At 61.4% G+C, this 57671-nt stretch carries 40 protein-coding genes and 1 other RNA gene (2 of these 41 cut by a window edge); 16 read left to right on the top strand and 25 right to left on the bottom strand.

The genetic code is table 11. From position 1 onward, the window contains the following. From ABRP30_RS03370 to ABRP30_RS03320, 11 genes are all read left to right on the top strand, one after another. Positions 1-1248: the 3' portion of a lactate permease LctP family transporter gene (locus ABRP30_RS03370; protein WP_241803862.1), read on the top strand. The gene continues 423 nt to the left of window position 1, outside the view; only the last 1248 of its 1671 coding nucleotides appear in the window; the start codon falls outside the window, past its left edge; it ends in the stop codon at positions 1246-1248. Positions 1249-1311: 63 nt separating this feature from the next. Beyond that, complete coding sequence (lldD, locus tag ABRP30_RS03365) at positions 1312-2457, top strand: FMN-dependent L-lactate dehydrogenase LldD (RefSeq protein ID WP_241803863.1); 1146 nt, start codon at positions 1312-1314, stop codon at positions 2455-2457. Positions 2458-2531: 74 nt separating this feature from the next. After that, positions 2532-5342 carry an FAD-binding and (Fe-S)-binding domain-containing protein gene (locus ABRP30_RS03360; protein ID WP_349975267.1) on the top strand — a complete coding sequence of 937 codons (2811 nt, stop codon included), beginning with the start codon at positions 2532-2534 and terminating at the stop codon, positions 5340-5342. 674 nt (positions 5343-6016) lie between these two features. Further along, positions 6017-6286, top strand: a complete 270-nt coding sequence (locus ABRP30_RS03355; protein WP_349975266.1) for a hypothetical protein — start codon at positions 6017-6019, stop codon at positions 6284-6286. Between the two features lie 4 nt (positions 6287-6290). Further along, positions 6291-6539, top strand: a complete 249-nt coding sequence (locus tag ABRP30_RS03350) for a DUF3077 domain-containing protein (protein WP_241803867.1) — start codon at positions 6291-6293, stop codon at positions 6537-6539. Positions 6540-6689: 150 nt separating this feature from the next. Next, positions 6690-6983 (top strand): hypothetical protein, encoded by a 294-nt coding sequence (locus ABRP30_RS03345; RefSeq protein ID WP_349975265.1) that lies wholly within the window; start codon positions 6690-6692, stop codon positions 6981-6983. Between the two features lie 99 nt (positions 6984-7082). Then, positions 7083-7474: a transfer-messenger RNA gene (ssrA, locus tag ABRP30_RS03340) on the top strand. Between the two features lie 187 nt (positions 7475-7661). Beyond that, entirely contained in the window at positions 7662-8918 is a 1257-nt protein-coding gene (locus ABRP30_RS03335) for an integrase domain-containing protein (protein ID WP_349975264.1), read from the top strand. Between the two features lie 963 nt (positions 8919-9881). Continuing rightward, positions 9882-11279, top strand: a complete 1398-nt coding sequence (locus ABRP30_RS03330; RefSeq protein WP_349975263.1) for a YfjI family protein — start codon at positions 9882-9884, stop codon at positions 11277-11279. 320 nt (positions 11280-11599) lie between these two features. After that, a complete protein-coding gene (locus ABRP30_RS03325) occupies positions 11600-12580 on the top strand; it encodes an integrase domain-containing protein (RefSeq protein WP_349975262.1) in 981 nt (326 codons plus the stop codon). Then, positions 12577-12873 carry a hypothetical protein gene (locus ABRP30_RS03320; protein ID WP_349975261.1) on the top strand — a complete coding sequence of 99 codons (297 nt, stop codon included), beginning with the start codon at positions 12577-12579 and terminating at the stop codon, positions 12871-12873. The genes ABRP30_RS03325 and ABRP30_RS03320 overlap by 4 nt, the downstream gene beginning before the upstream one ends. A 213-nt stretch (positions 12874-13086) precedes the next feature. Here the strand turns inward: ABRP30_RS03320 and ABRP30_RS03315 are convergent, their stop codons facing one another. From ABRP30_RS03315 to ABRP30_RS03295, 5 genes are all read right to left on the bottom strand, one after another. Beyond that, positions 13087-14694 carry a type I restriction-modification system subunit M gene (locus tag ABRP30_RS03315; RefSeq protein WP_349975260.1) on the bottom strand — a complete coding sequence of 536 codons (1608 nt, stop codon included), beginning with the start codon at positions 14692-14694 and terminating at the stop codon, positions 13087-13089. Then, positions 14691-15821, bottom strand: coding sequence for an AAA family ATPase (locus tag ABRP30_RS03310; RefSeq protein WP_349975259.1), 1131 nt, complete (start codon positions 15819-15821; stop codon positions 14691-14693). The genes ABRP30_RS03315 and ABRP30_RS03310 overlap by 4 nt, the downstream gene beginning before the upstream one ends. Continuing rightward, a complete protein-coding gene (locus ABRP30_RS03305) occupies positions 15818-17092 on the bottom strand; it encodes a restriction endonuclease subunit S (protein ID WP_349975258.1) in 1275 nt (424 codons plus the stop codon). Before ABRP30_RS03305 ends, ABRP30_RS03310 begins: the two co-directional genes overlap by 4 nt. 13 nt (positions 17093-17105) lie before the next feature. Further along, positions 17106-20102 carry a type I restriction endonuclease subunit R gene (locus ABRP30_RS03300; RefSeq protein ID WP_349975257.1) on the bottom strand — a complete coding sequence of 999 codons (2997 nt, stop codon included), beginning with the start codon at positions 20100-20102 and terminating at the stop codon, positions 17106-17108. Between the two features lie 88 nt (positions 20103-20190). Then, positions 20191-20361 carry a hypothetical protein gene (locus ABRP30_RS03295; protein WP_349975256.1) on the bottom strand — a complete coding sequence of 57 codons (171 nt, stop codon included), beginning with the start codon at positions 20359-20361 and terminating at the stop codon, positions 20191-20193. 648 nt (positions 20362-21009) lie between these two features. Between ABRP30_RS03295 and cysC the strand changes: the two genes are divergently transcribed. Further along, the gene (cysC, locus tag ABRP30_RS03290) at positions 21010-21585 is read left to right on the top strand and encodes an adenylyl-sulfate kinase (protein ID WP_349975255.1); all 576 of its coding nucleotides are present in this window, start codon (positions 21010-21012) and stop codon (positions 21583-21585) included. On the opposite strand, the gene ABRP30_RS03285 is transcribed toward cysC, so the two are convergent. The 12 genes from ABRP30_RS03285 to ABRP30_RS03230 all read right to left on the bottom strand — a co-directional run bounded on the left by ABRP30_RS03285 (position 21569) and on the right by ABRP30_RS03230 (position 44927). Further along, positions 21569-23065 carry a TolC family protein gene (locus tag ABRP30_RS03285; RefSeq protein WP_349975281.1) on the bottom strand — a complete coding sequence of 499 codons (1497 nt, stop codon included), beginning with the start codon at positions 23063-23065 and terminating at the stop codon, positions 21569-21571. The genes cysC and ABRP30_RS03285 overlap by 17 nt on opposite strands. 63 nt (positions 23066-23128) lie before the next feature. After that, positions 23129-33247 (bottom strand): Ig-like domain-containing protein, encoded by a 10119-nt coding sequence (locus ABRP30_RS03280; RefSeq protein ID WP_349975254.1) that lies wholly within the window; start codon positions 33245-33247, stop codon positions 23129-23131. Positions 33248-33375: 128 nt separating this feature from the next. Further along, positions 33376-33963, bottom strand: a complete 588-nt coding sequence (locus ABRP30_RS03275; RefSeq protein ID WP_267820799.1) for a phage tail protein — start codon at positions 33961-33963, stop codon at positions 33376-33378. Between the two features lie 55 nt (positions 33964-34018). Beyond that, positions 34019-34489, bottom strand: coding sequence for a GNAT family N-acetyltransferase (locus ABRP30_RS03270; protein WP_267820797.1), 471 nt, complete (start codon positions 34487-34489; stop codon positions 34019-34021). A gap of 171 nt (positions 34490-34660) precedes the next feature. Further along, a complete protein-coding gene (locus ABRP30_RS03265; protein WP_267820796.1) occupies positions 34661-35644 on the bottom strand; it encodes a sulfotransferase family protein in 984 nt (327 codons plus the stop codon). Further along, positions 35632-36432, bottom strand: a complete 801-nt coding sequence (locus tag ABRP30_RS03260) for an aspartyl/asparaginyl beta-hydroxylase domain-containing protein (protein ID WP_267820794.1) — start codon at positions 36430-36432, stop codon at positions 35632-35634. Before ABRP30_RS03260 ends, ABRP30_RS03265 begins: the two co-directional genes overlap by 13 nt. Before the next feature lie 25 nt (positions 36433-36457). Then, positions 36458-38551 (bottom strand): biotin/lipoyl-binding protein, encoded by a 2094-nt coding sequence (locus ABRP30_RS03255; RefSeq protein ID WP_267820792.1) that lies wholly within the window; start codon positions 38549-38551, stop codon positions 36458-36460. Beyond that, positions 38551-39870, bottom strand: a complete 1320-nt coding sequence (locus ABRP30_RS03250; protein ID WP_267820790.1) for an efflux RND transporter periplasmic adaptor subunit — start codon at positions 39868-39870, stop codon at positions 38551-38553. The genes ABRP30_RS03255 and ABRP30_RS03250 overlap by 1 nt, the downstream gene beginning before the upstream one ends. Beyond that, complete coding sequence (locus ABRP30_RS03245) at positions 39867-40613, bottom strand: efflux RND transporter periplasmic adaptor subunit (RefSeq protein WP_241804120.1); 747 nt, start codon at positions 40611-40613, stop codon at positions 39867-39869. The genes ABRP30_RS03250 and ABRP30_RS03245 overlap by 4 nt, the downstream gene beginning before the upstream one ends. Before the next feature lie 163 nt (positions 40614-40776). Beyond that, a complete protein-coding gene (gabP, locus tag ABRP30_RS03240) occupies positions 40777-42171 on the bottom strand; it encodes a GABA permease (RefSeq protein ID WP_241803880.1) in 1395 nt (464 codons plus the stop codon). Positions 42172-42528: 357 nt separating this feature from the next. Continuing rightward, positions 42529-43872, bottom strand: coding sequence for an MFS transporter (locus ABRP30_RS03235; protein ID WP_349975253.1), 1344 nt, complete (start codon positions 43870-43872; stop codon positions 42529-42531). A 104-nt stretch (positions 43873-43976) separates the two neighbouring features. Continuing rightward, entirely contained in the window at positions 43977-44927 is a 951-nt protein-coding gene (locus tag ABRP30_RS03230) for a 2-hydroxyacid dehydrogenase (protein WP_349975252.1), read from the bottom strand. A 100-nt stretch (positions 44928-45027) separates the two neighbouring features. Between ABRP30_RS03230 and ABRP30_RS03225 the strand changes: the two genes are divergently transcribed. Then, the gene (locus ABRP30_RS03225) at positions 45028-45915 is read left to right on the top strand and encodes a LysR substrate-binding domain-containing protein (protein ID WP_267820784.1); all 888 of its coding nucleotides are present in this window, start codon (positions 45028-45030) and stop codon (positions 45913-45915) included. A 160-nt stretch (positions 45916-46075) separates the two neighbouring features. Here ABRP30_RS03225 and gudD read toward each other — a convergent pair whose 3' ends face one another. After that, positions 46076-47431 carry a glucarate dehydratase gene (gene gudD, locus ABRP30_RS03220; protein WP_267820782.1) on the bottom strand — a complete coding sequence of 452 codons (1356 nt, stop codon included), beginning with the start codon at positions 47429-47431 and terminating at the stop codon, positions 46076-46078. Positions 47432-47450: 19 nt separating this feature from the next. After that, positions 47451-48803, bottom strand: coding sequence for an MFS transporter (locus ABRP30_RS03215; RefSeq protein WP_267820780.1), 1353 nt, complete (start codon positions 48801-48803; stop codon positions 47451-47453). A gap of 261 nt (positions 48804-49064) precedes the next feature. On the opposite strand from ABRP30_RS03215, the gene ABRP30_RS03210 reads away from it, so the two are divergent. Continuing rightward, the gene (locus ABRP30_RS03210; protein ID WP_349975251.1) at positions 49065-49763 is read left to right on the top strand and encodes a FadR/GntR family transcriptional regulator; all 699 of its coding nucleotides are present in this window, start codon (positions 49065-49067) and stop codon (positions 49761-49763) included. A 9-nt stretch (positions 49764-49772) separates the two neighbouring features. On the opposite strand, the gene ABRP30_RS03205 is transcribed toward ABRP30_RS03210, so the two are convergent. The 4 genes from ABRP30_RS03205 to ABRP30_RS03190 all read right to left on the bottom strand — a co-directional run bounded on the left by ABRP30_RS03205 (position 49773) and on the right by ABRP30_RS03190 (position 53153). Beyond that, on the bottom strand, positions 49773-50783 hold the full coding sequence (locus tag ABRP30_RS03205) for an NAD(P)-dependent alcohol dehydrogenase (RefSeq protein ID WP_349975250.1): 1011 nt from the start codon (positions 50781-50783) through the stop codon (positions 49773-49775). Between the two features lie 249 nt (positions 50784-51032). Continuing rightward, positions 51033-51623, bottom strand: coding sequence for an HAD family hydrolase (locus tag ABRP30_RS03200; RefSeq protein WP_267820776.1), 591 nt, complete (start codon positions 51621-51623; stop codon positions 51033-51035). Continuing rightward, positions 51620-52489, bottom strand: coding sequence for an acyl-CoA thioesterase II (tesB, locus tag ABRP30_RS03195; protein ID WP_241803887.1), 870 nt, complete (start codon positions 52487-52489; stop codon positions 51620-51622). The genes ABRP30_RS03200 and tesB overlap by 4 nt, the downstream gene beginning before the upstream one ends. Positions 52490-52580: 91 nt before the next feature. Further along, positions 52581-53153, bottom strand: a complete 573-nt coding sequence (locus tag ABRP30_RS03190; protein WP_241803888.1) for a GNAT family N-acetyltransferase — start codon at positions 53151-53153, stop codon at positions 52581-52583. Between the two features lie 114 nt (positions 53154-53267). Between ABRP30_RS03190 and ABRP30_RS03185 the strand changes: the two genes are divergently transcribed. Both ABRP30_RS03185 and ABRP30_RS03180 read left to right on the top strand, forming a co-directional pair. Beyond that, complete coding sequence (locus tag ABRP30_RS03185; RefSeq protein WP_241803889.1) at positions 53268-54182, top strand: histone deacetylase; 915 nt, start codon at positions 53268-53270, stop codon at positions 54180-54182. A gap of 148 nt (positions 54183-54330) precedes the next feature. Then, positions 54331-55572 (top strand): TIGR03862 family flavoprotein, encoded by a 1242-nt coding sequence (locus ABRP30_RS03180; protein ID WP_349975249.1) that lies wholly within the window; start codon positions 54331-54333, stop codon positions 55570-55572. Positions 55573-55605: 33 nt separating this feature from the next. Here ABRP30_RS03180 and ABRP30_RS03175 read toward each other — a convergent pair whose 3' ends face one another. Then, positions 55606-56925 (bottom strand): DEAD/DEAH box helicase, encoded by a 1320-nt coding sequence (locus ABRP30_RS03175; RefSeq protein ID WP_267820767.1) that lies wholly within the window; start codon positions 56923-56925, stop codon positions 55606-55608. A 55-nt stretch (positions 56926-56980) separates the two neighbouring features. Further along, positions 56981-57671, bottom strand: partial view of a drug/metabolite exporter YedA gene (gene yedA, locus ABRP30_RS03170; RefSeq protein WP_267820765.1) — the 3' portion only. Its footprint extends 230 nt past the window's final position; the window shows 691 of its 921 coding nt (coding positions 231-921); its start codon lies off the right edge, out of view — the gene reads right to left on this strand; it ends in the stop codon at positions 56981-56983.

Genomic DNA, 57671 nt, shown 5'->3' with positions numbered 1-57671 from the left:
ACTGCCGCCCTGCTGGTGGGCCTGGGCTTCAACCCGCTGTACGCAGCCGGCCTGTGCCTGATCGCCAACACCGCCCCAGTGGCGTTCGGCGCCCTGGGCATCCCGATCATCGTCGCCGGCCAGGTAACAGGCATCGACGCCTTCCACATCGGCGCCATGACCGGCCGCCAGCTGCCGCTGCTGTCGTTGTTCGTGCCGTTCTGGCTGGTGTTCATGATGGACGGCCTGCGCGGCGTCAAAGAAACCTGGCCCGCAGCCCTGGTGGCCGGCCTGAGCTTCGCCGTCACCCAGTACTTCACCTCCAACTTCATCGGCCCGGAACTGCCAGACATCACCTCGGCCCTGGCCAGCCTGGTGGCCCTGACCCTGTTCCTGAAAGTCTGGCAACCCAAGCGCTCGTTCGCCGAAGCCAAAGGCAGCGTCGGCGCCGCCGTGGTCAGCAGCGGCGGCAGCCAGCCGAGCCCTTACAGTTTCGGTGAAATCTTCAAGGCCTGGTCGCCATTCCTGATCCTCACAGTACTGGTCACCCTCTGGACCCTGAAGCCGTTCAAGGCAGCATTCGCCCCAGGCGGAGCGATGTACAACTTCGTGTTCAACTTCGCCATCCCGCACCTCGACCAACTGGTGATCAAGACCGCGCCGATCGTCGCCGCGCCGACCGCCATGCCAGCGGTGTTCAAGCTCGACCCGATCTCCGCCACCGGCACAGCGATCTTCCTGTCGGCACTGATCTCCATGGCCGTGCTGAAGATCAACTTCAAAACTGGTCTTACCACTTTCAAAGAGACCTTCTGGGAACTGCGCTGGCCGATCCTTTCCATCGGCATGGTCCTGGCCTTCGCCTTCGTCACCAACTATTCGGGCATGTCTTCGACCATGGCCCTGGTCCTGGCCGGCACTGGCGCTGCGTTCCCATTCTTCTCGCCGTTCCTGGGCTGGCTGGGTGTGTTCCTCACCGGCTCGGACACCTCGTCCAACGCCCTGTTCGGTTCGCTGCAGGCCACCACCGCCCACCAGATCGGCGTCAACGACACCCTGCTGGTAGCGGCCAACACCAGCGGCGGCGTGACCGGCAAGATGATCTCGCCGCAGTCGATCGCCGTGGCCTGCGCAGCCACCGGCCTGGTTGGCAAGGAGTCCGACCTGTTCCGCTTCACCGTCAAGCACAGCCTGTTCTTCGCCACCATCGTCGGCCTGATCACCTTGGTCCAGGCCTACTGGCTGACCGGCATGCTGGTTCATCACTAAAGTGAAAGGGGCCGGGCGCCAGCGAGCGCCCGGCGTCTCCTTCAACCCACGCTGCGAGAATCCATGATCATTTCCGCCTCCACCGACTATCGCGCCGCGGCCCAACGCAAGCTGCCCCCCTTCCTCTTCCACTATGCCGACGGCGGCGCGTACGCCGAGCACACACTGCGCCACAACGTCTCGGACCTTGCCGGCATCGCCCTGCGCCAGCGGGTGCTCAAGAACATGTCCGAACTGAGCCTGGAAACCCGGCTGTTCGACGAAACCCTGAGCATGCCCGTGGCCCTGGCCCCGGTCGGCCTCACCGGTATGTACGCTCGCCGCGGCGAAGTGCAGGCAGCCCGCGCGGCAGCCGCCCACGGCATCCCGTTCACCATGTCTACCGTGTCGGTCTGCCCGATCGAGGAAGTGGCGCCGGCGATCGACCGGCCGATGTGGTTCCAGCTGTATGTGCTCAAAGACCGCGGTTTCATGCGCAACGCGCTGGAGCGGGCTAAGGCTGCCGGGGTCAAGACCCTGGTGTTCACCGTCGACATGCCGGTGCCAGGTGCCCGCTACCGTGATGCCCACTCCGGCATGAGCGGCGCCAACGGACCCATGCGCCGCGTGCTGCAGGCCATGACCCACCCCGAATGGGCCTGGGACGTTGGCGTGATGGGCCGCCCGCACGACCTGGGCAACATCTCCAAATACCGCGGCAACCCCACCGGCCTTGCCGACTACATCGGCTGGCTGGGTAACAACTTCGACCCGTCCATTTCCTGGAAGGACCTGGAATGGATCCGCGAGTTCTGGGACGGCCCGATGATCATCAAAGGCATCCTCGACGCCGACGACGCACGGGACGCGGTCAAGTTCGGGGCCGACGGCATCGTCGTCTCCAACCACGGCGGCCGCCAACTCGACGGCGTGCAGTCCAGCGCCCGTGCGCTGCCGGCGATTGCCGACGCCGTCAAAGGCGACCTGAAAATCCTCGCCGACTCCGGCATCCGCAGTGGCCTGGACGTGGTGCGCATGATCGCCCTGGGTGCAGACACCGTGCTGATCGGCCGCGCCTTCCTCTGGGCCCTTGCCGTGCACGGCCAGGCCGGGGTGAAGAACCTGCTCGAACTGTTCGAAAAGGAAATGCGCGTGGCCATGGTACTCACGGGCGCCAAGTCGATCAGCGATATCAGCCGCGACTCGCTGGTACGCGAACTGGGCGCTTGAGCGCCTGCACAAACACCGCCTGTATGACCGGGGCACGCGGCGCGCCAGACGCCGTGGCCCTGTGAGGAGATAGCATGAGCCTGCCCGCCGCCTTCCTGCGTGATGCCGAGCGCCTGATACCCGCCGACCGCCGTTTCGACGACCCTACGTCCACCCTGGCCTTTGGCACCGACGCCAGTTTCTACCGCCTGATCCCCAAGCTGGTGGTGCGCGTGGAGTCGGAAGACGAAGTGGTCGGGCTGCTGCAGCTGGCCCAGCGCGAGCGCGTGCCGGTAACCTTCCGCGCCGCGGGCACCAGCCTGTCCGGCCAGGCCATCAGTGACTCGGTGCTGATCGTGCTCGGTGATAACTGGGGCAGCAAAGAGATCCGCGGCCAGGGCGAACAGATCCGCCTGCAACCCGGGGTCATCGGTGCCCAGGCCAACGCCTGGCTGGCCCCTTACGGGCGCAAGATCGGCCCGGACCCGGCCTCGATCAATGCCTGCAAGATCGGCGGTATCGTTGCCAACAACGCCAGCGGCATGTGCTGCGGCACCGCGCAAAACACCTACCACACCCTGGCCGGCCTGCGCCTGGTGCTGGCGGACGGCACGCGCCTGGACAGCGAAGACCCGGCCAGCGTTGCCGCCTTTGAAAGCAGCCACGCCGAACTGCTCGAAGCGCTGGCCCGGCTTGGCCGCGAAACCCGCGCCAACACCGAATTGGCAGACCGCATCCGGCACAAATACCGGCTGAAGAACACCACCGGCCTGTCGCTCAACGCCCTGGTGGACTACGACAAGCCGCTGGATATCCTCCAGCATTTGCTGGTTGGGTCTGAAGGCACCCTGGGCTTCATCAGCGCCGTCACCTACGACACCGTGCCCGATCACCCGCACAAGGCCAGCGCGCTGCTGGTGTTCCCCAGCGTAGAAAGCTGCTGCCGCGCGGTGACCGTGCTCAAGCGCCAGCCAGTGTCCGCCGTGGAGCTGCTCGACCGCCGCAGCCTGCGTTCGGTGCAGAACATGCCGGGCATGCCGCTGTGGGTAAAAGGCCTGTCGGACAATGCCTGCGCGCTGTTGATCGAGTCCCGCGCCGCCAGCCAGAGCCTGCTGCACGAACAACTGCAACAGGTCATGGCCTCCATCGCCGAATACCCGCTGGAACAGCAAGTCGACTTCAGCGAAGACCCGGCGGTGTACAACCAGCTGTGGAAGATCCGCAAAGACACCTTCCCCGCCGTCGGCGCCGTGCGCCAGACCGGCACCACGGTGATCATCGAAGACGTCACCTTCCCCGTCGAGCAACTGGCCGAAGGCGTCAACCGCCTGATCCAGCTGTTCGACAAGCACCACTATGACGAAGCGATCATTTTCGGCCACGCGCTGGAGGGCAACCTGCACTTTGTCTTCACCCAGGGCTTCAACAGCGCGCAGGAAGTGGCGCGCTACCAGGCCTTCATGGATGACGTGGCGCAACTGGTGGCCGTAGAGTTTGGCGGCTCGCTCAAGGCCGAGCACGGCACCGGCCGCAACATGGCGCCGTTCGTGGAGCTGGAGTGGGGGCATGACGCCTATCAGCTGATGTGGACGCTCAAACGCCTGCTCGACCCCAACGGCATTCTCAACCCCGATGTGGTGTTGAGCGAAGACCCGGACATCCACCTGAAAAACCTCAAGCCGCTGCCTGCCGCCGACGAGATCGTCGACAAATGCATCGAGTGCGGCTTCTGCGAACCGGTCTGCCCATCCAAAGGCCTGACCCTCAGCCCACGCCAGCGCATCGTCATGTGGCGTGACATTCAGGCGAAAAAACGCGCCGGCATCGATACCCGCGCCCTGCTGCAGACGTACCAGTACCAAGGCATCGACACCTGCGCCGCCACGGGCCTGTGCGCCCAGCGCTGCCCGGTGGGCATCAACACCGGTGAGCTGGTGAAGAAGTTGCGCAGCCAGGCCGCTGAGCATGCAAAGGCCGCCGACTGGCTGGCCGAACACTTCCACACCACCTTGGCCGGCGCCCGCCTGACCCTGACCGCCGCCAACACTGCGCGCAAGCTGCTCGGCGCCCCGCATCTGGGCCGCCTGAGCGCCTCGTTGAGCAAAGCTAGCAAAGGCCGCCTGCCGCAATGGTCCCCCGCCATGCCGCAACCGCTGCGCAGCGTAAGTTTCGGCCCGGCGAGCAACGATGCCCGGCCACGGGTGGTGTACCTGGCGGCGTGCGTGTCGCGGGTGATGGGCCCGGCCTATGCCGACCGCGAGCAAAGTTCACTGCTGGACAAAACACGCGCCCTGCTGGAAAAAGCCGGTTACCAGGTGGTGTTCCCCGGCAACGCCGACAGCCTGTGCTGCGGCCAGCCGTTCGCGTCCAAAGGTTACCCCGAGCAAGCGGAGCACAAGCGCCAAGAGCTGATCAACGCATTGCTGCACGCCAGCCGCGGCGGCCTGGACCCTATCTACTGTGACACCAGCCCCTGCACCCTGCGCCTGGTACAGGACCTGGGCGACACCCGCCTGGACCTGTACGACCCGGTGCGCTTCATCCGCACTCACCTGCTGGACAAGCTCGAGTTCACCCCACAGAACGAACCGGTGGCCGTGCACGTGACCTGCAGCACCCAGCACCTGGGTGAAAGCCAGGCCCTGATCGACCTGGCACGGCGCTGCAGCACGCAGGTGGTGATCCCGGAAGGGATTCACTGTTGCGGTTTTGCCGGAGACAAAGGCTTTACCACACCCGAGCTGAATGCCCACTCACTGCGCAGCCTGAAGGACGCGGTGCAGCATTGCAGCGAAGGGATTTCCACCAGCCGAACCTGCGAGATCGGGCTGTCCAGCCACAGCGGTATCGATTACCACGGGCTGGTCTACCTGGTAGACCGCGTCACCCGCCCCCGCACCCTCTGACCTGCCCGCTGATTCGCCGGCAAACCCCACCCCGGTTGTAGCAACTGTCTTGCTCAACCTCTAAAAGCCGGCGCGATCCAGCTGGGAGCCGGCTTGCCGGCGATGGGCCGCAAAGCGGCCCCAAGTACTCGCGGGCCCCGTCGAACGCGCTCGGGCTATTACACCTCCGCGATGGGGGGCTGCTGCGCACCCCATCGCCGGCAAGCCGGCTCCCACCGCGACCGCGCAGCTCTTCAGCCCTGCGCTTTACCTGCGGAAGCAACTGTCTTGCCCAATTTCCAAAAGCCGGCGCAATCCAGGTGGGAGCCGGCTTGCCGGCGATCGAGGGCGCAGCCCTCGCCCAAGCTCTCCAGAAGTAAGACATTTCCTAACCTGCAACCAAATGCTTCTGGATTAAATGCTTTGGGATTTATCCTACGACCGCCGCTGCCGTTTCGCCGTTGTTGCTCACAACCATCAGGGCTAACTTCCCTGGGTCGTCATCTTTGACGATTTGGGTGTGAGAGCCTGCAAATTTCGGCAGTACTGCTATGGCAGCCGCAACGCGGGCAGGCTTCGGCCTGGCTGGCTTGTGCCGATCTTTGCCGGTCTCTCACCCCGCGTTCGGCTGCCACCCTATTCTGTGAGAGGAAGACGAAGGGCAGCTCATATCCAGCCACGATCGGATCTGCACCATGAAAAAAATCGTACCCGACCCACGCCGCTCCAAACTCCTCACCAACCCATACTTCTCCATCCACACCGACATGCCCCCTCCAGACGCCCTGGCCCACGCCAGCGAACTGCTGCGCGGCGTCGCCGAAACCATCGACGAACACTGCCGCACCCACGCCGGCGAACCGGGCCTGTGCATGCTCAGCAACGCCGAGCACGCCTGCGAAACATCCAGAGCCCTGATCGAGCATGCCTTGACTGGCCTCTACAACGCGCAAAGGCCGAGGTGATTCAATGAACGACGCATTGAAAGATGTCACCACCGCCGGCAGGGAAACCTTCGACCTGTTTCGCCTGCAACCGGGCGTGCCTTTCGAGCACGCCTTCAGCCAGCTCTCAGTACTGCTCGGCTGCATCCGCCACCTCACCACCGAAGCCGAAATGGAAAACGACCGCAAGGCCGGCAGCGCGGCGCGCATCCTGAGCGAGATGGCCAAGGCCCTGATAGACGACATCGAGCTTGGCCTGAACAAATCCCACTGATGCCACCCGGGCCGCTCCGCGGCCCATTCAGCGGAAACACCCCGCCATACACCATCATGTCGCCAAGCCAGCACACCGATTGAACCCTCAGCAAACCCCAGCAGTCCATCCTTACAGGCCCACCTCCCAGAGGCCTTCAAGGAGACACCCATGAAAGGTACCGCGCTTTCGGCCCTCTTCGCGGCCGCTACCCTCCTGGCTTCACCGGTGTTCGCTGCTGACGACCTCTGCGCCCTCAACATGCAGAAGATCGATGACGCCATGGCTACAGCTGGCGCCACTTCCGAAGGCCTGGACAAGGCCCTTAACGAAGACGTCGACAAGGCCAAGGCCGCACAAAAGGCGGGCGACACCAAAGAATGCATCGCCATTTCCACCAAAGTGCTGCAGCGCCTGGATAAAACCGACAAGGGCAGCGGCACGGCCGGTGGCAGCGGTAGCTAAGCGTTGAGCGGGCGGCAAGAAGCCGTTGTCGACGCCGCCCGCGCAAAGGCGTATACTCAGCGGCACGTGCCGAAAGGTACGTCAGCTAGAGCTGAGTGTGGGGCCGATTAGGATTCGACGCCGGTAGCGAAACTCTAGGTGCATGCCGAGTTGGTAACAGAACTCGTAAATCCACTGTTGCAACTTTCTATAGTTGCCAATGACGAAAACTACGAGGGTTACGCTCTCGCTGCGTAAGCAGCTGAGCCCGCTCTCCTGGTAGCTTCGGCTCCAGCAATCATCAGGGGATGCCTGTAAACCCGAAATGATTGTCATACAGAACAGGATCGTCGTGTAGCACGTTGGGGGCAAAGCGACTAAAACTTACCCAACTCGTCCAAAGCACCCTGCCCGTCGGGCGGCTGCGGATTAACTCAATAGACACGGCTAAGCATGTAGTACCGACAGCGGAGTACTGGCGGACGGGGGTTCAAATCCCCCCGGCTCCACCAAATGATCAAACAAAGACGTCCACGGACGTCTTTTTTTGTGCCTGTAACCCCTTAAAATCAATGACTTACAGCGCTTTTGAGGGCCATAGAGGTTTTTTGAGTTCCAGACGGTTTGGTATCCCAGGTGGTATCCCGGGCTACCGGGTGCTATTTTTAGGATACCAAAACGGTGCCGGAGGTAGCTCTCATGCCTACTCAAGCAACCCGCCTCTCCGACCGCCAGCTCAAAGCGGTCAAGCCAACCGGGAAGGATTTCGTCCTCAGCGACGGTGACGGCCTTCAGCTTCGCGTCAGAGCCAGCGGCTCAATGATGTGGAATTTCAACTACCGCGAACCATTGACCCGAAGCCGTATAAACATGGCCCTCGGTCCATACCCCGACCTCTCGCTAGCCAACGCTCGAAAAAAAGCCGTTGAGGCGCGCGAGCAGCTCGCCCTGGGCATTGATCCCAAAGTCCAACGTGATGAGGTCAGGCAAGCCAAGCTTGCTGAGACTGAACACACCTTCGAAAAGGTGGCCACCGCCTGGTTCGAGCTGAAGAAAGACTCGGTCACCCCGGCCTACGCCGAGGACATTTGGCGCTCACTCTCCTTGCACGTCTTCCCGAGCATGAAAACAACGCCGCTCTCGGATATCACCGCCCCAATGGTCATTAAAATCCTCCGCCCAATCGAGGCTAAAGGCAGCCTCGAAACGGTGAAGCGATTGAGCCAACGACTGAACGAAATCATGACCTATGGGGTGAACTCAGGCCTGATACACGCGAATCCACTGAACGGAATTCGTGCGGTGTTCAAGAAACCGAAAAAAGAAAACATGGCTGCGCTTCCACCAGAAGAGCTCCCCGAGCTCATGCTGGAGATCGCCAACGCCAGCATCAAACGCACAACCCGCTGCCTGATCGAGTGGCAATTGCACACGATGACTCGCCCCGCCGAGGCAGCGACTACTCGCTGGGAAGACATCGACTTTGAAAAGCGTGTCTGGACCATCCCACCAGAGCGGATGAAAAAGCGCCGCCCGCACAGCATCCCGTTGAGCGATCAAGCCATGTCATTGCTGGAGATACTGAAGTCCCACAGTGGTCATCGGGAATACGTCTTCCCCGCAGACCGAAACCCTCGTACTCATGCCAATAGCCAGACCGCCAACATGGCGTTGAAACGCATGGGCTTCCAGGACCGCTTGGTCAGCCACGGCATGCGCTCGATGGCCAGCACCATTTTGAATGAACATGGGTGGGACCCGGAGCTCATCGAAGTGGCGTTGGCGCACGTCGACAAGGATGAGGTGCGCAGTGCCTACAACCGAGCCGACTACATCGAGCGACGCCGGCCGATGATGGCGTGGTGGAGCGAGTACATTCTGAAGGCGTCGACGGGCAATCTCTCGGCCAGCGCAATGAATGTGCCCAGGGATCGGAACGTAGTACCTATCCGATAGGACGGCGACAACGGCGACACTGGCGACAGACCGCGTGCCATCTACCTCCTTGTCGTCTGAGCTGATGGCGACAGTCGCCAACTCGCCTCGATTTTGGCTTCTCCGGCTAAGCCCGTGAGGATGGGGAGGCTTCGCATCCCCATCCTCACGGGCTAACACTAGAAAAGCGACAAACGGCCACTTAGCCACTGACAGCCACCAATTTCCAAAGCACGCCAGAGGATGAATCTGGCGCATTTCCATGTGCCCTTCACCAATTGACCCGTGCCGCGGTGACCGATAGAACGAAGGTGCAAAGCGCTGCCTTAGGCAGCACCCCAGATGACCAGAGCCTTCAAGGTCATGCCGCTAACCCGGTGGCTCATCCCAAAGTGCGATTCGCGCCCGGTGGCTTGCACGGTCATTCGCCAGAATGATGGACGCCCTCTAAACAATCCGCCTAGTGCGGCTGCCCGCTAACCCTTTAGCCCTGCGGCAACGAACCTGCTCGGCCAACGTTCTGCGCCAACCGTTCGCCCGTCTCTTTTTCCAGAAAAGAGACGGGCGCTCCTGACACTGCTGCAGCCCTGCTCGCATATGGCTCAGCGGCACTTCCCTTCGTGACAATTGGCGTGACAAACGCCGATGTCACCAATAACAGCGCTGTAGATGATGGTGCCGCAGACCAAGGAATGGACTGCACCTGACTGACAGTCAGGCATGCCCCGGTCATCGCAGTGCTGCTTTACCCAGCTCAGGATCTCGCGGCACTGGTCTCGTCAGCCAGTGCAGCCTCCACCCGCCCACCGCTATCGGTGCTCAGGAGGCCAGATCATGAGATGCCCTTGCTCCTGGTCGTAAGGAGCCGCCAGTCCCGCGTCAGTGGACACCCTCACAGGTCGCAGGGGCCTTGATCCCTGATAACACTCAACATTCTTGGCGGGATGACGTGAGGGAGAGATCGGTAATTTATGGAGGACGGCTATGCAACTGCGCGAAGTACAAAGGCCACCACGCCCCTTGTTGGAACAGCAGATTACGCCCCTACCCTACCCGGTCGCGGCGCTGGGCGATCTTTTGGGGCCGGCCGTAGAGCGCATGGCCGATGTGATCGGCGTGCCCTGCGCCATGGCCGCGCAATCTGTTCTAGCCACGGCAGCTTTGGCCAGCCAGGCCCACGCAAATGTTCACCTCGACGGCCGAATTTATCCGTTGTCGCTGTACTTGCTGACGGTGGCTTGCTCGGGCGATCGCAAAAGCGCGGTGGACCATGTTGCGCTGCAGGCCGTACGGGACTGGGAAAGACAGCAGTGGATCGCCTATGGCGAACAGCTCAAGGCGCACCGAGCTGCAATGAGACTCACCGCGAAGTCACCGACATCGAAAAAGTCAGCACAGCTAGCGCTGGACGCGCAACCTGAACCTGTCCAACCAAGACTGCTTACTGCTGAGCCGACCATTGAGGGCCTGGTCAAAAGCCTGTGCCACGGCTTGCCCAGCATGGGGCTGTTCAGCGATGAGGGCGGGCAGTTTTTGGGCGGCAGCACCATGAACAAGGACAACATGATCAAGGCGATCACTCACTTGTCGACGCTGTGGGACGGTAGCCCGATTGATCGCTCGCGCGCGATGAATGGAGAAAGTCTGCGTGCCTATGATCGCCGCCTCAGCATGCACTTGATGCTTCAACCCCGCCTGGCAGACCGCTTGCTGCAGGACGCTGATATCAAAGACCAGGGCATCCTGGGACGCTGTCTGATCAGTTGGCCTGAGCGTCTGGTTGGACAACGACTGTACAAAGCCATCGACCTGACCCGAGATCCAAAGGTGCACCTGTACCAGCAGCGCATTGCCACGCTGATGCAGAAGCCTTGGTCACGGCATACAGATGGTGGCCTCACCCATGCGGTCATAGAGTTGAGCCCACGCGCCCGTGAAGCATGGATTGCCATTCACGACACCATTGAATGCGAGTCAGGGGAGTTCGGCGAGTTGGTCAACGTCCAAGCTGCAGCGAGCAAAGCGGCCGCGAACGTACTACGCATGGCTGGTGTGATGGCGGTGGTTGAGGAATCGACTGTATTGGAAGACATCCACATTCAGCGCGCCTCCACGCTGATGGACTACTACCTGGCCGAGAACCAACGCCTGACTGAACAGGAACCACTGAATAAGCTTCGCGCAGAGGCTGATTGCCTGCTGCGCTGGTTGATAAAGAAGAACTGGCCACCGTTTCGCCTGCGCGACCTTACGCGCAACGGCCCCCGCTTTGCCCGTAAAAGCACGCGGCACACCTTCGAGTTATTGCTGCAACTGGTTGCCCATAACTGGCTGGACAATGACGGGGACATATTCGAGGTGCGCCATGTTCCGACTCAATGACGCCGTGCGCCGCTATCGAGCGCAACATCGCTCGCCGACCGAGTTACGGTGTGTCGCTGCCACTGCCACCACTTTGTCGCCACGTGCCAATCCAGATGCGGCGGGGGTTGTCGCCAGTGTCGCCGCTGTCGCCGCTCCAACATCTGAGTCAACCGACCTCGCTCGGCTTATCGAGCAGTTGCAAGAAGAAGGGGCTTTGCTGCAACGCCGCGAAAATACCCTCCTCATCCGCCCAGCACACTGGGGACAGTTGGACACCATCGGCCCCCACTGGAGAGCCCTGTTGCTGCACCTACAAACCAACGTTCAAGGTGAAGACAATGGCGCTGGTCGGTCGGCGTGACGGTCGCAACTTTGGCTATGGTCGCCAACTGAGCTATGCCGGTCGACGGGCACTGGAAGATCTGTTTGCAGGCGGCCATTTCGCCACCGTTAAAGCACACAGCGATCGCTGGCAAGCCTTCGTACGCTGGTGCCGCTCAGAGGATGGCCCTGGCTACAACGACGCTCGGCAGATCGATCGACAGACGCTAAGTGACTATGCCGCTTACCTGCGCCAGCAGATCCAGCAAGGCGAACTGTGCATCGCCACCGCGCAAAACCGCCTGAGCAGCGTCAACCGCACCCTCGCCGCGCTGCGCGGTGATCAGGACGTGAGAGTCATCAGCCCAAGCCAGGCGCTAGGGCTGCGCCGCTCATCCGTACGCAGCATTGCTCCTGACTGCCAAAGCTACCAAGCGCTGCACGAAGTTTTGGAGGCCTTGTTAGATAATAAACAAGAGCGGGTTGCCGCTATTGTAATGCTTGCGAGGACAACTGGCATGCGACTGCGCGAAGCGATTCTTGCAGATCTACCACGTCTGCAGGGCGAAGCCGAAACGTTGGGTCGAATCAATATCCAGAACGGCACCAAAGGCGGGAGAAGTGGAATATCAGCGCCACGTTGGATTTCAGTGAACACAGCAATTGAAGAGGCTCTACTTTTTTCCCTCAGTGTGACGCCGACCAAAAGCCGCAACATGCTCAGCCCTTTTGAAAGTTACGCAACATTTTTAAACGACACCGTACTTCCAGCCAGAAAAATACTTAAGCGTCACGGACTTAAAGGATTTCATGAGTTAAGGGCTGCGTATGCTTGCGAGCGGTATAAGCAACTAACCAACCATTCCGCACCGGTAAACGGCGGCAACATCAACCTTACTAATCGAGCACTTGATCAGAGAGCGCGAAAAATAATTAGCTCAGAGCTCGGGCACAATCGACCAGAAGTTACCTCCGCTTATATTGGAGGAAGGAAATGAAAAACACTTTCGACATGAGACTATTTTTGAGCGGAGTACTAACCGGATCAAAGTCAACACAAAGACGCCATTTACATCAAGCTATAATTATACAAACCGCAATCCAACAGCGGTGGCAGTTAAGCAATCCTTGGAGCTGGAAAAGCAAGCATCTTAATTGGTTTATGAGAAACCACTTGAAACACCACTCAGACTCAACTCGCTACTACTACAAACTTACAATAAATTTAATTTTTATACGAACAGGCCAAAAACGACCAAAGCAAGATCGCAATGCACGCTCACACCAATAAGCATACACAATCAAACCATACACCAAAAACACAAATACGCAAGACCACAAACCTCCTCACACTTAGCTTAATAAGGCTGGACGGCATTGAAAATAAACTCTCAACTTTCCGTACCAGCCTTGGCAACATCTCTAATCACAAATTGGCTATTTTAAGCTTCAATCCTCGCATTAAATTCAAACGCCACACATAAACTTAGGCAACTGCATTTTATTAAGGCAATTGAGGCAAGCCCAAAGCGCTCAGAAACTCGTTATGTTTCTCTGAGGCTTGTCTAATTTTGTCCTGGATTGTAGTCAACTGATCATGAACCAAACTAAGATCTATGGTCTCTTCAGCCTCTACCGTGTTTACATAACGCGAAATATTGAGATTGAAATCATTTTTCTCGATTTCATCCATACTCACCCGGCGAGAGTATCGCGCCTCTTCCTTGCGGAACTGGTAGGTATTGATGACCTTCTCAATATGTTCAGGATTTAGCTGGCTCTGGCCTTTGACTTTTTCAAAGTGCTCAGCGGCATTGATAAACAGCACATCATCTGGCTTCTTGCATTTTTTCAACACAAGAATACAAACCGGGATACCGGTTGAAAAGAACAGATTTGACGGAAGACCAATCACAGTGTCGACATGACCGTCTTTAAGCAATTTAGTACGAATGCGTGCCTCTACCCCTCCACGGAACAGTACCCCGTGAGGTAGGATGATTGCCATCACACCGTCTTGCTTCAGAAAGTGAAATCCGTGCAGCAGGAAAGCAAAATCAGCAGCGGATTTAGGGGCGAGCCCATAATTTTTAAAGCGCGGATCATCTCCGAGCGCCTCAGTGGGCTCCCAACGGAAGCTAAACGGAGGGTTGGCCACCACCGCATCGAATTTTGGCAGCTTGGCCGGATTGGATTCACGCAGCAGGTCCCACTCATTGAGCAAAGTGTCGCCGTGAAAAATCTCGAACTCCGAGTCCTTGACCCCGTGCAGTAGCATGTTCATGCGGGCCAGGTTGTAGGTAGTTATGTTCTTTTCCTGACCATGAATTTTGGAAATGCCGTGCGGGCCCATACGGTGGCGAACGTTCAACAGTAATGAGCCTGAGCCGCACGCAAAGTCGAGCACATTGTCCAAATGTGATCGCTGTCCGGTTGCAGGCTCCTGGCTGTCCAAAGTAACAATGGCGGACAAGATGCTTGAAATTGGCTGCGGAGTATAAAACTCACCTGCCTTTTTACCAGAGCCTGCAGCAAACTGGCCTATAAGGTATTCATAAGCGTCACCCAGAGTGTCGCTATCAGTTGAGAACTGCCCCAGGCCTTTAGCGATCTCCGCGATTATCTTGCAAAGCCGTGCATTTCGCTCAACATATGACTTACCAAGCTTATCGGAAGCAAGATTAATTTCCGAGAACAGACCCCGAAAGGTACTAGCAAAGGATTCATTCTCGATATAACCAAATCCACTCTGTAGTGTATTCAGCAACAATAAATCTTGAGTACGCGCCATCTCGACAATATTACCCCAAAGGTATTGGGGTTCAATAACATAATGCACTTTGCGGCGCATTTGCTTCTCAAAATCCTTTACATCACCCTCATTAGCTCTGTACCAAAGCTGTAGCGGTGTAGATACTGAACCATCAACTTGTTGAGGATAGTCCTGGCCCAGCTCTTTTTTGGCCGCTGCTTCGTAGTTATCTGACAGATAGCGCAGAAACAAGAAGGCAAGCATATAGTCGCGAAAGTCATCGGCATTCATGGCGCCGCGTAATTGATCGGCGATTGCCCAGAGAGTTTTACCAAGCTTTAGTCGTTCAAGATCAGTCATTTTCTGCCTACTACCTCAGCGGGCTGAGGGAACAAATCGGGATTAAAAGGGTAGCGTTGAACAAAGCTATTTAGAATCTTGTTAAAATAGCTCTTATTCTCTTCCAGCATGGGCTGAGGCTCGAACAAAGAATAGTTTCCATGACTAAGAATATTTATGAGTCGAGCGTGCAGGACACCATCTGGGTCTTCAGCATTGTCGGTCGGGATACAGGCTGAGAAATTAGTAAACCCATGGAAACTAGCCGACTTTTCCAGCACAGAGCGCAGCATATTAAAGTGATAAGTATAAAGCTCACCAGAGCAACACGCTTTATATAGCTCCGTCAACACTGCAACATGATGGAAGAACGGGGTCGCACCGGTGTATGCCAGCGCATAAGAGCCATCCCCCTTTGAACGTGACAAAAAGTGCGCAGATACTTTTTTTGACTTTCTCGCATCCAGCTCATTATGCATCACATTAAAAAACAAAGGATGATGTGAAGAAATAACAACCTTCAAGGAGTTATCGGCCTTATTAAGCAGATGAGCCAAATGATTACCGACGGTTATTGCATTATGTTCATCAAGAGATGAGATAGGATCATCAATATAGACATACTTTACCCAGCGATAAGCTTCGATATCCGGATCAATTGCTAATTGCATAATAGCAAGGAAGAAACACCAAACGAAGATATTCTCTTCACCCCGCGAAATTTTTATGCCATTAATTACTTGTCCATCCACAGTCCGCCGAAATCGAACCTCCCATTCTTCCGTGTCAATACGAAAGTCAAAGTCAGCATAACGCTGCAGCATCGGGCGGATGCGGTTATCCATCTCCATCTCTGCTAAGCCATCGAAGAATCGCGATTTTGCATTCAACTTCAGCTTCCGATCATTGTCACCATGGATATCGTTATCCCATTGAAACAAATCTTCGGTGAACGCATTGAAGTACAATGTATCGCGCGCCTCACCATCACCGCTTCCTTGCTTACCTACATCCTTGAATGCCATTGACAACCGTGTTTTCCCGGTGCCGTTGTAACCATATAATACCAAAGTATTTTTGCTTGCCAACTCACTACGCAAGTGGTTAGCCAGTGCCTGCAGGTCAGCAAACTTTTGACCCGCTTTCATACAAGAACCTCAGCTTGAACAGGAAGAATCTGTTGAACCAATCCACTCTTGTGTGATTTAAGCGCTTCAATTTTTTGTGTTTGCGCTTTAATTTTCATGTCGATAGATGCCAAACAGTCGGCAATCTTCTTCTGCTCAGCCAGTGTAGGCACCCACAGGCGCATTTCCATGAAAAATGGAAGCCCTATAGTCTTGATTGTGCTTCCTGTCGCAACTCTCTCAAAAAGAGGCTTCATATATTGTAGCGAGTAATACAAAAACCAATTGTACAGACGGTCGGGCTTACACTCCCACACGATAAAATGCTGACTGACGGCCATATCCACCCCCATGACAGCACTCTTTCCAACCCCCGCATCTCGACTCAACAGAACCGACCCTGCCATATGTCGTACAGCAGAGGAATTTTTGATTCCAGAGGCCGATATTTCAATTTCTGTTTCCTCAATCAAACCCACATCTAAACGCTTGGAGTCGGCTAAGGATACCCACTTAATTCCACCATCGTAGTATTCCGGATGTGCCTTGCTAGGAGTATGCCCAGATCCTCGCTTAGCTAAGTCTTCAAGGCGTTCTTTACTCCAGGCCTCTGCCTCTGTAAATTCAGGAAAACGCACACGAGGTTCTGCCTCGCCTTCGCCAGGCAGCAGCATCTGCATCAAGCCCCGCTTGTACTTCCTTAGGCTAGTGAGTTTCTTCGCTTCCAAAGATATTAACTCTTCGATCGATGACAAACAGCTAGCAACCTTTTCTTGCTCTATGCGATCGGTCGGCAAGGGCAAGGCCCCTGACAAAAAAGTCGAGTTTGTAATTTGAATCGTATTCTTTGCCCCTTTTTGACAAAGTGGCGAAAGAAATGCCTTGGATCGGGCCGGAGACTCAAAGTATGTCTCGATCATCAAACCAATAGAGGGACTCTCCGGAGTAAAAACTCCATACAGAGGCGAGAGCGCGACTTCCCCTTCAAACTTACACTGCTTTACAATTCCAAATGGAAACGCCTTCAGTGGACTCTTCGTGTAGACAATATCGAAGCGTCGAGCCAAGTTATAATTACTCGTATCGACTGCGGAATAACTACGCCCCAAGTGTTCAATTTGGTTGACAACACCACTTTCCATTGAAACTGAAAACACTTCTCGACCCTGAGTATTTTTATGCTTATGCTCCGTTAGCACTTTTGAAATCGGCGTAACCGACCATGGGGCAAAGCAGCCAGGAAAACGCAGTCGCGGAACTATCTCTAATACTGAACTATTTTCGTTACTCACTGCGCTGCTCCCCCTATTGCTCATAAGCGCTTAAACCCGAAATTTCTCTACCTAGCGCCAATTTGTGCAGAAGTGGCGTCAGCTCTTCCATCAACATCAACTCCTTCTGAGTACGGGCTTTCCATCCCAGACCCAATGGGGACATCAGCTCGCTAAGTTCTTCTCCGTCAAAAATGCTGCGCCGCAGAACTCTATTCACAAAAGCCTGCACCGCATCAGCATCCAAGCCGTGACGTTCTGCGAGGTCAGTTAAAGCTTGGTCATTCTTTTCATTTTTAAAGCGCTCAAAGCCTGCGCGAATAGCGTCTTCATCTAGCGCCTGGCCTACCGGAAGAGAACGGATGTACTCCGCTATTGCTTCACGATCATCGATAAACTTAGCATCAGCTTGAATCAAACCTATGAGCTGCTCACGATTCATCGTCAGCTTGCCGGGCTTCTGTTGCGTCATCCTAGCAATCAAGCCCATGATGTAGTCGTAGTCGATCACTGCGGAGGCAAAGAGTACAAACTCGAAATCGAGTTGTTGAACTTCGGAAGGTGTGTCTTCACGGTCTTGCAGCTCTTTCAAGCGCTTGGCCGTTTCAAGATACATACTTTTGAAGCCTAGCAATTTATCCGGTGGTACGATCTGGCTAATCTGCGTTTTCTGCGCCTCGGAAAGATCAGTGTACTGATCCAACTGCGTTTTGAGTCGCTGAACTTCCTTGAACAGATTGACAAACTGGCTACGGGCAGCATCCCCTTTTAGGTTTGCGACTTGCTCAGGCGCATTGGTCAAGCCTTGCGACTCCATGAAGACTGCCAACTTTTGGGTAGCATCTTGCAAAGTGTCAATGACCTTAGGCGCAGGATCCACGAGCCAGATTTCACGAGGATTATCGCTCTTCTCACCCGAAAACAACGTTATAGCGTCCTCTACCGGTTTTTGTTGCTGCCGGAAGTCAAGCACGTTCCCATATGGCTTACTATCATTAAGAACTCGATTGGTGCGAGAAAACGCTTGAATGAGTCCGTGGTATTTGAGGTTCTTATCGACATAAAGGGTATTCAGATACTTAGAGTCAAAACCCGTCAGCAGCATATCTACCACGATGGTTATATCGATTTTCTGGCCATGAGACAGATCAGTATTTGAGTACTGCTGATCTTTGATACGCTTCTGGATATCCTGATAATAAGAATCGAACTCACTGATACGATGATCAGTATTGAAGCGATCATTATAGTCGGCCATGATACGTGTAAGCGCTGCTTTCTTGCCCTCCGGGTCCTGTTTGTTATCTTCCTTTTCCTGGGGCAAATCTTCCTGAATCTGCTGCACATCCTTGTTGCCTTCAGCAGGCGGAGAGAATACGCAAGCAATATTTAACGGAATGAAGCTATCATCTTCATCGAGCCTCTTATCCTGCTGGCACTTGAAAGCCTCAAAGTAATCGATGGCATCGTTGATACTGGCAGTTGCTAGTACTGCATTAAACTTACGTCCGTTAGTGGCCGCGTCATGCTTACTTAAGATAGTCTCCACAATTTTAGACTTAGGCAGACCTTCTCCGGGCTTTGGTGGTTTCTTACCTTCCGGTTTAAAAAAGTCGATATGAAACTTAAGAACATTTTGATCTTCAATAGCATGTGTAATCGTGTACTCATGCAAGCAACGCTGGAACAAGTCGTCCGTTGTACGATAGCTCGCTTGCTGCCCCTCGATTTGTACCGAAGTAGCGTTATCCTTGAAAATCGGTGTACCAGTGAAACCGAACAGTTGCGCGTTCGGGAAGAATTCCTTGATAGCCTTATGGTTTTCACCGAATTGCGAACGGTGGCACTCATCGAAAATGAAAACTACCCGCTGATCTCGTAACGGCTCCAAACGCTGCTTAAAAGTTTCCTTGCCTTGCTTCTCTTTTTGCTTGTTCCGCTTGCTATTTTCGTCCAGTGCCAAACCAAGCTTTTGAATTGTGGTTACTATAACTTTATCGGCGTAGTCCTCCGAGAGTAAACGCTGCACAAGCGTCTCAGTATTAGTGTTCTCTTCTACGCATCCAGCCTGGAAGCGGTTAAACTCCTCACGGGTTTGGCGATCCAAGTCTTTTCGGTCAACGACAAACAAACACTTGTCGACTTCTGGATTATCCTTAAGCAAGGTAGAGGCCTTGAATGAGGTGAGGGTTTTACCCGACCCTGTGGTGTGCCAAATGTAGCCATTCCCGCAATTCTGGTGGATACATTCCACGATAGCTTTAACGGCATATATTTGATAAGGCCGCATCATCAGAAGTTTCTGTTCACTGGCTACCAGTACCATGTATCTGCTGATCATCTGACCCAGAGTACACTTTGCCAAGAAGCTGTCAGCAAAGCTGTCGAGCTGCGTAATTTTCTTATTATCTTCACTTGCAAATTGGTAAACCGGCAAAAACCTTTCATCAGCGTTAAAGCTGAAGTGGCGAACATTGTTATTAGCAAAGTACCAGGTGCCGGTACGATTGCTCACAACGAACAACTGCAAAAAGCACAACAGAGTCTTGCCGTAGCCGTTCCCAGGATCAGCTTTGTAATCAACAATCTGCTGCATCGCACGCCTTGGACTGACAGCGAGCGCCTTCAATTCAATTTGAACCACCGGAACACCGTTGATTAGCAACATCACATCATATCGATGCTGGCTATTATCGGTATTTACACGGAGCTGATTAACTACTTCAAACTCATTTTTACACCAATCCCGAACGTTTACCAGAGTATAATTCAGCGGCGTACCATCATCACGTTCGAAACTGTTTATATTCCGAAGCGTCTGCGCAGCGCTGTAAACATCAGCAGAGATAATATCGTCAAGTAAGCGCTGAAACTCGCCGTTTGTCAGACGCACTCGGTTGAGCGACTCAAATTTTTCGCGAAAATTTGCTTCCAAGGAATTACGATCACGAATATCAGGCCGATATACGTACTTCAAATCTCCGAGCTTTTTAATCAGATCTAGCTCGATCTGTTGTTCGGTGGTGGTCATGAATTAATTCCTGACGTCAATATCCATAAAATTATTAAGAACGCCCTACTCTTTCACGGAATAGGCGACCACATGGCTTCCATGTGCATTAATTTTCAAGTTGCTTTGTCTCCAGTCGATGAGACCGGGCGTACTCCAAGACGAGAATTTCGATCATCGATGCGATTGACCTGCGCTCACGCTCAGCGGCCATGCGCAGCAATTGCTTGATTTCGGCAGAGGTACGGATGGAAAGAGTTTCGTCTTTCAGGCGTGACATGACGTCATCTCGGTGGTGATGTCATGCAAATGTACTGCGTTTCGCAGTGCCTGGCTAGAATTCAGTTCAGCTATCGGAGCTTGTAGGACACTCGAGCCAGCCGCTCTTCGGCCTCACCCTCCGCTAAAATGGCTGGGAAGAAACGCCAGCAAGTCTTAACTAGTGACTAGATCCAAGGAGCTCAACTGATCACCACACTCCTGCTGCTCGTAAGGTCTTTACCTCGCAGGAGCAAGAGCGCTGAGTGCTTGGGGGAGCACGCAGAGAGCGTATCGGCCGGCCAGAAAACCTGATCGGTCCGTAAGATGGACGATGTCGCGAGGTGGTGACTTGCTTATTTCCAATACCTCACAACATTTTTTCACATAACGCTTGTTCAGCACGCGCAGCGTTTTGGGTGGTATTCCGTTTGGTATCCCAGCAAATAGAGAAAGCCGGTAATCGACAGTAAAATCAATCAATTAACGCTCCAGTTCAAACTACCCCGGCCCACCAAAGGATTAAATAAAAAACCAACAGACGTGTTTTTGGGTGCCAGCGATCCGCGTTTGTGTCCGAACCTAAGCCTTTGGCGTATCCCCCACCCCGTCCCCAACTATCCTAACCATCCAAGCCCCCACCCCCGCCCTCCCCCTTGGAGAACCAACCGTGCCCAACGCAGGAAGCGCCCCCCACCACCCCGGCGCAGTAATCTGGCTAACCGGCCTCTCCGGCGCGGGCAAATCCTCCCTGGCAAACGCCCTAGCCCTACGCCTACACCAATTAGGCCACCCCTGCTACGTTCTCGACGGCGACGCCCTGCGCCACGGCCTAAACGCCGACCTTGGCTTCTCCCCCGCTGACCGCCATGAAAACAACCGCCGGACCGCCGAGGTAGCAGCACTATTCGCCGATGCCGGCCTAATCTGCATCACCGCGCTCATTTCCCCCTACCGCGCCGACCGCGCAGCGGCGCGCCGGGCGTGCAAAACCGGGTTCCATGAAGTGCACGTCAAAGCAGACCTGGCCACCTGCGAAGCGCGCGACCCCAAGGGCCTGTACCGTCGGGCACGGGCTGGCGAGCTCAAGGGGTTCACAGGCATCGATGCCCCCTATGAAGCACCGCAGCACCCCGAGCTGGTCGTGGATACCGCTGGCACCACGCTGCAAAGGGCGCAGGACCTGCTGCTGGATTATGTCCTTGAGCAGGTCCTGGCCCCCCAAGGGCTCACGACTCTGGCGTGATCTCGCCTCGCTGCCAGCGGGCCTCGCTATTGCCCAGCGCCTGAGCGATGTCGGACAGTTTGTCGGACGGCAGGGTTGCCGGCAGCGGGTCAAGGCCGGCGCTGGCGAACAGCTGGCCGTAGCTGTTGCGCAGCTCGGCGTAGGCCAGGTCGCGGCGCAGGTCTGCCTGCAAGGCGTTGAGCTCACCCTGGATCAGTTCCAGCTCGCCAATACCTTGGGCTTGATGGCGGTTGCGCAGCTGTTCGACGATCTGTTGATCGAGGGCGACCATCTGCTGGCTGGTGGCGAACTGGCGACGTGCTTCGCTGTAGTTGGCGTTGGCCACGTACAGCTGGGCCAGGATGGCCATCGACATGGCTTGGCGGCGTGCCTCGACCACCTGCTCACCTGCCTTGGCCACATCGATCGACGCTGGGCCGGACAGCACGTTGAACAGGTTCCAGGTGACCTTCACGCCGTAGTCGGCCCAGTGCTGGTTGGTCAGGAAGCTGTTGCTGTCGTAATGGCCGCCAGCGGAGAACTCCAGGCCCGGCAACATGCGCAGCATCGACTTGCGCACCTCGGCGGCGCTGATGCGTGCCTGGTAGTCCTGCTCGCGCAGTTCCGGGCGTGAGGCCAAGGCTTGCTGCTCAAGGCTGTCCAGCCCGACCTTGAGTTCGGGCACGCTGTAGTCGTCGCTGGCGGCCAAGGTCAGGTCGGTGCCCGGCGGCAGGTTGATCAGCGCGCCGAGCTCGGTCTTGGCCAGCGACAGGGCGCGGCGTTGTTCCTCCAACTGGCGGGTGGCTTCGATCAGCGAGCGCTGGTAGTTGAGCGCCTGGATCTGGTCGCCGATGCGCTGCTCGCCCATGCGCTGGCTGTTGTCACGCGCCTGGTCCACCCGCACCATTAAGGCGTCGATCTGCTTGAGCAGGCGCTCGGCAGCCACCGCCCGCCAGTAGGCCGAGCGCACGTCCTGGATGATGGTCTGCACCACCTTGCGCCGGCGTTCCTGCACGATCAGGCGCTGGTCGCCCTGCTGTTTGGCGCTGACATAGCTGACACCGAAGTCCAGCACGTTCCACACCATGGTCAGGTCCGCCACGTCGCGGTCGCGGTCCTGGGAGGTGGAGGGTTCCAGCGACTGGGTGTTGGTCAGCACGCTGCGGCTGCTGGCGGCGCTGGTGTTGCTGCGCCCGGCATAGCCTGCCGACATCGCCATGCGTGGCAGCATGTCGAATGTGGCCAGGTCGACCTGGCGCTGGGCCAAGGCTTCTTCCATCACCTTCAGGCGCGCTTCCAGGTTGTACTTGACCGCGCGGGCCATTGCCTGGTGCAGGGTCAGCGGACCTTGCAGTGCCTCCTGGCCCTTGAACATGCTGGCCAGGTCGTCACGCGCGCGCTGTTCGCTGACGCTGCGCTCGATCGGCTGGGTCTTCACGGCACAACCTGTCACCGCCAGTGCCAACATGCTGATCGCAAATATCCTTGATGCCTTGCTCATCCCCACCGCCCCCTGGTACTGCTTTTTGATATCCATTGTGTTGTTATCCGCCATGGCTCTGGCTCACGCCTCGGGCATGGGTGCCTTGATCTGTCCGAGCGCCAGCGCCAGCTCCCTGACATGGCGCTGCTCGCCCTCCTTGAAAGCTTGCAACTGCTGCCCCAGCGTCGGCGCACCGGCCTGGCCCTCGCCGCCCTGGCGCCAAGGGTTGCCGCCACTGAGCTCATACTGGCCGCCGTCGTCCGGCAGCGTCTTGTCGAAAATATTGGCCAGGCTGCTGGCGCCGAACACGCTGGCATCTCCACCGCCAAAGCCGAGGAAACCGCTGCCGCTGCCGTTGCCGATGGCGGAGCCGCCCTGCTGCCCTGCGAACACCTGGGCAAGGTAGCTGGGCGCCAGGGCACCCTCGCGGATAAAGATGCTGCCCAGCGGCGGCAGCCCACCGCCAACACTCGGCACTTCGAACAGCGGTACTGGCAGCAAAGGTGACTGGAACGCCGAGAACGCTGGCGCAGCTGTGCCGGGCAGGGGCAGTGGCTGGCCGGCGACGCTTGGCGGCGTGGTCGGGTAGGCCAGGAACTGCGCGTCAGCGCCCGTGCTCTGCAGCGCACTGCCCTGGCCGACGAAACCGCCCTCCAGCCCGTTGCCCGCCATGTCACTGATACCCGTGCCGCTGTTGTTCAAGGCCAAGGCCAGGCTGCCGCTGCCGGCAACCCCCACGGCATTCACCTGCCAGGTGCGGCTATCGATCTGCACCAATGATTGCAGGGTGCCGCTGGCGCTGCCGCTCGATACCAGTTGGAAGTCGCTCAAATCGACGCCGCGAACCGCTTCACTGAAGGTCACGATAAAGCCCTGGCTACCGCTGCCATTGGCAGGCATCGGCACGATCGACTCGACGCTCGGCAAGCGGGTATCGACGATGATGCCCGTGCTGTCGCCAACCGCCCCCAGCCCTGGCTGCAAGGCATTGCCGGCAGCGTCGTGCAAGGTCGCGCCATTGGCGGCCAGCCCCACAACCTGGATGCCGTCGGCATCGTTGTCGCCAGCCTGGATGCGGTACTGGAACACCAGCGTCGGCGTGCCGGAGCCAGCGACAAAATCGGCATACACCGTACGCCCGCCCACATCCAGTGCCAGCTGCGGTGTGCCGTCGACAATCACCGCTTCGCTGGTATCCACCACGAAGGTCAGGGTATCGCCGGTGTTGTAATGCACGCCCACCGGCACGCTGACGCTAGTCACCGTGGGCGCGTCATGGTCGACGGTGTACACCGCGCCGGTCAGGCCTCCCGTCAGCACGTTGCCGGCCACATCGCTGATGGCGGTGCCTGCAGCCTTCAAGTTCAAGCCCAGGGTACCGCTGCCGCTGACACCGCTGGCGGTGATCTCGTAGACGCCATCGCTTATCTGCCGCAGGCCGCTGAGCGTCGCGCTGGCGGTACCGCTGGCGACCAGGCTGAAGTCGGCCAGGTCAACGCCGTTGACGCGTTCGCTGAAGGTGACGGTGAAGCGAACGCTCTGGGCGTTGCTCAGGGATGGGTCGAGGGTGACGATGCCGACGGCTGCCGGTGCCAGTGTATCGACCAGCACCGTGCTCGTGTCGGCGATGCCATTCAAGGCCAGGTTCATGGCATTACCCTGGGCATCGCTCAGGGTGGCGCCGTTGGCCGACAGGCCGGTCACGCGGATGCCATCGCTGTCATTGTCGCCGGCCTGGACGATGTACTGGAACACCAAAGTCGGCGTGCCAGCACCGGCTATCAATTCGGCGAACACCGTGCGCCCGCCGACGTCCAGGGCCAGGCGTGGCGAACCGGCCACCTGCACTGCTTCACTGGCATTGACCACGAACACCAGCGCGTCGCCGGCGTTGTAGGAAACGCCGGCCGGCCCACCGACACTGGTCACGCTAGGGACGCGGGTGTCGATCGCGTAGTTGTTGGAAATGCTGCTGCCCACACCGGCGTTGCCAGAGGCCGTGGCAACTACCCCGCTGTTGTCCAGAGACACGAGGTTGCTGGTGTCTTCGACATTGCTGGTCGGTGTCAGGGTCGCGGTCCAGGTGATGCCTCCGTCCTGGCTGCTCAGGTTGCTCAGCACGCCATTGGCCGCGCTCATGTCAGCCAAGGTAAACCCGCTGACCGCTTCGCTGAACGTGATGGTCACCAGGCTGGACTCGCCCGCCCGCAACGCATTGTCGGCCACCACGATGGTGGCGGTGGGCACAATGGTGTCGACCGCGTAGTTGCCTGAGGACGTGGTGCCGGTGCCAAGGTTGCCGGCCAGGTCGGCGATGCCTGTGTTGGCCAGGGTGATGACATTGGTGGCGTCCCGCACGCCCACGGCCGGGGTGAAGGTGGCTGTCCAGGTGATGCCGCCGTCGGTGCTGGAAACCGCGCTCAAGGTGCCATTGGCAACCGTCAGGTCGGCATTGGTGAAGCCCGTCACCGCTTCGCTGAAGGTGATGGTCACCTGGCTGGTTTCGCCCAGGGTCAGGTTGCTGTCGGCGACCACGATGGTGGCGGTCGGGCGCAGGCTGTCGATGGCGTAATTGTTCGAGTCGGTGCTACCGGACCCTGCGTTGCCCGCCAGGTCCGCCACGCCGGTGTTGTCCAGGGTGATCAGGTTGCTGGTGTCGCTGATGCCGGATGAGGGTGTCAACGTCGCCGTCCAGGTCAGGCCACCGTCGCTGCTGGCGAGCCCGCTGAGGGTACCGTTGGCCACGCTCAGGTCGGCCAGGCTGAAGCCGACCACCGGCTCGCTGAAGGTGATGGTCACCAGCGACGTCTCGCCAATCGCCAGTTGGCTGTCGGCCACCACGATGGTTGCCGTCGGGCGCTGGGTGTCGATGGCGTAGTTGTTCGAATCGGTAGTGCCTACACCGGCGTTGCCGCTCTGGCCGGCCACGCCGGTATTGTCCAGGCTGATCAGGTTGCTGGTATCAGTGACATTGCTGGCGGGGGTGAAGGTGGCAGTCCAGGTGATGCCGCCATCGCTGCTGCTCACTGTGCTCAGGGTACCGTTGGCCACGGTCAGGTCGGCATTGCTGAAGTCGCTCACCGCCTCGCTGAAGGTGATCGTCACCAGGCTGGTTTCGCCAATGCTCAAGGCAGTGTCGGCCACCACGATGGTGGCGGTAGGGACGATGGTGTCGACCGAGTAGTTGCTCGAAGAAGTGGTGCCGGTGCCAAGGTTGCCGGCCAGGTCGGCGATGCCCGTGTTGGCCAGGGTGATGACATTGGTGGCGTCCCGCACGCCCACGGCTGGTGTGAAGGTGGCTGTCCAGGTGATGCCGCCGTCGGCACTGGAAACCGCGCTCAAGGTGCCATTGGCAACCGTCAGGTCGGCATTGGTGAAGCCCGTCACCGCTTCGCTGAAGGTGATGGTCACCTGGCTGGTTTCGCCCAGGGTCAGGTTGCTGTCGGCCACCACGATGGTGGCGGTCGGGCGCAGGCTGTCGATGGCGTAATTGTTCGAGTCGGTGCTGCCTGACCCTGCGTTGCCCGCCAGGTCCGCCACGCCAGTGTTGTCCAGGGTGATCAGGTTGCTGGTGTCGCTGATGCCGGCTGAGGGTGTCAATGTCGCCGTCCAGGTCAGGCCACCGTCGCTGCTGGCGAGCCCGCTGAGGGTACCGTTGGCCACGCTCAGGTCGGCCAGGCTGAAGCCGACCACCGGCTCGCTGAAGGTGATGGTCACCAGCGATGTCTCGCCAATCGCCAGTTGGCTTTCGGCCACCACGATGGTTGCGATCGGGCGCTGGGTGTCGATGGCGTAGTTGTTCGAATCGGTAGTGCCGACACCGGCGTTGCCGCTCTGGCCGACCACCCCGGTGTTGTCCAGGCTGATCAGGTTGCTGGTATCAGTGACATTGCTGGTGGGCGTGAAGGTGGCAGTCCAGGTGATGCCGCCATCGCTGCTGCTCACCGCACTCAGGGTACCGTTGGCCACGGTCAGGTCGGCATTGCTGAAGCCGCTCACCGCCTCGCTGAAGGTGATCGTCACCAGGCTGGTTTCGCCAATGCTCAAGGCAGTGTCGGCCACCACGATGGTGGCGGTAGGGACGATGGTGTCGACCGAGTAGTTGCTCGAAGAAGTGGTGCCGCTGCCAAGGTTGCCGGCCAGGTCGGCGATGCCTGTGTTGGCCAGGGTGATGACATTGGTGGCGTCCCGCACACCCACGGCCGGGGTGAAGGTGGCTGTCCAGGTGATGCCGCCGTCGGCACTGGAAACCGCGCTCAAGGTGCCATTGGCAACCGTCAGGTCGGCATTGGTGAAGCCCGTCACCGCTTCGCTGAAGGTGATGGTCACCTGGCTGGTTTCGCCCAGGGTCAGGTTGCTGTCGGCGACCACGATGGTGGCGGTCGGGCGCAGGCTGTCGATGGCGTAATTGTTCGAGTCGGTGCTGCCGGACCCTGCGTTGCCCGCCAGGTCCGCCACGCCGGTGTTGTCCAGGGTGATCAGGTTGCTGGTGTCGCTGATGCCGGCTGAGGGTGTCAATGTCGCCGTCCAGGTCAGGCCACCGTCGCTGCTGGCGAGCCCGCTGAGGGTACCGTTGGCCACGCTCAGTTCGGCCAGGCTGAAGCCGACCACCGGCTCGCTGAAGGTGATGGTCACCAGCGACGTCTCGCCAATCGCCAGTTGGCTGTCGGCCACCACGATGGTTGCGGTCGGGCGCTGGGTGTCGATGGCGTAGTTGTTCGAATCGGTAGTGCCGACACCGGCGTTGCCGCTCTGGCCGACCACCCCGGTATTGTCCAGGCTGATCAGGTTGCTGGTATCAGTGACATTGCTGGTGGGCGTGAAGGTGGCGGTCCAGGTGATGCCGCCATCGCTGCTGCTCACCGCACTCAGGGTACCGTTGGCCACGGTCAGGTCGGCATTGCTGAAGCCGCTCACCGCCTCGCTGAAGGTGATCGTCACCAGGCTGGTTTCGCCAATGCTCAAGGCAGTGTCGGCCACCACGATGGTGGCGGTAGGGACGATGGTGTCGACCGAGTAGTTGCTCGAAGAAGTGGTGCCGCTGCCAAGGTTGCCGGCCAGGTCGGCGATGCCTGTGTTGGCCAGGGTGATGACATTGGTGGCGTCCCGCACGCCCACGGCCGGGGTGAAGGTGGCTGTCCAGGTGATGCCGCCGTCGGCACTGGCAACCGCGCTCAAGGTGCCATTGGCAACCGTCAGGTCGGCATTGGTAAAGCCCGTCACCGCTTCGCTGAAGGTGATGGTCACCTGGCTGGTTTCGCCCAGGGTCAGGTTGCTGTCGGCGACCACGATGGTGGCGGTCGGGCGCAGGCTGTCGATGGCGTAATTGTTCGAGTCGGTGCTGCCGGACCCTGCGTTGCCCGCCAGGTCCGCCACGCCGGTGTTGTCCAGGGTGATCAGGTTGCTGGCGTCGGTGACATTGCTGGTGGGCGTGAAGAGGGCGGTCCAGGTGATGCCACCGTCTGAACTGGCAACCGCGCTCAGGGTGCCGTTGCTCACCGCCAGGTCGGCATTGCTGAGGCCGACCACCGCCTCGCTGAAGGTGATGGTCACCAGCGATGTCTCGCCAATCGCCAGTTGGCTTTCGGCCACCACGACGGTTGCGGTCGGGCGCTGGGTGTCGATGGCGTAGTTGTTCGAATCGGTGGTGCCGAAGCCCGCGTTGCCACTGCTCTGGCCCACCACACCGCTGTTGTCGAGGGTGATCAGGTTGGAGGTATCGGTGACATTGCTGGCGGGCGTGAAGGTGGCGGTCCAGGTGATGCCGCCGTCGCTGCTGGAGAGCCCGCTCAGGGCGCCGTTGGCCACGGTCAGGTCAGCAGGGGTGAAGCCAGTCACCGCCTCACTGAAGGTGATGGTGACCAGGCTGGTCTCACCGATACGCAGGGCCGCATCGCTGACCACGATCGTCGCCGTGGGTTGCAGGGTGCTGACCGTGTAGTTACTCGAGTCGGTGGTGCCGCTGCCAGCATTGCCGGCCAGGTCGGTCACGCCGGTGTTGGCCAGGGTGATGACATTGGTGGCGTCCTGCACGTTGATCGACGGCGTGAAGGTGGCCGTCCAGGTGATGCCGCCGTCGCTGCTGGACAGCCCGCTCAGGGTGCCGTTCGGCGCCGACAGGTCGGCCAGGGTGAAGCCAGAGACCGCCTCGCTGAAGGTAATGGTCACCGTGGTGCTTTCACCTACGTTCAGCGCAGTGTCGGCCATCACGATGGCTGCAGTTGGGCGCTGGGTGTCGATGGCGTAGTTGTTCGAGCCGGTGCTGCCGGTGCCGGCGTTGCCAGCCGTGTCGACCACGCCCGCATTGTCCAAGGTGATCAGGTTGCTGGTGTCGGTGACATTGGCAGCGGGGGTGAAGGTGGCCGTCCAGGTGATGTTGTCGCTGGTGCTCAGGCCGCTGAGCGTGCCGTTCTGTACAGTGAAGTCGGCCAGGGACAGCCCGGTGACGGGTTCGTTGAAAGTGATGGTGACGGTGCTGGTTTCGCCAATGGCCAGGTTGCTGTCGGCGACCACGATGGCCGCGACCGGCCGCACGGTGTCGATCGCGTAATTATTGGAGTCGGTGGTGCCGCTACCGGTATTGCCGGCAGCGTCGGTCACGCCGGTGTTATCCAGGCTGATCAGGTTAGTGGCGTCGGTGACATTGCTGGTGGGCGTGAAGGTGGCGGTCCAGGTGATGCCGCCATCGCTGCTGCTCACCGCGCTCAGGGTACCGTTGGCCACGGTCAGGTCGGCATTGCTGAATCCCGTCACCGCCTCGCTGAAGGTGATGGTCACCAGGCTGGTTTCGCCAATGCTCAAGGCAGTGTCTGCAACCACGATTGTCGCTACCGGGCGTTGGGTATCGACGCTGTAGTTGTTCGAGTTGGTGGTGCCGGTGCCAGCGTTGCCAGCACTGTCAGTGACCCCGGTGTTGTTCAGGGTAATGAGGTTGGTGGCATCGGTAACGTTGCTGGTCGGCGTGAAGGTGGCGGTCCAGGTGATACCGCCATCGCTGCTGCTGAGCGTGCTCAAAGTACCGTTGGCCACGCTCAGGTCAGCATTGGTGAAGCCGCTTACCGCCTCGCTGAAGGTGATCGTCACCAGGCTGGTCTCGCCCGCGCGCAAGGCATTGTCTGCGACGACGATGGTGGCGGTAGGGCGCTGGGTATCGATGCTGTAGCTCGGCGACACGGTGGTGCCACTGCCAGCATTGCCGGCCAGGTCAGCGACGCCGGTATTGTTCAGGGTGATCGCCGCACTGGCGACCGTGATGTTGGTGCTTGGGGTGAAGGTAGCCGTCCAGGTGAGGCCACCATCACTGCTGCTCACTGCCGACAGCGTACCGCCCACCACCGTGAGGTCAGCATTGCTGAAACCCGTCACGGCTTCGCTGAAGGTGAAGGTCACGGTCGCTGTGTCGCCGACTTTCAGTGCGGTGTCACTGAGGCTGATGGAAGCGGTGGGCGGCACTGTCTCGCGGACAGTTACCTGCACCGTGGCGGTACCGGAGGTAGCGCCATCGCCGTCGCTGACGGTTAGCGAAACCGCTCGGTTGGCCTGGCCGATGCCATTGCCGGCATTGCCGTTGTCATACGTGATACTGCGCACCAGCGCCTGTACCGCCGCGGCGGTGGCATTGGCGTTGAAGGTCACCACCAGGCTGGCGCCGCCTGTGCCGCCGGCCACGGTGCCGATGGCCACGCCGCCGTAACTCACGGTATTGCCACTGAGGCTGATCTGCCCGGCGCCGTTACCCACGCTGCGGATACCCAGGGTGTCTTCGCCGGCTACGCCGTTGGCGCTGATCGAAGCGGTAAGGTTGCCACCACCAAAATCAGCCGAGTCGCTGTCGCTGACCGTGGCATTGCTACCCGCGTCGAGCAGTATCGCGCCGTTGCCTTGGGTGAATACCGCGCTGTCGCCATTGAGGTTACCGATTACCGGGGCGCTGTTCTGCGGCAGCACGGCCACCGAAGCGGTACGCGTGGTACTGCCCATGTCATCGTTGACGCTGACGGTCACGGTGCGGGTGCCCGTGGTATAGGCCGCCGCCGCGTTGCCATAGGCCACCGATGCCAGCACTGCCCGGTACTGGGCCAGGGTGGCGACACCGCTCAGGGTCAGCACGGCGCTGCCCGAGCCGCTGACAGTGATGCCGAACCCGGCAGCCGTGGCGATCTGCGCTGCGCTGAGCGACAAGGTTTCGTTGGCGCCATCGGCCACACCGCTCAGCGACAGGGAGGCCCCGCTCACCTGGGTGTCGCCGTCAGTCTGGGTGAGGGAGATGTTCGGCACGATCGCCACCGCGGTGCCGGTGAAGTTCACCGTGCTGTCGTTGCCGCCAGTATTGGTGTCCAGGTCAACCACCGGTGGTGCCGAGTACAGCACCTCGTAGGCACCGATATCCACAGCGCCCCCGCGAGGCCGCTCGAAACCGCGCAGGTCGGTGGCCGGCGCACCGCTGCTGGTGCCCTGGTCGATGGCATTGCTGGCCGTGGAGGCCAGGCGGTAATCCCCCCCGGCAGCATTGACGAAGTTGACCGTGGTGCCGATCAGGTTGGTGATGCTGGTGTAGCCGCTGCCGGTGACGGCATCGGCCGCAGCACCGTTGACGGTGTTGCCGGTGAGGATGGAGTTCTGCACCGTGATAGTGCCGCCCTGGCCATTGACCCAGCCAAGGCCCGCGGAGGTGATGCTTCCGGTACTGGTATTGAGAAATACGTTATTGGCAATGGTGCTGTTGACGATGTTGACCGAGCCACCCGCGTTGTTCAGGACGATCACTGCCCCCCCGGCGACGGTGCCGGTCGCAGCGTAGGTGCCGGTGTTGTTGTAGATCGCCACGTTTTCCAACACATGGTTGTTGGCGCCACCCAAGCGCACCAGCGATGACATCGCGGTGGCCCCGACAATACTGCCGCTGTTGTCATGAATGGTTGTGTTGCGCACCACTACCGCGGAGCCGACAGTGGTCGCCGAGTTGATCACTGCACCGGCGTTGTTCTGGAAGTTCGAATCTTCAATGGTGATCGAACCACTGTTGGCACGGATCGCGCCACCGACGAGGTTGCCCGAGAACTCACGAAAATCAAGGTTGCGCACCGTCAGCACGCCGCCGCTGTTGCTCTGCAGCCCCGACGCCTCGGTCGCATCACGCACGCCGTTGTTGTTGACGTCGCCACTGAGGATGATGTCGCCTCGGCCGTCGCCATCCACATCACCGTTGATGGTGATGTTGCTGGTGACCAGCAACGCCGAAGCGGTGGACCAGCGGATGGTCTGGCCACTCAGCGATTGATGAAACACGATGATGTCGCTGCCACTGCCAGCGGCAGAGCCGTCCACCGAGGCGTCGGTGTTGGCGGCCTGGATCGCTTCGGCCAGCGAGACCAAGCCGTTGGCCTGAACGGACGAGGCATTGGTGTCGGTTACCGTGATGGTCGCCAGCGACGTATTGAACGCCGTCAGGTCACCACGTTGCACACCAACGCCCGTAGCGACCACGCCGGAGACGGTTTCCAGTTCCCAGTCCTCGCCGGCGCGGTTGCCGGTCGAGTCGGCAGACGCGCCGACATCGGCGCCGCTCAGCCTTGCCACTTCATCGACGAACAGCTGGCCATCACTGCCCTGGCCGGTGTTGCAGGCGAAAAAGCGGATGTCGCCGCCCTCGGCCAGGCTGGCACCGATGCGCGCCAGGTCGGCCTGATGGCTGGCCAGCTGGTTGGCCCAGATGGCGTTGCCGGCCAGGTACACATAGCCGCTGTCGCCGTGGCTGATGATGTCGATGGACGTGACATCGGTACGGCCGTCGAGGTAATCAGCGATCTGCTTGAACCCGTCCTTGCCGTTCTCCAGCAACACCACCTCGACCCCGGCGGGCAGGCCGGCGATGAGCTTCTGGTAGTCACTGACGGCGGAGTCGACGAACACCACTTCGTGGCGCTCGGCGGCCAGGGTAGCCGGCGCCGTAGCGGGTGCGGCCTGCTGCGCGCTTTCATGGCTGGCGCTGTCCTGGGTGCTGGCCGTATCGCTGGCGGTGGCGGTGTCCTTGCTGGTGGCCGTGGCAGTGGCTGCCTCTGCGGCCTGGGCGCCCTGGTCGGCGACCACGGCCACCGAAGCATCGAACATCATGCGGGGTTCCAAGGCCTGAATCAGGCTCGGCCGGCTCATGGAAACGCTGGGGTTTTGGTTCTTCTTGTTTCGCTTCCAGAATGCCATGCCGACCTCATTCAGCCCTTGGGCTGGTTGATCCTGTCACTGCGCCAGGCAATGGCGCATCCTTGTTGAAAATCCTGTTGCACCGCGGGGCGCCGAGATGCCCCCGCAGTGCACTGCACGGCCTTGACTCAGTTACGGCTCGGGAAGATGCCTTCCAGGGCGATGATGAAGTTCATGCCCAGGAAGGGGTTCTGCACAGACACCGGCAGCGAGCCACCACCGAGGTTGACGGTGGTTTGAGGCACCGTGACGTTGAACGGCTTGAGGCTGGTGTTGGGCGTGTCACTGGAATAGATATCCGCCGCCGTCCCTGCACCCGAACTGTCAAAAGACTTGGCCAGCACGTTGCCAGACGAAGGTGCCGAAGCGTTGGCATCGCCTTCCACCGCCGGTATGGCCACCGAAACGGTCTGCGCCGGGATCACCGCCTGCTGCATCGGCATGTTCGGCTGCAACAGCGTGACCTCGTTGGCACCGGCAGCTTCACCCTGCTCCACATTGCCCAGGCCTGGCCCGGTGCCGAAACCGATTGGCCCGCGGCCGCGCAGGTCGGGCAGGGCGAAGGTGGTGCGGCCATCACCGCCATACGTGGTGCCAAGCAATGAGAATAACGCGGTGTTCTGGGCAATGCTCATCAACTGGCCTTGGCAGAATGCCCAGCCGCGTGGCGCGAAATTGCCTGCGAACATCTTGATCTCACCGAGAAACGGATCCATTTGCTGCTCTCCTATGACTATCTGCAAGGCGGACCGGGCGGCCCGTTAAAGGGGTTCAGGAACGATGCATCTTCAGGTACAGGCCATTGTCGTCGACCACTTCGAAGCCACTGCGCTGGTACAGGCGCACGGCCGGGCTGTGGGCAATGACGTGCAAACCGGCGCTCTGGCCCTGGCGGTCAGCCTGTGCCAGCCACTGGCGCAGCAGACGTGTGCCGATACCCTGGCCCTGCCAGGCGGGCAACAGGGCCATATCGATGATCTGCAGGTGGCTGTCGGCCCAGTGCAGGGACGCACGGCCGATACGTTCGTGGGCGGTTTCGATGATCAGAAAGCAGGCGTCGGGGTACTGCGCCTGGTAATGAAGGTGCTGGGCACGCCACTGCTGGTCGAGAAAATGCTCGATCGTTGCCTGGCCCCACGCCAGCGCGGCCATTTCGGTGGCCCGGGTGGTAGCGTACAAGGCACGCAGAAACACTTGGTCAGCGTCCACCACGGGGCGCAGAAGCACTTCAGATGTCGACATCGAGTCACGCTTCCCTGCTGTAGTTACCCCTTGGTGGGGGGCACATCCAAGTGAAATGTCCTACACGATGGCGTTGAGCGTAGTCGATTGTCGGGGCAAATCGCCACTACCGAACAGGGCGATTTACACAGTTTTCTCAAACAGCTGTTCCAAGCCTTTTGACGCCAGTTTTCAGGCGTTATGCAAGCGTATGAATTCCAAGCATTTATAGGGTTCCAACGCCCATTGACGCACACCTTCCAGCACGTGCTCGCTGGCTTGCGCTCGCTTGCGCTGGCTGTCAGCACTGAAGTTCATGCCCGGTTGCTTGGCGTCGAACGCGGCCACTTCACGCAACGACGGCACATCGCCCGGCATCACGCCGAACACTGGGGCCAGGCGCCCCCAGATGGCCTCAGGCAGTTCACTGTAGTTGACGGCAATGCCGCCATGCTCCCGGCATAGCTGCAGGCCGGCCTTGAGGATCTCGCCCACTACCCGGCAGGTGTATTGCACCGTGTCCATGCCCTCGCCGCTGCCCAGCAAGGTGTCCAGCGCCGACGCGCCAAGCAGGCCCGGCACCCGGTGCATGCCGGCCTGGCGCAACTGCGAGACAACGATCTCCAGCGGGTCGCGATAGAGGAAGATCCGCGGCACGTCGGGGTAAAGTTTGGCCAGCAAGGGCGCCTCGAACACGTTCCAGGCATCGAGCTTGATCACCAACCGGCGCTCCTCGCCTAGGCGCCGCTGGCCGTAGGCTGAAAGCAGTGCGCGCACGCCTTCGGCCTGCCAGTGCCTGGCGTCTGGGTCCTGCAGCGGTGCCCTGAGCAGGTTGTCCAACGGTGGCGGCTCACTGAGCACGATGTTGTGCGCCTGGCTGGCCATCAGTTGTGCGATCAGGGTGGAGCCACAGCGCGAGGCATGGAACACCAGCACCGAAGGCGCCAGGCCTGGGCTGCTCTCCTGCCAGTCCAGCAGTGCCTGCAAGCTAGTGTTACGGCGCAGGGCCTGGTTGAACGGCAGGCGCAACGCCTGATCGACGTCGTCTCGGAAAAACGGCCTGGTCAGGGCCTGCTGGCCAAACCAGCACCAGTCCAGGCGCCACTCACCCTGCTCACGCCACAGGCGAATGGGCATCCAGCCGTGAAAACTGCCCGATGAATTCAGATTCGCCATTGATCGCTCCATGCTTGCTTGCCTTGGCGCATGGCACTGAGCACCTCGGCTTCGGAAAACACCAGGCCCAAGGTTGCGCCGAGGGCAATGGCCGCTGCCACGAAGGCCCGTGGGTCGTCCAATACCTGCAGCTTGGCTGCCAGCGCAGGGTCATGCGCCACGTGCTCACGGAAGCGCTCGAATGCCTGCGCTGCCCGCCCCGGGCTCAACGCCGGGGTCAGCGCCCGCCCTTGGTCGATCAACCCGAGCAGCCAGTCGTCGGGCAAACAGTCGAGCACCAGGTGGATACGCTCACCGGGGCCGGGGTTGTGCACCCGATGTGCACGTGACAGGTCGACGAACCAGCACTCGCCCGCCTGCATGGGGACCTGCAGGCCGTCGACGATAAACTCAACGCCAGGTGGGCTCAGCAGTGGCACATGCAGGCGCAGGCAGCCGCCAGGGCGCCCCAAGTCTGGGTCGCGGTGCTCGTGAATCCGCGCGCCCTCACCCAGGCGCAGCAGGCGTGCGGCCTGCAGTGTCGCGCGAAATGGCGCCAGCGCGGCCTGCCACGCCGTCTCCTGGTGCCACCAGGCCAGCTTCACCGGCGCGCCGCGGCCGGGTGCGAGCGGCACAGGGGCATCCTCGGCACTGACCAGCGCCACACCGCTCCAGTCGCCCTCGTGATAACCACGGTTGAAATGCGCCTGCCAGGCCCCTGCGTGCACCCGTGCCAGCGCCTGCAGCAAGGCCGGCAGGTCGATGGCAAGCGGCAGCCGGGAACATAGCGGCAGCGAGATTTCGCTCATGACTGCTCCTTGCGGTGAATTCGCCCTAGAAACCACTTTCGCGCACGCCCAAGGCCGCCAATCTGCGCCAGGCCGCACCCAGCAGCGACTCGCGGGCGCCTTCGAGCACCACCACCCCACGCAACGGCTGGGCCACATCAGCCACGTCCACCCGCGGGCTCAGGCGCACGCCGTATTGCGCCTGCAGCGGCTGGGCACGTTGTTGGCCATCGCGGCGCACGGCCACCGGGCCATGCCGGTCAGACGCCAGCGCCTGCAGTTCCAGCGCGGCAACGCCGGTAGCGTCTACCTGCTCCACGCGCACGGGCAAGGCCGCCCGCGCCGGGTCGTCGGCAATGAAGCGCCCTTCACTGCCAGCGGCCACGCGCCACAAATCGGCCTCGCCCAGGTAACCACGCAGGCGCACCCCCGGTTCGACCACCCGCCCCAGGGGCTGGCCGGTATTGACCCACTGCCCCGCCTGCAAGTCCCTGGGCATGTCGCGCCACACGCCCGCCGCCGGCGCGCGCAACTGCAAGCGTTCACGCTGGGCAGCCAGGCCCCGGTACTCGGCCACTGCCTCGGCCAGTTGCTGCTCGAGCACCCCGGCATCACTGGCGGTGGCGCTGCGCCCGGACTGACGGCGCAACAGCAACTGCAGAATGTCTATTTCGCGGCGCACGATCTTCAGGCGCGAATCCAGGTCAGGCGATTCCAGCTCCAGCAGCAACTGCCCCTGGGCGACCGTCTGGCCATCGTGCACCTGCAACTGCTTCACCCGCGCCGCCACCGGCGCATGCAAGGCGCTCACCCGCGATGCCTCAAGCATCGCCGGCACCTCCACGGCACCGCGCCAGGGCACGGCCAGCAGCACCAACAGCAGCATCAACCCCAGGCCCAGCGCCAGCGTCTTGCGCGGCTGGGCCTGGTCACGGCGCAGCCACCACTGCTGCAGCTCTTTGAATACCGGCAAGCCGATGAACCACACCAGTTCCACCAGCATCAGGAAGATACCCAGCACCTTGAAGAACAGGTGATACACCGCCAGGGCGATACCAAAGAACAACAGCGCACGCCAGATCCAGGCGCCATAGCCCCATATCAGCAGGCGCTTGCGCATCCGCGGTGGCCACGGCTCCGGCATCGTCTCGCCATAGCCGAACAACGCCTCGCGCAAGCGCCACCGGCACAGGGCGAAGGCGCGTTGCTGCAGGTTTTCCACGCCTAACAGGTCACTGACCAGAAAGTACCCGTCAAAGCGCATGAACGGGTTCAGGTTGACCAGCAAGGTGGTGATCCACGTGGCACTGGCCAGCATGAACGCGGCGGTGCGCAGCGGCCCATCGGGCAGCAGCGACCAGGCCAGCAGCGCCAACACCGCCAGCACCAGTTCAGCGAACACCCCACCTGCATCGATCAGCAGCCGTGAGCGCCGGTCGCTGACGCGCCAGGCATCGCTGACATCGGTGTAGAACATCGGCAGCAGCACCATGAACGCCAGCCCCATGCTCTGCACACGGCAGCCGGCGCGCTTGGCCATGTAGGCATGGCCGAACTCGTGGCAAAGCTTGGCCAACGCCAGGGCCAGGCCAAAGGCGAGCATGCCGCCGAGGCTGAACAGGTGCGGGAACGTGGCGATGAAGCGCGACCAGTCGCGAATCACCAGGAACAGGCCAAGCACCAGCAGCGCCGGCAGGCCAAAGCGCAGCAGCCAGCCACCATGGCGTTCGAGCAGCGGCCAGGTACGGTTGAGAAAGGCATCCGGGCGCCACAGTGGGATGCGGAAGAACAGGTACTGGTGCAACGCTTTCTGCCACAGGCCCTGTTGGCTGGCGGCGGCCTTCACGGCATAACTCTGGCGCTGCTTGGGGTCGTTGGCGCTGAGCAGGTCGTGGTGGCCGAGAAACGCCAATAGGTCCTCCACCTCCTGGGCCTCCAGAGGCAGGCCCGGCTCGGCATTGGCAGCTGCCAGCACCCGTTGCGGCTCACCCAGCGGCCAGTGGCGAAGCAAGCGCACCGCGGCCGCGCCTAGCTTGAAATAACGGCCGCGCAATGGGTCGGCCAAGGTCCATTGCGGGGCACCGTCAAACGCCGGTGCCGCAGGCGAGAGCTGCAGGTCCGCACGCAGCGCCGGCAACATTACAGGCCCAGCCCTTGGCGCAGGGCCGCCAGAGGCCGGCGCAGCAGGTAATAGGCCAACGGCGCGCGTTCGCCGTACAGTTTGGCAGTACCGCGCAGGCCGATGCGTGGTGAGGCCTCGACGAATGACGCATCCAGCCGGTAGGCAAGCTGCCCGGCGGCGGTGGTCTGGGCCTCGTAAGCGGCGCGTTCGAGCTTCGCCACGTGCCGATGCAGGGGGTCGCTGTCCAGGAACAGCGCCACCTCGGCCCCCGGCTGCAGGGCGATGGCATCGCCGACCGGCAATTCCAGGCGCAGCTCGGCCTGCTCGGGGTCGGCCAGTTGCATCAGGCGCTCGCCGGTCTGCACCGGTTTGCCGGTCCAGCGCTCGACATCGGCGAACACCGCAATGCCGTCACGCTCGGCGCGGATTTCGCTGCGCGCCAGCAACTGGCGGGCATAGTCGAGCTCGGCGCGTTTCTGTTCGACGCGAGCGGCCAGCAAATCCAAGCGCGCGCTGGAATCGGCATCGGTGAAGGCGCGCTGGGTACTGACCTTGAGTTCGGCCTCCGCCACGCCCAAGGTACGTGCGGCCACATCGGCCTGGGCCTTGAGGGCGGTGGCATCGAAGCGCACCAGCAAATCCCCGGCCGCCACACGCTGGTTGGGCTTGACCAGGAACTCAGCCACCACACCCTCCAGCGGCGCCGCCACCACCCAGCCACCACGCGGCACCACCTCGGCCGGCGCCAGCACCGACTGGCGCACAGGCAGCAACAGCACCAGCAGGGCGACCGCCAGCAAGGCCAGCAAGCGCCGCCGCGGCCAGCGCAGGCGCCATGGGCGCACCGGGTTCAGGGCCTGCCAGGCATGCGCATAGGTTTCCCCCAGCTGCACCAGCAAGGCCTGCTCGGCGGCGTTGAATGCTTGCTCGCGGGCCAGCCACAAGCCGCCGAAGGCTTCACCCTTGCGGTCGTGCAACGGCAACCAGAAGGCTTGCCCTGCCGACAACGCCTGCCAGTCGGCGAGTATCTGGGCATCCAGCACGCTGGGGTCGACTTCACCGGCCTGCCCAGCGACACCGGCAGCCTGCAGCTTGCCCACGGCACGTTCGACAAAGGCCACGAACGGTGCATTGGCTTCCACCACGCTGATGCCGGTCAGCGCCTGCACCTTGCCGGCGATCAGTAACGCGGCATGGCGATAAGCAAACATCGCCTGGCCGTCGTTGACCATGGCATAGGCCAACTGCTCGCTACTGCTGGCCTGGCGCGCCTGGCGCTGGAGCCCCAGAAACAAGGCAAAGGCGCGCTCCGCCGTACCATGGGCAGCGGCGGTCATGGCTGCTGCGCAAAGTGGGCCGTACCGCTCATGCCCGCCAGCAAACCGTGGGTGTCGGTGGGCAGTTCGCCGATCAGCAGCAGCGTCTGGCTGCCTTCATCGATTCGCGCGCCCACACGCTTGACCGTGGCCCCCAACGGTTGACCGGTTTCATCCGGGGTGAATTGAAAGCTTTGCCCGGGCTTGAGCCTGGCCAGCCAGCGCGAAGGCACCAGCAACTGGATTTCCAGCGAACGGTTGTCCACCACCTCCAGCAGCGGGGCGCCGTTGGCGACGCTTTCGTGAGGCTGGGCACGGCGCTGTACCACTCGTCCATCGAACGGGGCGGTGACCACACAGCGCTTGACCTGCACCTGGTAGACCTGGGCTTCGGCCTGGGCCTGGGCTTGCTTGGCCTCAGCCAGCGACACCTCGAACTGCCCCACCGATTTCAGCGCGGCCAGTTGACGGTTGTGGTTGAGCTCTTCGCGGCTTGCGCGCACCGCCGCCTGGGCGGCATTGAGCTGGGCCTGGTAGGCCGAGCAGTCGAAGCGCGCCAGGGTGCTGCCCTTCTTGAAAGCCTCGCCATCGGCATATGGCATCTCGACGATACGCCCGGCCAGCTCACTGGCCAGCACTGCCTGATGACGCGCACGCAACACGCCACGGGCGCTTTGCTCGGCGCCTGCATCGCTGGCGCTCGGCGCATCCAGCAGCGGGTCGGCTGGCGCCTGCGCGGCCAGTGCCAATGGCAGGTGCAACATACTCAAGGCCAAAGCCAGTCGAATCCCACGACACATGTTGCACACTCCCTTGCGAGCTGGATGAGCGGAGTGTACGAAAAAACTGATGGCACGGATACATCACACCGATGGGGCCCCCAGCGGCCGGTAGACCCGGCCACTGGGGCGGTGTGGAAGCCGTTGCTCAACCGAGCGAGCGCGCTCCGGCCAGTTGCCGCTGGTGCCCGCGCGTGGTGACGATGCCAAGGAAGGAAATGAAGATCGCCAGGCCCAAGGTCGAACTCACCTCCGCCCGATGCTCGGGCGTGTACATCATCACCGCCAACGCCCCGGCAATGAAAATGATCACCGCCCAGGTCAGCCAAGGGAACAGCCACATACGGAACTTCAGTTCCGCGTTTTCACGCTCCAGGCGGCGGCGCATGCGCAGCTGGGAGATGGCGATGACCATGTACACCAGCAGCGCAATCGCGCCAGAGCTGGCCAGCAGGAACTCGAACACACCCTTGGGTGCGAAATAGTTGAGGATGGCGATGGCCGCGCCGATCAGGGTGCTACCGAACACGGCAGCGCGTGGCACGCCGACCTTGGAGGTCTTGTTGAGGAAGGCCGGTGCATCACCGCGCTTGGCCAGCGAGTACATCATCCGCGAAGCGATATAGATCGACGAGTTCATGCAACTGGTCACGGCCACCAGCACCACCAAATCGACCATGAAGGCGGCATTGGGGATGTTCATGATTTCCAGCGCACGCTGGTAGGAACCCACTACCGCAAGCTGCGGGTCGTTCCACGGCACGATCGAGATGATCACGAAGATCGACAGGATGTAGAAGGTGCTGATGCGCCAGATCACCGAGCGCGTGGCCTTGGCGATGTTGCGCGACGGGTCGCTGGATTCGGAGGCGGCAATGGTCACCGCTTCGGTGCCGATGAAGCTGAACATCACGGTGATGAACGCACCGATCACGGCAGACCAGCCATTGGGCGCAAAGCCGCCGTAGGCGCTCATCAAGCCGCTCAAGCCGCTGACTTCGCGGTTGGGCAACCAGCCCATCAGGGCGGCAAAGCCCAAGCCGATGAAACAAAGGATGGCCGTGACTTTGAGAATGGCGAACCAGAACTCGAACTCACCGTACTTGGCCACGCTGAACAGGTTGGTGCACGCCAGCAGCAGCACGGACGCGAGGGCGAAGATCCAGCTGTCCACCTGGGGGAACCAGGCGTTGAGCACATGCCCGGCGGCCAGTGCTTCGATCGGGATCACCAGCACCCAGAACCACCAGTACAGCCAGCCGATGGTGTAGCCGGCCCAGCGGCCGATGGCCTGGTCGGCATAGGTGGAGAACGAACCGGTATCAGGATGCGCGACGGCCATTTCGCCGAGCATGCGCATGACCAGCACCACCAGGGTCCCGGCCACGAAGTAAGAAATAATGGTAGCTGGCCCGGCCGCCGCGATGGCGTGCCCGGAACCGACGAAAAGACCGGCACCGATGATGCCCGCGATGGACAGCATCGTTACATGACGTGGCTTGAAACCTTGAGCAAGGTTGCCATCAGTTCCCACGGTGTTCATTGATGTTGTTCTCTTTTTGCTGACACAAGGAAGGACGGGCAGGCGTAGGCGAAAATATCTCCTTTGGATTCAATGAGTCGACACCACTGTTGTTGATTTTTGGGGCGCATCACAGCGCTGGGCGTCAGTGCGGTTCGGGGTTCATTTAAGCCGCCTGAGGCTGCGGCAAATTACACGAGAACGCCCCGCAACTGTTCGATCACGACAGCGCTTTCCCCTAGGCGTCAGATGTCGTGAATGGCATGCCCAGACACGCCTGATGGCCATTTGAGGGTTTTGTTTTTCATCTGAATATGCGTAGCCGGCGCACAAAAAAAGGCCCCGGTCTCCCGGGGCCTCTGCTGCTCAGGCGTCTGCCTACGCCTGCCCCGTCCGTTCAAAGCGGCGGGCCAGCAACAGGTAAGCGAGGATCCCCAGCACGCCATGGGCGGCTACGAACCAGAGTGCGTTGTGGAAGGAGCCGGTGCTGGCCACCACGTAGCCGATCACCAGCGGGGTGACGATGCCGGCAATGTTGCCGATGCCGTTGAACACGCCACCGCACAGGCCAACCATTTTCTTCGGCGCCACATCCGACAGCACCGCCCAACCGACGGCCGCCAGGCCCTTGCCGAAGAACGCCAAGGTCATCAGGGCAATGACTGCCGCGTTACCCTCGACGTAATTGGCCAGCACCAGGGTGGTGGACAACGCCATGCCGATCACGAACGGCGTTTTGCGTGCCCTGGATGGGTGTACGCCACGGCGGATCAGCCAGTCGGACACGAAGCCCCCGAGGATGCCGCCGGTAAAGCCGCAGATGGCCGGCAAAGCGGCCACCCAACCGGCCGCCATGAGGGTCATGCCACGGCCCTTGATCAGGTAGATCGGGAACCAGGTGATGAAGAAATACGTCAGCGCGGTGATGCAGTACTGCCCCAGGTAGACCGCCCACAGGTTGCGGCTTGTGAACAGCTGCGCAAGCTCTGCGCGGGTCGGTTTGCGCTTGGCCGTCTGGCGCTCTTTTTCCAGGTCGACCAGGGCGCCGCCTTCGCGCATGTAGTCGAACTCTTCGCGGCTCAACCCCGGTGCGCTGTGCGGCTCATGGTATAGGCGGAACCACACCACGCTCAGCAGCAGGCCAAGTACCCCCATCCAGATGAAGACCTGCTCCCAGCTCATCGTGTGGGTCATCCACGCCATCAGCGGCGCGAACACCACCACGGCCATGTACTGCGCCGAGTTGAACAGCGCCGATGCGGTACCGCGTTCGCGGGTGGGGAACCAGCAGCTGACGATGCGTGAGTTGGCCGGGAATGCCGGCGACTCCACCAGGCCGAGCATGAAACGCATGGAGAACAACGCCACCGCAGCCGATACGCCGGCCAGGCCCAGCCAGCCCACTGTGCCTTGGAGCAGGGTGAACAGCGACCAGAGTATCAGGCTGATGCCATACACACGGCGGGCACCGAAGCGGTCCAGCAACCAGCCGCCGGGGACCTGGCCAAGGGCGTAGGCCCAGGCGAAGGCAGAGAAGATCATGCCGAGCATGACGGGGTCCAGGCCGAGGTCCTTGAGTACCTCGGTGCCCGTGATCGACAGGGTGGCGCGGTCGGCATAGTTGATGACCGTGATGATGAAGATCAGCGCCAGCACCAGAAAGCGATGGCGACCGATCGCAACCACAGGCTGCGGTGCGGCTACGGCGGATTTGCTGTTCATGTAGACCCTCTTGCTTCTCGATGGAAGCGATTGTTATTGTGCAGAGAAGGTGTGGTCTTGCGGTGTGGCTAATGGCCCCATCGCCGGCAACCCCGCGATAGGGGCTACGCGCAGTTCGGTGGTACCTCACCGCGGAAGCAGGCTGAGAGGTTGTCCAGCACCATCTGCCCCATCTGCAGGCGGGTCTGCAGGGTGGCGCTGCCACGGTGCGGCTGCAGGCTGACCTGGTTGAGGTCACGCAAAGCCGGTGGCACATGGGGTTCATCGACGAACACATCCAGCCCGGCACCGGCAATGCGCCGTTCGCGCAAGGCTTCTACCAGTGCGTCTTCGTCGACCAACTTGCCGCGCGCCACGTTGATCAGGTAGCCCTGCGGGCCCAGCGCGTCGAGCACCTCGGCGTTCACCAGCACCTTGCCGTCATCGGCCGAGGCCGCTACCACCAGCACATCCACCGAACGCGCCAGTTCAACCAGGTCTGCGACGAAGCGGTAGCCACAGCCATGCTGTTCGCGCCGGCCGTGGTAGGCGATGGGCATGTCGAAGGCGGCAGCGCGGCGGGCAATGGCCTTACCGACTTGCCCCAGCCCCACGATACCCAGCGCACTGCCACTGACCTTGCGCGCCAGCGGCAGGTCGACCCTGCCCCACAAGCCGTCACGCACCAGACGCTCGCCCTCGCCCAGGCGGCGCAGTGTGTTGATGATCAACCCCATGGCCATATCGGCCACATCATCGGTGAGCACCCCGGGGGTGGTGGTGACCTGTATGCCGCGCCTCGCCGCGTGCTGCAGGTCGACAGCATCGGTGCCGATACCGCTGATGGCGATGATCTGCAGCGCTGGCAGTTGATCCATCAGCGCATTGGCCAAGCCTTTGGCGCCACCAGTGACCACCCCTCTGATCCGCGGGCCTATCTCAGCGAGCAGCTGTTGTGGGTTGTCATGGCGATACAGCCGGTGCACCTGGTAAGCGCTGGCCAGTTGCGCATCGATGGCATCTGGTACCGGCTGGGTCAGCAGCAGCTCGATGGCTGCAGTGTTGTCGTCATTCATCGTCGATATCCGGCCACTTCATGGGTGTGACTCGATGCTAGGCCGGCATGCGATACAGGTCTAATATAGATGATGGATCGAATAATTCAGGAATTGAATCATGGAGCTGCACCAGTTGCGCTGCTTCGTGGCGGTTGCCGAGGAGCTGCATTTCGGCCGCGCGGCCACCCGCCTGCACATGACCCAGCCGCCGTTGAGCCGGCAGATCCAACTGTTGGAGCATTCGTTGGGGGTGCTGCTGCTCGAGCGCAACAACCGCCAGGCGCGGCTCACACTCGCTGGGCAGAGCTTTCTGGAAGATGCCCGGCGCATCCTGCAGATCGCCGAATCGGCCAGCCAGTCGGCGCGGCGCATCGCCCATGGCGAGGCTGGTCGACTGACGTTGGGTTTCACCGCCGTCGGGGCCTACAGCATGATCCCGCGCCTGCTGGTGCACGCGGGCAAGACCGTGCCCGACATCGAACTGGTGCTCAGCGAGCGTATCTCCGCAACCCAGGTGCATGACCTGGAAGCTGGGCTGATCGATGTCGGCCTGGTGCGCCAGGTGCTGCCCAGTGCGCGCGTGGAGTACCTGCCGATCCACCGCGAGCCCTTCGTCGCCGCCCTGCCCGCCGGGCATGCACTGGCAGCGCGCGAGCGGCTCAAGCCGGCCGATTTCGACCAGCAGCCGTTCGTGATGTACAGCGCCAATGAGGGGCGCTACTTCCATGACCGCATCGCCAATCTGTTTGCCCGTCATCAGGTGCAGCCGCGTTATCTGCACCAACTGGGGCAGACGCATTCGATCCTGGGGTTGGTCAATGTAGGGCTGGGCTGTGCGGTGGTGCCGGCATCGGCGCAGGCGCTGCGGCTGGAGCAGGTGGTGTTCAAGCCGCTGATGGGAATGGACCAGCAGGCGGAGATCTTTCTGGCGTACTGCCGGGATAACCCGAACCCGGTGTTGGGTGAATTTGTGGCAATGGCCCGGGCTTTTTTTGAGGCTGGCTGAAGGGGCTGCTGTGCAGCCCAATCGCCGGCAAGCCGGCTCCCACCGGGATCGCGCCAGCTTTTAGACGGTTGCTTCCACAGGTACCTCGCAGCCCGCAACCGGCCTTCAGGGCTGTGGTGGACTGGTGGGAGCCGGCTTGCCGGCGATGGGGCCCTGAGCCTTAGCGCACCAGGCAAGGCCGCTTGTTATCGAACGTCCAGCCCGGAATCAAGAACTGCATCGCCACGCCATCATCCCGCGCGCCCAGGCCCATGCTGCGGTAGCACTCATGGGCCTTGGCCAGTTGGTCTTCATCCAGCTCCACACCCAGCCCTGGCCGCCCCGGCACGCGCACGTGGCCGTCGACGATGCGCAGCGGGTCGCGGGTAAGGCGCTGGCCGTCCTGCCAGATCCAGTGGGTATCGATAGCTGTGATCTCGCCCGGCGCCGCCGCGGCCACCTGGGTGAACATCGCCAGTGAAATGTCGAAGTGGTTGTTGGAGTGCGAACCCCAGGTCAGGCCCCAGTCATTGCACATCTGCGCCACCCGTACCGAACCCTGCAAGGTCCAGAAGTGCGGGTCGGCCAAGGGGATGTCCACCGATTGCAACTGGATCGCATGGCCCATCTGGCGCCAGTCGGTGGCGATCATGTTGGTGGCGGTAGGCAAACCGGTGGCACGGCGGAACTCGGCCATCACTTCACGCCCCGAATAGCCGTTCTCGGCGCCGCACGGGTCTTCGGCATAGGCCAGCACGTGGTGCTTGTCACGGCACAGCGCGATTGCCTCTTTCAAAGACCAGGCGCCATTGGGGTCTAGCGTGATACGCGCTTCGGGGAAGCGCTCGGCCAGCGCAGTCACCGCCTCCATTTCCTCTTCGCCACGCAGCACGCCGCCCTTGAGCTTGAAGTCGCTGAAGCCATAGCGCTGCTTGGCAGCCTCAGCCAGGCGCACCACGGAGTCAGGGGTCAGTGCCTTCTCGTGACGCAGGCGGAACCAATCATCATCGGCGTCGGCCTCGTTGCGGTAAGCCAGATCGGTCTGCTGGCGGTCACCGATGTAGAACAGGTAGCCGAGCATCTTCACCGCCTCGCGCTGCTGGCCTTCGCCGAGCAGCGCGGCCATGGGCACATTGAGGTGCTGGCCGAGCAGGTCGAGCAGCGCCGATTCGATGGCGGTCACCGCATGCACGGTGATGCGCAGGTCGAAGGTCTGCAGCCCGCGCCCGCCCGCATCGCGGTTGGCGAAAGTCTGGCGCATGGCATTGAGCACACGCTGGTAGTGGCCGATGGGCTGGCCGACCACCAGGCTACGGGCATCTTCCAGGGTCTGGCGGATCTTCTCGCCGCCGGGCACTTCGCCAAGGCCCGTGTTACCGGCGCTGTCACGCAGCACCACCACGTTACGGGTGAAGAACGGGCCATGGGCGCCACTGAGGTTGAGCAGCATGCTGTCATGGCCGGCAACCGGGATCACGCGCAGGTCGGTGACCACAGGGGTGCTGGTGTGGAGAGCGGGAGTCGTCTGCATGTTCATGGTTGTTGTCTCGCAGTCATCAGTGGGTCTGGCCCAAGGCCGAAGGGGCCTTGAGGTCATGTGAGGGGATACCCTTTGGGCGGGTGCGCACGAAGAACACTGCAATGGCCGCCAGCACCGAGGTCACGGCCAGGCCGTAAAGGCCGCCCTGGATCGACCCGGTCTGCTGCTCGAGCAAGCCGAAGGTGGTGGGCGCGACGAAGCCGCCCAGGTTGCCCACCGAGTTGATCAGGGCGATCACCGCCGCAGCGATGCGCGCGTCCAGATAGCCTTGGGGGATCGGCCAGAACAGCGACGAGGCCGACTTGAAACCGATAGCGGCAAAGCACACCGCGACAAAGGCGAACACCGGCCCGCCCGTGGTCGACATGAACATGCCGATGGCGGCGATCACCAGGGCAGCAGCCACCCAGGCCTGCTGGAACTTCCAGCGTGAGGAGCCAGCGGCGAAGGCGTACATGGCCAGGATCGAGATCAGCCACGGGATGGAGTTGAAGAAGCCGACCTGCAGGTCGCTCAGGTCGCCCATGCGCTTGATGATGCTGGGCAACCAGAAGGTCGCAGCGTAGATGGTCAGCTGGATGCAGAAGTAGATCAGGCAGAACAGCACGATCTGGCGGTCCTTGAGCAGGCTCCAGGACGATACCTTGACGGCGCCGATGGCCTCGCGCTCACGTTGCTCGCGGTCGATGGTATCGACCAGCGCGTCCTGCTCGGCCTTGCTCAGCCACTTGGCGTCGTGCGGTTTGGAGTCGAGCCAGAAGAACACGAAGAAGCACAGCGTGACCGAAGCCATGCCCTCGATGAACAACATCCACTGCCAGCCATGCATGCCCAGGCCCTGGATCTGCATCAACGCCCCGGCCAGGGGGCCGGAGATCAGCGAGGCCAGCGCCGAGCCGCTGAGAAAGATGGCAATCGCCTTGCCGCGTTCGGCGGCTGGCAGCCAGCGGGTGAAGTAATAGATCACCCCAGGGAAGAAACCGGCCTCGGCAACACCGAGCAAAAAGCGCAGCACGTAGAACTGGGTTTCGTTCTGCACGAAGGCCATGGCCGTGGCCACCAGCCCCCAGGTGAACATGATGCGGGTCAGCCACAGGCGGGCGCCGACGCGCTGCAACAGCATGTTCGAGGGCACTTCGAACAGCGCATAGCCGATGAAGAACAGCCCGGCACCAAAACCATAGGCCGCAGCGCTGATGCCCAGGTCGCTTTCCAGGTGAGGCCGGACGAAGCCGATGTTGACGCGGTCGAGGTAGTTGACGATGAACATGATCACGAACAGCGGCAGCACATGGCGCTTGACCTTGGCCACGGCACTGGCCAGCACGTCATTGCCGTTACGGGCAGACGGATCGAGGGTGTCGTTCACTTGTGTATCTCCCACTAATTGTTTTTGTGCGGGTCGAGGTGGTCTGACATGACAGTGGGCAGAGCATAGGCGCGGTGAAGTTGTACGACAAGATGGTGATTGTCGTTAAAAACGCAAAATACAAGCTGATAAAACCAGTAAAAGCATCGATTCAACATCGAAAATCAATTTCGAGCTGACTCCTGGCCGCGAAAAAACAGGCAGAAAAAAATTTTATCCGCTAACTTGTCGTACAAGCTAACTCGATAGCCGGATCGACTCATGCCCCAGCAACACCGCAAAACTGGCCACAGCCGGGCCCACGACCTGGTCTCCAGCCTGACCCAGCAGATCCTGCTGGGCACCATCAAGCCGGGCGACAAGCTGCCGTCTGAAAACACCCTGGTGCGCGAGCACGGGGTCAGCCGCACCGTCGTGCGTGAAGCGCTGTCGAAGCTGCAGGCCTCGGGCCTGGTGGAGCCGCGCCACGGGATTGGTACGTTCGTGATGGCGCGCCCGGCGCAGGCCGGGTTGCGGGTGGGCGTGGAGAATGCTGCCAGCGTGCGCGACCTGCTGGAACTGCGCATCGGCCTCGAAGGCCAGGCAGCTGCCCTCGCCGCCGTGCGCCGTAACGACCATCACCTGGCACGCATGCGCCAGGCGCTGGACGATTATCAGGACCTCGCCGCGGCCGGTGACAGCTGCATCGAAGCGGACCGCCGCTTTCACCTGCTGATCGCCGAAGCCACCGGCAACCTGTATTTCAGCGAGATGATGGCGCAACTGGGCAATGGCCTGATTCCACGCAACCGCATGGCCATCGCCGAGCGCGCCGGGGCCAACCTGGCGCGCCATGCCTACCTGGCCAACCTGGAACATGAGGCAATTCTCAACGCCATCAGCCGACAAGACCCGGATGCGGCGCGGGCGGCGATCTGCCTGCATCTGTCCAACAGCCGGGACCGCTTGTTGCCGGACTGAGGCCGGCGGTTACCAGGTCAGGCAGATCTTGCCGAAGTGGCGGTTGCTCTCTTGGTAGCGGAACGCTTCGACGATCTGTTCCAGCTCGAAATGCTTGTCCACAACAGGCAGCAAGCCGTTGGCGTCGATCGCCCGAACCATCGCCTGCTGCTGCGCGCGGCTACCCACCAGCACCCCCTGCAGGCGGATCTGCCGAACCAGCGCCTGAACCAGCGGCAGCTGCCCGGCGACACCGGTAAGAATGCCGATCAATGACACATGGCCGCCGATCCGTGCGGCAATCATCGACTGCTCCAGCGTCGCCGGCCCGCCCACCTCGATCACATGATCGACGCCACGGTTGCCGGTGAGCTCACGCACCTTCTCGCCCCAGGCCGGGGTGCTCTTGTAGTTGATCAGGTGGTCGGCACCGAGGGCCTTGAGGCGTTCGAGCTTGGCATCGCTGGACGAGGTGGCGATGACCGTGGCGCCTGCCAGCTTGGCGAACTGCAGGGCGAAGATCGATACGCCGCCGGTGCCCTGCACCAGCACGGTGTCACCTGGCTTGAGGTGGTCGTCGCTCATCAGCGCACGCCAGGCCGTGAGGCCGGCGGTCGTCAGGGTGGCGGCCTCGGCGTGGCTGTAGCCCTTGGGCGCGAGGGTGAAGGCGGTCGCGCGGGCGGTGACCTGTTCACGGGCGTAGCCGTCGATGCCGTCGCCCGGCACGCTGGCGAAGCCTTCGACCAGTGCCTGGCCATCGAGCCAGTCCGGGAAGAAGGTGCTGACCACGCTGTCGCCTACCTTGAACTCACTGACGCACGCCCCGACAGCGGTCACTTCGCCGGCGCCATCGGCCATGGGGATGCGCCGCTCGCTTGGCCCCCACATGCCGCTGACCACGGCAAAGTCGTGGTAGTTGAGGGAGCTGGCGTGCAGGCGCACGGTGATCTCGCCGGGCTTGGGCGCAGCTGCCTCGCAAGTGCCGACTTCGACCTTGTCGTAGCCGCCGCCGGGTTGCACGTAAATGGCTTTATGGGTCATGGCTGGTTCTCCATTTGAGGAAAAGACTGGGGGTGAGCATAGTCAGTAACGGCCCCATCGCCGGCAAGCCGGCTCCCACAGGGACCCGCGTCCCCCCCTGGAAACTGGTTAAGCCATCGCTACCACAAGGTATGGCGCCGGCCTTAATCCGTAGCTGAAGCCTTGCTAACCTCTAAAAGCTGGCGCGATCCCTGTGGGAGCCGGCTTGCCGGCGATCACCGGCAAAGCCGGTGCCATACACCGCAGCGCTCAGCCCAGCAACGCCCGCAACGCCCGGCAGTCCGCCGCATGCCAGTCCGCCAGTTCCGGCCAGGGGTTATCCGGCAGGTTCACCAGCACCGTGCGCGCCCCGGCCGCTCGCCCGCAATCCAGGTCGAAGCGGTAGTCACCCACCATAACCAACTCGCTCGGCGCCACACCCCAGGCACTGGCGATCTTCAGCAAACCATCTGGGCTGGGCTTGGGCGCCGCTTCGTCACGACCGAGCACGTGCTCGACGGCAAAGCAATCCGCCAGGCCTATCGCCTCGAGCGTGACATGCGCCAGCTCACGCGCATTACGGGTAAGAATGCCCAACCGGCACCCACGCCCGGCCAGCTCCCGCACCAGCTCCACGGCACCGGTCGCTGCAGTCGAGGCAACCGCCAGGTCGCGCTCGTGCTCCAGCAGCCAGGCATGCTTGGCGGCCGCTTGTGCCGCAGGCAATGCCGCCAGGTGGGTGAGGATGTCATCCTCGGGCGGTATCTCCAGCGCCTCCCGAATCGCGGCAAAATCGTGCACCGCCACGGTGAGGGTGCCGTCCATGTCGAACACCCAGTTGCGGATATCGGCCAGGCTCATGCCCAGTCCTTGCGATGACGGATCAAACCTTCCTGCGAAGACGACGCCACCAACTGCCCCGCACGGTTATAGATACTGCCCCGGCAGAACCCACGGGCATTGCCGGCCCAGGGGCTGTCGGTGGCGTACAGCAGCCACTCATCGGCGCGCAGGTTGGCGTGGAACCACAACGAGTGGTCGAGGCTGGCGATCTGCATGTCGCGCTGCCACACCGATTTGCCATGGGGCTGCAGCGAGGTGGTCAGCAGGCCGAAGTCCGAGGCATAGGCCAGCAGGTACTTGTGCAGCGCCGGCACGTCCGGCAGGTTGCCGTCGGCGCGGAACCAGGCGTACTTCACCGGGTCGCCGGGCTTGGGGTTGAACGGGTCACGCTCGGTGACCGGGCGTATCTCGATCGGCTTGGCGCACAGCACCTTGTCACGAATGCGCTCAGGCAGGTGGTCAGCCATGGCGCGGGCCAGTTCGACCTCGCTCGGCAGGTTCTCTGGCCCGACCACATCAGGCATCTGCGCCTGGTGCTCGAAACCTTCCTCGTCGTACTGGAACGACGCACTGCAGGTGAAAATGGTCTGGCCCTTCTGGATGGCCGTCACGCGCCGGGTGCTGAAGCTGCCGCCATCGCGTACACGGTCGACCGAATAGACCACCGGCAGGCTGGCATCGCCCGGGCGCAGGAAGTAGCCGTGCAGCGAATGCACATGACGCGCGTCCTCGACCGTCTGGCTAGCCGCCGACAGCGACTGGCCCAGCACCTGGCCACCGTACAGCTGGCGGAAGCCCAGGTCCTGGCTGCGTCCACGGAACAGGTTCTCCTCGATCGATTCGAGGCTCAACAGGTCGACCAGGTCGTCCAACACATGACTCATCGGGGGTTCTCCTAGCAAGGCATCACAGCTCTACGGCGCTTTCATGAAGGCAAATGATACAGGGTTTGTCATCGGCACCGCGCATGACCGCTCATTCAGCGCGCAGGGTCTGCTCCCAGCGGGGCCGGTCGATGCGGTAGAGCACGTGGGGCCGCAGCGGGTGCCCCTCGGGCAGGCGTGGGTGGTCGAAGCTGCCTTGCAGGTCCTGCACCATGCCGATGGCCTGCATGACCTTCTGCGACGGCAGGTTGGCCTCGGTCGTGAACGACACCACCTCCTCCAGGCGCAATTGGGCGAACGCACACCGCAGGCAGGTCCACGCCGCCTCGCTGGCAAAGCCCAGGCCCCAGTGCCGCCGGGCAAGGCGCCAGCCGATTTCCACGGCCGGGGTGAACGGCGCATCGAAGTTGACGTTGAGCAGGCCGGTCATGCCAATGAAGGCGCCACTGTCCTTGCGCTCCAGGGCCCACAGGCCGAAGCCGTATTCGTTGAAATGGCCGCGGATCCTGCCGATCAGTGCCGCCGCCTCCAGCCGCGTCATGGGCGCTGGAAAATAACGCATCACCTGCGGGTCGGCGCTCATGGCGGCGAACTCGCGCAGGTCGTCGTCATGCCATTGGCGCAACACCAGGCGGGCGCTTTCCAGTTCAAGGATGGGGGTCATGGGGCGTGCTCCGGTTTTGCCGTGCTACAGGTTCAAGCGTAGGCGCGGCACCGCACTTTTACCCACAACCCAACAACTGGCAAGATCAGCACTGGCCCCGATTGCGAACCCACCATGCCGTTGCCGCTGATCTACCACGATGACTACAGCCCGGAGTTTCCACCCGAGCATCGCTTCCCCATGGACAAGTTCCGCCTGCTGCGCGACCACCTGGTCGAGAGCGGGCTGACCACCGACCAGGCGTTGCTGCGCCCGGAAATCTGCCCCAACGACATCCTCGCCCTGGCCCACGACCGCGACTACATCGAGCGTTACATGCACGGCGAGCTGTCGCGCGAGGACCAGCGCCGCCTGGGCTTGCCCTGGAGCGAGGCCTTGGCGCGGCGCACCGTGCGTGCCGTGGGCGGCTCGCTGCTGGCCGCTGAAATGGCGCTGCAGCATGGCCTTGCCTGCCACCTGGCCGGCGGTACCCACCACGCCCACCATGACCACCCTGCCGGTTTCTGCATCTTCAATGACCTGGCCGTGATCAGCCGCTACCTGCTCGAGGCCGGGCGGGTGCACCGGGTGCTGATCTTCGATTGCGACGTGCATCAGGGCGACGGCACCGCGCGCATCCTGCAAGACACCCCGGACGCCATCACCGTGTCGTTGCACTGCGAACAGAACTTCCCGGCGCGCAAGGCGCAAAGCGACTGGGACATTCCGCTGCCGCGAGGCATGGGCGATGCCGCCTACCTGAAGGTGGTGGAAGACGCGCTCAACTACCTGCTGCCGCTGTATCAACCCGACCTGGTGCTGTATGACGCCGGGGTGGACGTGCACAAAGACGATGCCCTCGGTTACCTGCAGCTGACCGATGCTGGCTTGGCTGCGCGCGACGAACATGTCATGCGCCACTGCCTGGGGCGGGATATCCCGGTAGTCGGGGTGATCGGCGGTGGCTACAGCAAGGACCGGCAAGCGCTGGCGCGGCGCCACGGCATCCTTCACCACAGCGCGGCCAAGGTCATCAGTTGTTCACAATGACTGTGGAACCGCTTGTGGATAAGCTGAGTGAAAGCGGCTGCAGCCCAATGCCCGCGTGGCCTGCAGCAGGCTGATCATTTTTTGTTCAGTGCTTCCCGATGCCCTGCTGCGCTAGAATGGGCAACTTTTCCACAGCCCGTCACCCACCATGCCCGATCTACACCCCGCATCCCCTCCCCTCGCCGTTGTCATCGGCGCGGGCCCTGCCGGCTTGATGGCCGCCGAAGCGCTGGCCCAGCAAGGCCTAGCCGTGCAGGTGTTCGACGCCATGCCATCGGTGGGTCGCAAGTTTCTGCTGGCAGGTGTCGGCGGCATGAACATCACCCATTCGGAACCTTATCCACAGTTCGTTGCCCGGTATGCCGAGCGCCAGGACGCGATTGGCCGGCTGCTGCAGGACTTCGATGCCGATGCCCTGCGCCAGTGGATTCACGGCCTGGGCATCGAAACCTTCGTCGGCACCTCGGGACGGGTGTTCCCCACCGACATGAAAGCCGCGCCGTTGCTGCGCGCCTGGCTCAAGCGCCTGCGCGACCGTGGGGTAGTTATCCACACCCGCCACCGCTGGCTAGGGTGGAATCTCGATGGCACCTTGCGGCTCGGTTATCCACAGGGTGAATTGAACGTCAAGGCCGACGTGCTGGTACTGGCGTTGGGTGGTGGCAGCTGGGCCAGGCTTGGCTCGGATGGCGCCTGGCAGCCCCTGCTGGCCGAGCGGGCTGTGGATATCTCACCGCTGCAGGCAAGCAACTGCGGTTTTGAAGTGGCAGGCTGGAGTGCGCTGCTCAAGGACAAGTTCGCCGGCGCGCCGCTGAAGAACATTGCCCTGAGCGTACCCGGTAAGGCGCCGCGCAAAGGCGAGTTCATACTCACCGCACAGGGGGTCGAAGGCAGCCTGGTGTATGCCTGGTCGGCACCGCTGCGCGAAGCCATCAACCAGAAAGGCCAGGCAACGCTGCTGCTCGACCTGCTGCCGGACAAGCCTGTGGACAAAATTGCCCAGGCCCTGGCCAAACCGCGCGGTTCACGGTCGATGGCCAAGCACCTGCATAGCCAGCTGGGCATCGACGGGGTGAAGGCGGCACTGCTGCGTGAACTGACCGATCAGGCGACGTTTGCCGATATGGCTGCGCTGGCGCGAGCGATCAAGGCACTGCCGATCACGCTGGTACGCACCCGGCCGCTGGACGAGGCGATCAGCAGTGCCGGTGGCGTGCGCTTCGAGGGGCTGGATGAGGGGTTGATGCTCAAGGGTATGCCCGGGGTGTTCTGCGCCGGCGAGATGCTGGACTGGGAAGCGCCGACCGGGGGGTACCTGTTGACGGCGTGCTTTGCCAGTGGGTTGCGGGCCGGGCGGGCGGCGGCCGAGTGGCTGGCGCATTTTGCCTGACAGGGTGCGGGGCCGCCTGGCGGCCCCAATACCTCAGGGCTTGCGCTTTTTCGGGCCGGTGTTGAAGCTCGGCACTTTGCGCACCGCTTTGACCGGAGCCTCGTCGCCACTGTCCATCCAGCGCCCCAGCCCGCGCTTGGCACTGTTCTCTTTCGGCTTCTTGGGCTTTTTCGGCTTCTTGATCACCTGGCCACTGGCATCGGTCATCGGCACCCGGTGATCGGGGATGAAGTCCGGTTCTTCGTGGCGCGGCAAGGTCTGGCGAATCAGCGTCTCGATCGTTGCCAACTGCTGCACTTCATCGGCGCACACCAGCGAGATTGCCTCGCCCTTGTTACCCGCACGCCCGGTGCGGCCAATACGGTGCACGTAATCCTCGGCGACGATCGGCAGGTCGATGTTGACCACCAACGGCAGGTCATCGATGTCCAGGCCGCGGGCGGCGACGTCGGTGGCGACCAGTACCTGGACCTCACGGGCCTTGAAGCTGTCCAGCGCGCGCTGGCGCGTAGCTTGCGGGCGGTCGCCGTGAATGCCGTCGGCGTTCACCCCCTCGCCCAGCAGCCGCTCCACCAGCTGGTCAACGCCGTTGCGCGTCTTGGCGAACACCAGTACCTGTGTCCAGCGCTGCTTGCGCAGCAGATGGCAGAACAGGTCGACCTTGCGCTTCTTGTCCACCGGCACCAGCCATTGCTTGACCGTGGTGGCAGCAGCGTTGCGCGGGCTGACCTCGATGCTCAGCGGGTCATTGAGCGCCAGGCCTGCCAGCATGCGGATCTGGTCGGAGAAGGTGGCGGAGAACAGCAGCGTCTGGCGCTTGCGCGGCAGTGCCGCGTACACCGACTGCAGCTCTTCGGCAAAACCCAGGTCGAGCATGCGGTCAGCTTCGTCCAGCACCAGGGTTTGCACCTGGTTGAACTTCACCGCGTTCTGGCGGAACAGGTCGAGCAGGCGCCCCGGGGTAGCCACCAGCAGGTCGACACCGCGACGCAGGCGCATCATCTGCGGGTTGATGCTGACCCCGCCATACACCGCGTAGGTGCTCAGCGGCAGGTTTTCGGCATATTCGCGCACGTTGTTGTGCACCTGCTCGGCCAGTTCGCGGGTCGGGACCAACACCAGCGCACGGATCGAGTTGCTGGCGACCTTTTCCCCTTCCAGGGCCAGGCGCTGCAGCACAGGCAGTGCAAAGCCTGCAGTCTTGCCGGTGCCGGTCTGAGCCGCGGCCATCAGGTCGCGGCCGGCCAGCACGGCGGGGATGGCCTGGGCCTGGACCGGGGTTGGGGTGGTGTAGTCCAGTTGCTGCAGGGTGCGCAGCAACGGTTCGATCAGGCCGAGTTTGGCGAAATTCATGGCAATACCGTCAGGGGGTTCAGCGAAGGCGGCAAGTTTACCGCAACACCCCGACCTACTTGCAGGTTTCGCCTTCAAGCGATGCAGCAGGCAGCGCGGGCTTGCGCCACTGCGGCAGGCCGATCAGCACCACGGCGCTGATGATCACCGCCATCGCCAGGCATTCCTCTGCGCCGATCTGCTCACCGGCAAAGACGATACCAAGCAACACCGCCACCGCCGGGTTGACATAGGCATAGCTGGTGGCCGCCGCCGGGCGCACATGCTTGAGCAGGTACATGTAGGCGCTGAATGCCAAGATCGAGCCGAACAACACTAGATAAGCCAATGCTCCCCAGCCTGCGGCTGTGGGCATCTGGGTCATGCGCTCGCCCGACAGGGCGCTGCCCAGCAACAATACCGCGCCACCGACCAGCATCTCGGCCGCACTGGCCATGGGGCCCTGGGGCAGCGGCAGGCTCTTGCTCCAGACCGACCCGAACGCCCAGGCGGCAGCCGCAAACAGGATCAGCGCCGCCCCGATGGGGCTGGCCTGCAGGTTAGAGCCAAGGTTGAGCAGGCCGATGCCAACCAGCCCGAGGACGATGCCCGCCCACTCCAGGCGCGAATTGCGATGGCCGAACAGCAGGCCAAACACCAAGGTAAACAGCGGCACCGTGGCCACGGCCAGCGCAGCGACGCCAGAGGCAACGCCAGCATGCTCTGCAACCGTCACGCCACCATTGCCGCAACTGAGCAGCAGAAAA

This window comes from Pseudomonas sp. WHRI 8519, assembly GCF_040224055.2.
GTDB lineage: Bacteria > Pseudomonadota > Gammaproteobacteria > Pseudomonadales > Pseudomonadaceae > Aquipseudomonas > Aquipseudomonas putida_X.
Note: the sequence above shows the minus strand (reverse complement) of the source record. Positions and strands in the feature narration are given on the sequence as shown.

What these genes read in the sequence shown, in the direction of transcription:
- ABRP30_RS03185 (WP_241803889.1), top strand. Translation starts at nt 53,268, where the DNA reads ATGCCGTTGCCGCTGATCTACCACGATGACTACAGCCCGGAGTTTCCA.
- ABRP30_RS03190 (WP_241803888.1), bottom strand. Translation starts at nt 53,153, where the DNA reads ATGACCCCCATCCTTGAACTGGAAAGCGCCCGCCTGGTGTTGCGCCAA.
- ABRP30_RS03255 (WP_267820792.1), bottom strand. Translation starts at nt 38,551, where the DNA reads ATGTTGCCGGCGCTGCGTGCGGACCTGCAGCTCTCGCCTGCGGCACCG.
- ABRP30_RS03315 (WP_349975260.1), bottom strand. Translation starts at nt 14,694, where the DNA reads ATGACTGATCTTGAACGACTAAAGCTTGGTAAAACTCTCTGGGCAATC.
- ABRP30_RS03355 (WP_349975266.1), top strand. Translation starts at nt 6,017, where the DNA reads ATGAAAAAAATCGTACCCGACCCACGCCGCTCCAAACTCCTCACCAAC.
- ABRP30_RS03175 (WP_267820767.1), bottom strand. Translation starts at nt 56,925, where the DNA reads ATGAATTTCGCCAAACTCGGCCTGATCGAACCGTTGCTGCGCACCCTG.
- ABRP30_RS03325 (WP_349975262.1), top strand. Translation starts at nt 11,600, where the DNA reads ATGGCGCTGGTCGGTCGGCGTGACGGTCGCAACTTTGGCTATGGTCGC.
- gabP (WP_241803880.1), bottom strand. Translation starts at nt 42,171, where the DNA reads ATGAACACCGTGGGAACTGATGGCAACCTTGCTCAAGGTTTCAAGCCA.
- gudD (WP_267820782.1), bottom strand. Translation starts at nt 47,431, where the DNA reads ATGAACATGCAGACGACTCCCGCTCTCCACACCAGCACCCCTGTGGTC.
- ABRP30_RS03265 (WP_267820796.1), bottom strand. Translation starts at nt 35,644, where the DNA reads ATGGCGAATCTGAATTCATCGGGCAGTTTTCACGGCTGGATGCCCATT.
- ABRP30_RS03260 (WP_267820794.1), bottom strand. Translation starts at nt 36,432, where the DNA reads ATGAGCGAAATCTCGCTGCCGCTATGTTCCCGGCTGCCGCTTGCCATC.
- lldD (WP_241803863.1), top strand. Translation starts at nt 1,312, where the DNA reads ATGATCATTTCCGCCTCCACCGACTATCGCGCCGCGGCCCAACGCAAG.
- ABRP30_RS03275 (WP_267820799.1), bottom strand. Translation starts at nt 33,963, where the DNA reads ATGGATCCGTTTCTCGGTGAGATCAAGATGTTCGCAGGCAATTTCGCG.
- ABRP30_RS03295 (WP_349975256.1), bottom strand. Translation starts at nt 20,361, where the DNA reads ATGTCACGCCTGAAAGACGAAACTCTTTCCATCCGTACCTCTGCCGAA.
- ABRP30_RS03310 (WP_349975259.1), bottom strand. Translation starts at nt 15,821, where the DNA reads ATGAAAGCGGGTCAAAAGTTTGCTGACCTGCAGGCACTGGCTAACCAC.
- ABRP30_RS03245 (WP_241804120.1), bottom strand. Translation starts at nt 40,613, where the DNA reads ATGTTGCACCTGCCATTGGCACTGGCCGCGCAGGCGCCAGCCGACCCG.
- ABRP30_RS03270 (WP_267820797.1), bottom strand. Translation starts at nt 34,489, where the DNA reads ATGTCGACATCTGAAGTGCTTCTGCGCCCCGTGGTGGACGCTGACCAA.
- ABRP30_RS03285 (WP_349975281.1), bottom strand. Translation starts at nt 23,065, where the DNA reads ATGAGCAAGGCATCAAGGATATTTGCGATCAGCATGTTGGCACTGGCG.
- ABRP30_RS03320 (WP_349975261.1), top strand. Translation starts at nt 12,577, where the DNA reads ATGAAAAACACTTTCGACATGAGACTATTTTTGAGCGGAGTACTAACC.
- ABRP30_RS03210 (WP_349975251.1), top strand. Translation starts at nt 49,065, where the DNA reads ATGCCCCAGCAACACCGCAAAACTGGCCACAGCCGGGCCCACGACCTG.
- ABRP30_RS03205 (WP_349975250.1), bottom strand. Translation starts at nt 50,783, where the DNA reads ATGACCCATAAAGCCATTTACGTGCAACCCGGCGGCGGCTACGACAAG.
- ABRP30_RS03350 (WP_241803867.1), top strand. Translation starts at nt 6,291, where the DNA reads ATGAACGACGCATTGAAAGATGTCACCACCGCCGGCAGGGAAACCTTC.
- ABRP30_RS03225 (WP_267820784.1), top strand. Translation starts at nt 45,028, where the DNA reads ATGGAGCTGCACCAGTTGCGCTGCTTCGTGGCGGTTGCCGAGGAGCTG.
- ABRP30_RS03330 (WP_349975263.1), top strand. Translation starts at nt 9,882, where the DNA reads ATGCAACTGCGCGAAGTACAAAGGCCACCACGCCCCTTGTTGGAACAG.
- ABRP30_RS03300 (WP_349975257.1), bottom strand. Translation starts at nt 20,102, where the DNA reads ATGACCACCACCGAACAACAGATCGAGCTAGATCTGATTAAAAAGCTC.
- ABRP30_RS03250 (WP_267820790.1), bottom strand. Translation starts at nt 39,870, where the DNA reads ATGACCGCCGCTGCCCATGGTACGGCGGAGCGCGCCTTTGCCTTGTTT.
- ABRP30_RS03335 (WP_349975264.1), top strand. Translation starts at nt 7,662, where the DNA reads ATGCCTACTCAAGCAACCCGCCTCTCCGACCGCCAGCTCAAAGCGGTC.
- ABRP30_RS03180 (WP_349975249.1), top strand. Translation starts at nt 54,331, where the DNA reads ATGCCCGATCTACACCCCGCATCCCCTCCCCTCGCCGTTGTCATCGGC.
- ABRP30_RS03200 (WP_267820776.1), bottom strand. Translation starts at nt 51,623, where the DNA reads ATGAGCCTGGCCGATATCCGCAACTGGGTGTTCGACATGGACGGCACC.
- ABRP30_RS03280 (WP_349975254.1), bottom strand. Translation starts at nt 33,247, where the DNA reads ATGGCATTCTGGAAGCGAAACAAGAAGAACCAAAACCCCAGCGTTTCC.
- ABRP30_RS03360 (WP_349975267.1), top strand. Translation starts at nt 2,532, where the DNA reads ATGAGCCTGCCCGCCGCCTTCCTGCGTGATGCCGAGCGCCTGATACCC.
- tesB (WP_241803887.1), bottom strand. Translation starts at nt 52,489, where the DNA reads ATGAGTCATGTGTTGGACGACCTGGTCGACCTGTTGAGCCTCGAATCG.
- ABRP30_RS03230 (WP_349975252.1), bottom strand. Translation starts at nt 44,927, where the DNA reads ATGAATGACGACAACACTGCAGCCATCGAGCTGCTGCTGACCCAGCCG.
- ABRP30_RS03345 (WP_349975265.1), top strand. Translation starts at nt 6,690, where the DNA reads ATGAAAGGTACCGCGCTTTCGGCCCTCTTCGCGGCCGCTACCCTCCTG.
- ABRP30_RS03235 (WP_349975253.1), bottom strand. Translation starts at nt 43,872, where the DNA reads ATGAACAGCAAATCCGCCGTAGCCGCACCGCAGCCTGTGGTTGCGATC.